This is a genomic window from Ruminococcus sp. zg-924, assembly GCF_024433635.1.
Classification (GTDB): Bacteria; Bacillota; Clostridia; order Oscillospirales; family Acutalibacteraceae; genus UBA7067.
Window position 1 is genome coordinate 57,143 of record NZ_WNJZ01000005.1, and the last position, 57,671, is coordinate 114,813.

Annotated in this window: 55 protein-coding genes (1 of these 55 cut by a window edge); 7 read left to right on the forward strand and 48 right to left on the reverse strand. The window is 40.2% G+C overall.

The window, feature by feature from the left end; genetic code table 11:
- The first annotated feature begins 312 nt into the window (after positions 1 to 312).
- Positions 313 to 1,542 (forward strand): IS110 family transposase, encoded by a 1,230-nt coding sequence (locus tag GMA13_RS03600; protein ID WP_255882732.1) that lies wholly within the window; start codon positions 313 to 315, stop codon positions 1,540 to 1,542.
- A gap of 254 nt (positions 1,543 to 1,796) precedes the next feature.
- Here GMA13_RS03600 and GMA13_RS03605 read toward each other — a convergent pair whose 3' ends face one another.
- The 5 genes from GMA13_RS03605 to GMA13_RS03625 all read right to left on the reverse strand — a co-directional run bounded on the left by GMA13_RS03605 (position 1,797) and on the right by GMA13_RS03625 (position 4,851).
- Positions 1,797 to 2,714, reverse strand: a complete 918-nt coding sequence (locus GMA13_RS03605; RefSeq protein WP_255882733.1) for a ParB/RepB/Spo0J family partition protein — start codon at positions 2,712 to 2,714, stop codon at positions 1,797 to 1,799.
- 17 nt (positions 2,715 to 2,731) lie between these two features.
- Positions 2,732 to 3,070 (reverse strand): plasmid mobilization relaxosome protein MobC, encoded by a 339-nt coding sequence (gene mobC, locus GMA13_RS03610; protein WP_255882734.1) that lies wholly within the window; start codon positions 3,068 to 3,070, stop codon positions 2,732 to 2,734.
- Positions 3,071 to 3,287: 217 nt separating this feature from the next.
- On the reverse strand, positions 3,288 to 3,548 hold the full coding sequence (locus GMA13_RS03615) for a hypothetical protein (RefSeq protein ID WP_255882735.1): 261 nt from the start codon (positions 3,546 to 3,548) through the stop codon (positions 3,288 to 3,290).
- Positions 3,549 to 3,605: 57 nt separating this feature from the next.
- Positions 3,606 to 4,631, reverse strand: coding sequence for an AAA family ATPase (locus GMA13_RS03620; protein WP_255882736.1), 1,026 nt, complete (start codon positions 4,629 to 4,631; stop codon positions 3,606 to 3,608).
- On the reverse strand, positions 4,621 to 4,851 hold the full coding sequence (locus GMA13_RS03625) for a helix-turn-helix domain-containing protein (protein ID WP_255882737.1): 231 nt from the start codon (positions 4,849 to 4,851) through the stop codon (positions 4,621 to 4,623). Before GMA13_RS03625 ends, GMA13_RS03620 begins: the two co-directional genes overlap by 11 nt.
- Positions 4,852 to 5,297: 446 nt before the next feature.
- Between GMA13_RS03625 and GMA13_RS03630 the strand changes: the two genes are divergently transcribed.
- Positions 5,298 to 6,674, forward strand: coding sequence for a hypothetical protein (locus GMA13_RS03630; RefSeq protein ID WP_255882738.1), 1,377 nt, complete (start codon positions 5,298 to 5,300; stop codon positions 6,672 to 6,674).
- Positions 6,675 to 6,823: 149 nt separating this feature from the next.
- Here the strand turns inward: GMA13_RS03630 and GMA13_RS03635 are convergent, their stop codons facing one another.
- The 11 genes from GMA13_RS03635 to GMA13_RS03685 all read right to left on the reverse strand — a co-directional run bounded on the left by GMA13_RS03635 (position 6,824) and on the right by GMA13_RS03685 (position 17,505).
- Positions 6,824 to 7,519: a metallophosphoesterase gene (locus GMA13_RS03635; RefSeq protein ID WP_370687049.1), complete on the reverse strand. Its 696-nt coding sequence runs from the start codon at positions 7,517 to 7,519 to the stop codon at positions 6,824 to 6,826.
- Between the two features lie 38 nt (positions 7,520 to 7,557).
- A complete protein-coding gene (locus GMA13_RS03640; RefSeq protein ID WP_255882739.1) occupies positions 7,558 to 7,860 on the reverse strand; it encodes a hypothetical protein in 303 nt (100 codons plus the stop codon).
- Positions 7,861 to 7,886: 26 nt separating this feature from the next.
- On the reverse strand, positions 7,887 to 8,831 hold the full coding sequence (locus tag GMA13_RS03645) for a PD-(D/E)XK motif protein (RefSeq protein WP_255882740.1): 945 nt from the start codon (positions 8,829 to 8,831) through the stop codon (positions 7,887 to 7,889).
- A complete protein-coding gene (locus GMA13_RS03650; protein WP_255882742.1) occupies positions 8,821 to 10,998 on the reverse strand; it encodes a Z1 domain-containing protein in 2,178 nt (725 codons plus the stop codon). Before GMA13_RS03650 ends, GMA13_RS03645 begins: the two co-directional genes overlap by 11 nt.
- Positions 10,998 to 12,581: an ATP-binding protein gene (locus tag GMA13_RS03655; protein ID WP_255882743.1), complete on the reverse strand. Its 1,584-nt coding sequence runs from the start codon at positions 12,579 to 12,581 to the stop codon at positions 10,998 to 11,000. The genes GMA13_RS03650 and GMA13_RS03655 overlap by 1 nt, the downstream gene beginning before the upstream one ends.
- On the reverse strand, positions 12,574 to 14,049 hold the full coding sequence (gene dcm / locus GMA13_RS03660) for a DNA (cytosine-5-)-methyltransferase (protein WP_255882745.1): 1,476 nt from the start codon (positions 14,047 to 14,049) through the stop codon (positions 12,574 to 12,576). The genes GMA13_RS03655 and dcm overlap by 8 nt, the downstream gene beginning before the upstream one ends.
- Before the next feature lie 31 nt (positions 14,050 to 14,080).
- Entirely contained in the window at positions 14,081 to 15,478 is a 1,398-nt protein-coding gene (locus GMA13_RS03665; RefSeq protein ID WP_255882747.1) for an ATP-binding protein, read from the reverse strand.
- A gap of 159 nt (positions 15,479 to 15,637) precedes the next feature.
- Positions 15,638 to 16,009: a TnpV protein gene (locus GMA13_RS03670; protein WP_255882749.1), complete on the reverse strand. Its 372-nt coding sequence runs from the start codon at positions 16,007 to 16,009 to the stop codon at positions 15,638 to 15,640.
- Between the two features lie 13 nt (positions 16,010 to 16,022).
- Positions 16,023 to 16,325 (reverse strand): DUF6809 family protein, encoded by a 303-nt coding sequence (locus GMA13_RS03675; protein WP_255882751.1) that lies wholly within the window; start codon positions 16,323 to 16,325, stop codon positions 16,023 to 16,025.
- A 116-nt stretch (positions 16,326 to 16,441) separates the two neighbouring features.
- Positions 16,442 to 17,023 carry a helix-turn-helix domain-containing protein gene (locus GMA13_RS03680; protein ID WP_255882752.1) on the reverse strand — a complete coding sequence of 194 codons (582 nt, stop codon included), beginning with the start codon at positions 17,021 to 17,023 and terminating at the stop codon, positions 16,442 to 16,444.
- Between the two features lie 140 nt (positions 17,024 to 17,163).
- Positions 17,164 to 17,505 carry a helix-turn-helix domain-containing protein gene (locus GMA13_RS03685; RefSeq protein ID WP_255882753.1) on the reverse strand — a complete coding sequence of 114 codons (342 nt, stop codon included), beginning with the start codon at positions 17,503 to 17,505 and terminating at the stop codon, positions 17,164 to 17,166.
- Positions 17,506 to 17,825: 320 nt separating this feature from the next.
- Here GMA13_RS03685 and GMA13_RS03690 point away from each other — a divergent pair, with 320 nt between their 5' ends.
- A complete protein-coding gene (locus GMA13_RS03690) occupies positions 17,826 to 18,395 on the forward strand; it encodes a DUF305 domain-containing protein (protein ID WP_255882754.1) in 570 nt (189 codons plus the stop codon).
- Between the two features lie 38 nt (positions 18,396 to 18,433).
- Here the strand turns inward: GMA13_RS03690 and GMA13_RS03695 are convergent, their stop codons facing one another.
- The 14 genes from GMA13_RS03695 to GMA13_RS03760 form a co-directional block, all read right to left on the reverse strand.
- A complete protein-coding gene (locus tag GMA13_RS03695) occupies positions 18,434 to 20,017 on the reverse strand; it encodes a VWA domain-containing protein (RefSeq protein ID WP_255882755.1) in 1,584 nt (527 codons plus the stop codon).
- Positions 20,018 to 20,044: 27 nt separating this feature from the next.
- Positions 20,045 to 20,770 carry a PP2C family serine/threonine-protein phosphatase gene (locus tag GMA13_RS03700; protein ID WP_255882756.1) on the reverse strand — a complete coding sequence of 242 codons (726 nt, stop codon included), beginning with the start codon at positions 20,768 to 20,770 and terminating at the stop codon, positions 20,045 to 20,047.
- A 7-nt stretch (positions 20,771 to 20,777) separates the two neighbouring features.
- On the reverse strand, positions 20,778 to 22,268 hold the full coding sequence (locus GMA13_RS03705; protein WP_255882757.1) for a trypsin-like peptidase domain-containing protein: 1,491 nt from the start codon (positions 22,266 to 22,268) through the stop codon (positions 20,778 to 20,780).
- Positions 22,269 to 22,284: 16 nt separating this feature from the next.
- Positions 22,285 to 23,127 (reverse strand): PP2C family serine/threonine-protein phosphatase, encoded by an 843-nt coding sequence (locus GMA13_RS03710; RefSeq protein WP_255882758.1) that lies wholly within the window; start codon positions 23,125 to 23,127, stop codon positions 22,285 to 22,287.
- 1 nt (position 23,128) lies between these two features.
- Complete coding sequence (locus GMA13_RS03715) at positions 23,129 to 23,794, reverse strand: FHA domain-containing protein (protein ID WP_255882759.1); 666 nt, start codon at positions 23,792 to 23,794, stop codon at positions 23,129 to 23,131.
- Between the two features lie 42 nt (positions 23,795 to 23,836).
- Entirely contained in the window at positions 23,837 to 26,035 is a 2,199-nt protein-coding gene (locus GMA13_RS03720) for a leucine-rich repeat protein (protein WP_255882760.1), read from the reverse strand.
- Between the two features lie 35 nt (positions 26,036 to 26,070).
- A complete protein-coding gene (locus tag GMA13_RS03725) occupies positions 26,071 to 27,951 on the reverse strand; it encodes a protein kinase (RefSeq protein WP_255882761.1) in 1,881 nt (626 codons plus the stop codon).
- A 351-nt stretch (positions 27,952 to 28,302) separates the two neighbouring features.
- On the reverse strand, positions 28,303 to 29,214 hold the full coding sequence (locus GMA13_RS03730; RefSeq protein WP_255882762.1) for a carbohydrate kinase family protein: 912 nt from the start codon (positions 29,212 to 29,214) through the stop codon (positions 28,303 to 28,305).
- Between the two features lie 231 nt (positions 29,215 to 29,445).
- The gene (locus GMA13_RS03735; protein WP_255882763.1) at positions 29,446 to 30,252 is read right to left on the reverse strand and encodes an ABC transporter permease; all 807 of its coding nucleotides are present in this window, start codon (positions 30,250 to 30,252) and stop codon (positions 29,446 to 29,448) included.
- A 3-nt stretch (positions 30,253 to 30,255) separates the two neighbouring features.
- A complete protein-coding gene (locus tag GMA13_RS03740) occupies positions 30,256 to 31,044 on the reverse strand; it encodes an ABC-2 family transporter protein (RefSeq protein ID WP_255882764.1) in 789 nt (262 codons plus the stop codon).
- A 19-nt stretch (positions 31,045 to 31,063) separates the two neighbouring features.
- On the reverse strand, positions 31,064 to 32,065 hold the full coding sequence (locus GMA13_RS03745) for an ATP-binding cassette domain-containing protein (protein ID WP_255882765.1): 1,002 nt from the start codon (positions 32,063 to 32,065) through the stop codon (positions 31,064 to 31,066).
- Positions 32,046 to 33,017 carry an ATP-binding cassette domain-containing protein gene (locus GMA13_RS03750; protein WP_255882766.1) on the reverse strand — a complete coding sequence of 324 codons (972 nt, stop codon included), beginning with the start codon at positions 33,015 to 33,017 and terminating at the stop codon, positions 32,046 to 32,048. The genes GMA13_RS03745 and GMA13_RS03750 overlap by 20 nt, the downstream gene beginning before the upstream one ends.
- A gap of 112 nt (positions 33,018 to 33,129) precedes the next feature.
- On the reverse strand, positions 33,130 to 33,855 hold the full coding sequence (locus tag GMA13_RS03755) for a sensor histidine kinase (RefSeq protein ID WP_255882767.1): 726 nt from the start codon (positions 33,853 to 33,855) through the stop codon (positions 33,130 to 33,132).
- Positions 33,852 to 34,553: a LytTR family DNA-binding domain-containing protein gene (locus GMA13_RS03760; protein WP_255882768.1), complete on the reverse strand. Its 702-nt coding sequence runs from the start codon at positions 34,551 to 34,553 to the stop codon at positions 33,852 to 33,854. The genes GMA13_RS03755 and GMA13_RS03760 overlap by 4 nt, the downstream gene beginning before the upstream one ends.
- Before the next feature lie 267 nt (positions 34,554 to 34,820).
- Between GMA13_RS03760 and GMA13_RS03765 the strand changes: the two genes are divergently transcribed.
- Positions 34,821 to 35,267, forward strand: a complete 447-nt coding sequence (locus GMA13_RS03765) for a cell wall hydrolase (RefSeq protein ID WP_255882769.1) — start codon at positions 34,821 to 34,823, stop codon at positions 35,265 to 35,267.
- A gap of 12 nt (positions 35,268 to 35,279) precedes the next feature.
- Entirely contained in the window at positions 35,280 to 35,870 is a 591-nt protein-coding gene (locus GMA13_RS03770) for a hypothetical protein (protein ID WP_255882770.1), read from the forward strand.
- On the opposite strand, the gene hemW is transcribed toward GMA13_RS03770, so the two are convergent.
- A complete protein-coding gene (gene hemW / locus GMA13_RS03775) occupies positions 35,867 to 36,973 on the reverse strand; it encodes a radical SAM family heme chaperone HemW (protein WP_255882771.1) in 1,107 nt (368 codons plus the stop codon). The genes GMA13_RS03770 and hemW overlap by 4 nt on opposite strands.
- A gap of 275 nt (positions 36,974 to 37,248) precedes the next feature.
- On the opposite strand from hemW, the gene GMA13_RS03780 reads away from it, so the two are divergent.
- Entirely contained in the window at positions 37,249 to 38,835 is a 1,587-nt protein-coding gene (locus GMA13_RS03780; RefSeq protein ID WP_255882773.1) for a peptide chain release factor 3, read from the forward strand.
- Between the two features lie 68 nt (positions 38,836 to 38,903).
- The gene (sigK, locus tag GMA13_RS03785) at positions 38,904 to 39,596 is read left to right on the forward strand and encodes an RNA polymerase sporulation sigma factor SigK (RefSeq protein WP_255882776.1); all 693 of its coding nucleotides are present in this window, start codon (positions 38,904 to 38,906) and stop codon (positions 39,594 to 39,596) included.
- On the opposite strand, the gene GMA13_RS03790 is transcribed toward sigK, so the two are convergent.
- From GMA13_RS03790 to GMA13_RS03870, 17 genes are all read right to left on the reverse strand, one after another.
- Positions 39,593 to 41,599, reverse strand: coding sequence for an Ig-like domain-containing protein (locus GMA13_RS03790; RefSeq protein ID WP_255882777.1), 2,007 nt, complete (start codon positions 41,597 to 41,599; stop codon positions 39,593 to 39,595). The genes sigK and GMA13_RS03790 overlap by 4 nt on opposite strands.
- A 227-nt stretch (positions 41,600 to 41,826) precedes the next feature.
- A complete protein-coding gene (locus GMA13_RS03795; protein ID WP_255882778.1) occupies positions 41,827 to 42,753 on the reverse strand; it encodes a L,D-transpeptidase in 927 nt (308 codons plus the stop codon).
- Positions 42,754 to 42,763: 10 nt separating this feature from the next.
- Positions 42,764 to 43,969: a zinc-ribbon domain-containing protein gene (locus tag GMA13_RS03800; RefSeq protein WP_255882779.1), complete on the reverse strand. Its 1,206-nt coding sequence runs from the start codon at positions 43,967 to 43,969 to the stop codon at positions 42,764 to 42,766.
- Between the two features lie 120 nt (positions 43,970 to 44,089).
- Positions 44,090 to 46,393, reverse strand: a complete 2,304-nt coding sequence (locus GMA13_RS03805; RefSeq protein WP_255882780.1) for an ATP-dependent Clp protease ATP-binding subunit — start codon at positions 46,391 to 46,393, stop codon at positions 44,090 to 44,092.
- Positions 46,394 to 46,434: 41 nt separating this feature from the next.
- On the reverse strand, positions 46,435 to 47,034 hold the full coding sequence (locus GMA13_RS03810; protein WP_255882781.1) for a CDP-alcohol phosphatidyltransferase family protein: 600 nt from the start codon (positions 47,032 to 47,034) through the stop codon (positions 46,435 to 46,437).
- Between the two features lie 36 nt (positions 47,035 to 47,070).
- On the reverse strand, positions 47,071 to 47,751 hold the full coding sequence (locus tag GMA13_RS03815) for a CvpA family protein (RefSeq protein ID WP_255882782.1): 681 nt from the start codon (positions 47,749 to 47,751) through the stop codon (positions 47,071 to 47,073).
- A gap of 87 nt (positions 47,752 to 47,838) precedes the next feature.
- Complete coding sequence (locus tag GMA13_RS03820; protein WP_255882783.1) at positions 47,839 to 49,185, reverse strand: DUF5711 family protein; 1,347 nt, start codon at positions 49,183 to 49,185, stop codon at positions 47,839 to 47,841.
- A gap of 10 nt (positions 49,186 to 49,195) precedes the next feature.
- Positions 49,196 to 49,963: a tRNA pseudouridine(38-40) synthase TruA gene (gene truA, locus GMA13_RS03825; protein WP_255882784.1), complete on the reverse strand. Its 768-nt coding sequence runs from the start codon at positions 49,961 to 49,963 to the stop codon at positions 49,196 to 49,198.
- Positions 49,930 to 50,745 carry an energy-coupling factor transporter transmembrane protein EcfT gene (locus tag GMA13_RS03830; RefSeq protein WP_255882785.1) on the reverse strand — a complete coding sequence of 272 codons (816 nt, stop codon included), beginning with the start codon at positions 50,743 to 50,745 and terminating at the stop codon, positions 49,930 to 49,932. Before GMA13_RS03830 ends, truA begins: the two co-directional genes overlap by 34 nt.
- Positions 50,746 to 50,769: 24 nt before the next feature.
- Complete coding sequence (locus tag GMA13_RS03835) at positions 50,770 to 51,624, reverse strand: energy-coupling factor transporter ATPase (protein WP_255882786.1); 855 nt, start codon at positions 51,622 to 51,624, stop codon at positions 50,770 to 50,772.
- A 1-nt stretch (position 51,625) separates the two neighbouring features.
- Complete coding sequence (locus GMA13_RS03840; RefSeq protein ID WP_255882787.1) at positions 51,626 to 52,510, reverse strand: energy-coupling factor transporter ATPase; 885 nt, start codon at positions 52,508 to 52,510, stop codon at positions 51,626 to 51,628.
- Between the two features lie 59 nt (positions 52,511 to 52,569).
- On the reverse strand, positions 52,570 to 53,430 hold the full coding sequence (locus GMA13_RS03845; protein ID WP_255882788.1) for a class I SAM-dependent methyltransferase: 861 nt from the start codon (positions 53,428 to 53,430) through the stop codon (positions 52,570 to 52,572).
- A gap of 16 nt (positions 53,431 to 53,446) precedes the next feature.
- Positions 53,447 to 54,799 (reverse strand): phosphoglucosamine mutase, encoded by a 1,353-nt coding sequence (glmM, locus tag GMA13_RS03850; protein WP_255882789.1) that lies wholly within the window; start codon positions 54,797 to 54,799, stop codon positions 53,447 to 53,449.
- Positions 54,800 to 54,837: 38 nt separating this feature from the next.
- Entirely contained in the window at positions 54,838 to 55,881 is a 1,044-nt protein-coding gene (gene ruvB / locus GMA13_RS03855; protein ID WP_370687050.1) for a Holliday junction branch migration DNA helicase RuvB, read from the reverse strand.
- A gap of 22 nt (positions 55,882 to 55,903) precedes the next feature.
- Positions 55,904 to 56,509 carry a Holliday junction branch migration protein RuvA gene (gene ruvA, locus GMA13_RS03860; protein ID WP_255882791.1) on the reverse strand — a complete coding sequence of 202 codons (606 nt, stop codon included), beginning with the start codon at positions 56,507 to 56,509 and terminating at the stop codon, positions 55,904 to 55,906.
- A gap of 1 nt (position 56,510) precedes the next feature.
- Positions 56,511 to 57,023, reverse strand: a complete 513-nt coding sequence (gene ruvC, locus GMA13_RS03865) for a crossover junction endodeoxyribonuclease RuvC (protein ID WP_255882792.1) — start codon at positions 57,021 to 57,023, stop codon at positions 56,511 to 56,513.
- 243 nt (positions 57,024 to 57,266) lie between these two features.
- Positions 57,267 to 57,671 carry the end of an alpha/beta hydrolase gene (locus tag GMA13_RS03870; protein ID WP_255882793.1) on the reverse strand. 552 nt of this gene lie beyond the right edge of the window, so the window shows 405 of its 957 coding nt (coding positions 553-957); the start codon falls outside the window, past its right edge — the gene reads right to left on this strand; it ends in the stop codon at positions 57,267 to 57,269.

A 57,671-nucleotide genomic window follows, 5' to 3' on the forward strand; every position in this document is an offset into this window, starting at 1 on the left:
AAACCAGGCTATAAATTAGTTGATCGGTTTAATCATACCCATGATATAATTGACATAGGTCGATCAGGTAAATAGTTCTTTTTCCTCCTGTTGAGCCGTAAACGGCTGCTTCATATATAGTCAGTTCCCCTGACACGGAAGTAAACTTCAAACCACCGGCTGTTTGTCGGAAGAGTGGATTGCCATTTAGCAGTGTGGCTCGCATCGGTTCATCTCCGACTGAATTCTTATATGCGAGGGTGTTGATGCTCCGTGATCATGGGTATCATCAAGCCGATTGACCTTAATCCAAACAGAAAAGAGGTGATTTTTATGTCCAAACTTTACGTAGGAATAGATGTCAGCAGCAGAAACAATGTCGTTTATCTGATGAAGCCTGACGGTTCAAAGCACAGCAATTTTTCGGTGGAAAACTCCCCGAAAGGCTCTGCTGAGCTTGTTAAACAAATCGTCAAGGCACTAACATCTTACAACCTGACAGAGGTTACTGTCGGTCTTGAATCAACAGGCTGTTATGGTGACCACCTCGTTTATTTCCTGAAGGGAAATGCAGAGCTGGCAAAGTTTAACAGGAGTATCCATGTCCTCAATCCCAAGCAGGTCAAAAAATTCAAAGATACATACAATGACCTGCAAAAGAATGACTACATAGATTCTTTTGTAATTGCAGACTGTCTGCGGTTCGGAAGAATCAACAAAGAGGTATACATGGATGACGCCCGATTCAAAGCTCTCCTGATCCTTACACGACAACGTTTCTTTGCAGTCCAGTCTCTGACTGCGGAAAAGCAGCGTTTTTTAAACGTTATCTTCAAGAAGTATTCTTCCTTAGTGCAGAACAAGGTGTTTTCCAACACCTTTGGTGCTTCGGCTCTTGCTCTCTATGAAGAGTTCGATTCCGCAGACACCTTAGCTTATATGGACTTACATGAGCTGACTGACTTCTTAATTGAGAAGAGCAAAAACCGTTTTTCCGATTCCGAAGCAGTAGCCAAAGCCATACAGAAAGCAGCTCGCAGCTCTTACAGGCTGCCTAAAACGGTAAATGATTCCGTTAATCAGGTGCTTTCCTCTTCTATCAGCCTTATCAGAGCTTTAGAGCAGCAAATCAAAGTGCTTGACAAGGCTATTGCTGAACAAATGCAACTTATCCCCAACACTTTGCAGTCGATTCCGGGCATAGGTCCTGTTTATTCAGCAGGAATTATCGCAGAGATCGGTGATATCCACCGCTTCAAAAATCAGTCTGCACTCGGCAAATACGCCGGACTTGCATGGACTCAGAACCAGTCCGGTGACTTTGAAAGCAAAAATACAAAGCTCATTCGCTCAGGAAACAAATTCCTTAAATACTACCTTTGTGAAGCTACACTTTCCCTTGTACGATGCGATACAGAGTACAGTCGCTTCTACCACCTCAAATACAATGAGGTAAACAAAGGTCAACACAAACGTGCCCTCGCATTAACTGCCCGTAAATTTGTGCGTCTTGTCTATGCTCTGCTCATAGACAACAAACTTTATACTCCGTCAGAGCTTTGATTCTGCTCTGATTTTCTCTCAGCCCTGCTTCAAAAAATTTTGAATCGACAGGGCTTGGGCGGGTGTTTTTTGCCTTTGCTGAAATCAGCTAAAACAATCTCTTTTTTATTCATTTTCCTCTTGACATTTCACCACCGGACTATAAATTTAGATTAGCACACAGAACGAACTCCAAACCAACGTGTATATTATAGCGCCGATTTGGAGTTCTCTCCATTGTGCAAATTGTTACGCCGCAAACACTTTGGTTCGAATCAGCGTGCGTCTCGGCTTCGGTCTCGCTGTCGCTTCAGCAGTTCCAAACCCTTGACAATATCTTTTTTGATTTGCTCGTCCGTATAGTTCGGCGGAAAGTATTTTTGAAGGTCGTCACGCTTGAATTTTATCTGCTCTTGCTGATTTGGTTTTTCCTCCGACATAATCTCATAAATCGCATTGCGGTCGAGTAATCCCTCTTGCGATAACTTCTTGAGCCGTATACTTTGTGCGTGAGACGGTGTGCAGTCGTTTAGCTCTATTGCATCGAGCAGTACGAGCTGTTCCGAGTGCTCCAAGTAGGAGATCTCCACCGCAGGACTGAAAGCGATTTTGTTTTCGTCCACCATTGTGAGCAGCTCGGGAATTAGGTAGGTCAAGCGAATATATCTCTGAATTTGCGTTTCGCTTGTTTTAGCATCCGCCGCTACAATGCTTCGTGATAACAACTTCTGTCCAACTTGGACAGAAGTAATACCTTGATGTTTTATTGCATCGAGCTTCATCTTATAAGCAAATGCCTTTTCGCTGGGTAAAATGGTTTCTCTTTGCAGGTTAGCATCTACCATTGCAATCACAGCTTCATCGTCGGACATCTCACGAACGATTACGGGCATTGTTTCCAAACCCAACACCTGACACGCCGCAAGTCGTCTGTGCCCTGAGATCAATTCAAAGCCGCCCTCAGACATTGGTCTTGCAAGTGCCGGAGTGATTGCGCCCACTTTGCGGATGCTTTCAATCATTCGTTCCATTTCCTCGTTATTCAAAATCTTAAAAGGGTGATCTTTGAAGGGGTGCAGCTCGGCAAGTGGTATATTTTGAACTTTTTCAAGCTTTGCATCGTCCCGCATTTCTTGCGTGGTGAAAATATCGTCATAGGACGGTAAGATAAAATCCGATTTTCGTTTTGTCATTTTGCATTATTCCTTTCTTATTTCCATTTGAGGTTGCTTTGCTGTGGTCGCAGGAAGGTAGCTTCCACGTCAGCTTGAAACTGATGCCAACGCAAAGCTTCCGTTTTTAACATCGGTGCATCAATAAATCCAAGTGCGTGTGCTTTCACCGCAAGCTGATTGATGTTGTTGCCGATGGCGGACAATTTTCGCATTTCTTCATAGAAATTGCTGTCCGGCTTTTCTCTTGGCTCATAGCCTCGAATCAGTAAGCGAACCACCGCCGTTTCTGAAATTCCTGCGAGCTCTGCTTTCCTTTTAAGCTCTGCCACCTCTTGGGGTGAGAGCCAAAACTGTTTCTTAATTCTTTTATTCATAATCGTTCCTTTCCTTAGAGGTTTTAGGAGACTTCCTAACGAGTTTTTACTGTTTGGGAGTACAAACAGTCTGCTCGCTGCGTCGTTGCAAGCTTCATATCCTTCGTTCTGCCGCAAGCGGCAGAACTCATTCATTTCGCTGCAACTCCTTTCCCCAAAAAGTCGTTTGACTTTTCGGGGACCCCGAAATTCGCCTAAAACCTCTGCTCCGTTTTATTTACTTCAGTAAGTCCTCTATCACACTTAGTCGATGGAGGATTTCGCTTTTTTCAAGCGAGTCCAAATCCTTTTTCAGTTGTCCTATCAGTCGAAAAGTCTTGTAGATTTTCTCATTGGTTGCAGCTTTTACATCTTTTCCAAGCCCCAATCTTCTGAGATATTCTGACAGAGAAAGTCCGCAATAAAATGCACTTTCGTTAAGCTTTTCTTTTTCGGCGGGTGTTACTCTTACGTTAATTCCTTGTGTTTTACTCCTCATAAAAAATCTAATCCTTTCTGTTGTTTGTGACGACAATGACGGTTGTGACGGTGTTTTCTATATAGAGATCTCGCTGTCATTTCCGTCACCGCTGTCATTCATTACAAGTCGAATCAAGCGGCTTGTCCCTGTGCGTTTCGTTCTGTACTCAATGCCTTGCGGTGCTAAAACCTCTGCTGAAAACCTTGCAAGAAGTTTCGTTACCACGTTCGCCGTGACTTCGGTTTCGTTCATTTCGATAAGTAGTTGACTTGCTGTACCTTGCCAAGTTTTGTGCAAGGCTATGAACTGAACGAGCCGAAAAAGAAAATCGGGGATCTTTTCACGTTGAAGATCATCGGCATTTTTTCGTTCCACAAGCTCCCATAAATGCGTACCGTTATCGAACTTCAAAGTCAGCTCCTGATACTCGATATCTCGTCCCGTTGCAAGGAGTGTCCCCATTTCACTGGAGCGACTTCGCTTCAAAATAAAGCTCGTATCGGCGGCTCCCGTGATGCCCGTCGAGCCTGTTACTTCGTTAAACGGATCGTTTGCATCCTTCATCTTGCGAACGTGATGGACTACCACTACCGCTATCCCGAACTTCTCCGAAATGGTTTTCAGCGCCGTGATATCGTCGTAATCTCCCGCATACATTCCACTTTTACCAAGAGTGTTTCGAGAATCACGCACCTTCTGAAAGGTGTCGATAATCACAAGCTTTGTGTTCGGAAAGTCCGTTAGATATTGTTCGATCTGCTGCTCCAAGCCGTTCCCGATTTGATAGCTTGTGGTGGCAATTCGAAGCTCGGCAGGTGCTTCATCCGTGAGCTGGTACAAGCGGTTTTGTATGCGAATGTGGGTATCCTCCAAGCATAAATACAACACATCACACTTGTGGGTTTCAAAATCCCACACAGGATTTCCACGTGCTACTTGCATACCAAGCCACAGCATCAGCCAGCTTTTACCGATCTTGCTTGGGCCTGACAACACGCTCAATCCTTGGGGTATCAACCCTTCCACAATAAACAAAGTCTTGCGAAGCGGTGTTGATAACAAGGTATCCGCATCAACTGTTTTTAGCTTTTTAACTTGCATTTTTCTCACCTCCTTCCTCCATAACGTAATTGATGACATTGACCTTCGGTATCTTAAAGGCATTTCCAATTTTGATGCCGGAGATATATCCGTCATTAATCAGGTCATATACCAAGTGTCGGCTAATGCCCAGCATCTTCTGAAGCTGAGCAACGGTTACGATGTCCGGATAGTCCGGAAACATCATCTTGTAGAGTTCTCTTAACTCTGATTTTCTCATAGCTTTTTAACCTCCTTTACAGCTATGTAAGAAGGCAGCTATCGCAAGGAAGCAACGCCTACGGTAACTACCTTTGCCGTTCTATCCGAACATCGTTCCTGCCCCGGGCTCTCACCGGAACGTTTTGTTTTTCTTGGCACGCTTGCTTTTTCGGAAGATCGTGGCATACTTCCCTGAAAAACATATTCTGCTCGGACGGTCATTTAATTGTAACGAGGGGCTTTTCTGTTTTTATCCCTCTACTTGTTCCGAATGGGATCAGGGAATGTACACCCCCCTCTACAGAAAAAAATTTTCAGCTAAAAATAAAAAACAGCCGGAAACCCTTTATTTACGGGAATTTTCGGCTGAAAAAATATTTTGAAAATTTTTTGAAATAGATAGAAAAACGGGTAAGAATCTGCTATAATGATAAAAAGGTCAACTTATGATATGACGGTGATGCTATGATTTTAAAAAGAATACCCGACAAACTGAAAACAGATATTGAGCTGTTTCGCTCATCTCATACCAACACTAACGATGTGATGTTCTTCTCGGCAGATTCGGGAATGGGCAAAACCTATGCGGCGTTATCTTACTGTGCCGAAAATAAGGATAGCCTGTACTTTTCTTTTCGGCATATCAGCGCTGAGCTTGCTCTAAAAACATTTGCGGAGCGTTATCCCGACATCTTTAAAGATTATACAAATTGGATAACGTTTTTTGATTCTCTGCGGATTTATGGCGAAGAAAAACGCCCAATAGTCTTTTTTGACGACGTGGGCGAGCGAAATGATAAGAATGATTTTTATGCTGCGCTAAAGAAATTTTTAGAAGAAAGTTGTTCTTGCGGAGTGCTTGTAATCTTAATAGGCAGACCATGGGAACAAATTGAAATTCCCTGTAAAACGGTATCTATAACGCCATATTCAACGCAGGAGATTTCCGAAACGCTGTCCGTAAGTGACAAAGAATCGGTAAACATCTTTTCTTTTACGGCAGGCATTACTGAGCTTTTATCCTTATACGACACAAGTCTATCTTTTGAGGAAAATGTAAAGGTGGCGCTTCACATTAATTCGCCGTTTTACCGCTTAATGAATAATAAAATGTGTGAATGCTTCCGAACACCCGAAAGCTACAATACACTATTATATGCAATGGTAAAAGGTTATAATCGAATCAGCGAATTGGCAGCGTTTTCAGGTTATCCAAAAAACAAATGCGATAAATACATTAAAACTCTGTGTGAATTTGGTCTTGTTCGAAAAGAACCCGAAAGAAACGGTCATACAAAGTATTATCCGGCAAATAGTTATATTGCGCTGTGGTATAAAACTATGCTGACCGCCGTCCCAAATGCAGACGGAAGCTTTGGCGAAGATGTTTATGAGCGTTTTATGAGATATTTCAGCGATGTTGTTCTTTTCGCATTTTATAAAGAAATGTGTGCCTATTGGTTGGAGAAAAACATTAACTCTATTTCGACCGAATACATCGATACCAAAGATTTAAGCTATCAGAACGTCAAAGTCGGCGATGTGACCTTTGATTTTGCCTGCGAGAAAAAACGTGCAGTATATGCGTATTACGATTCAACTCCCGGTGGAAAGCTTACGCAAAAGCTCTGGAAAGAGATTGAGAACAGTACTACAAAGGACAGACCGTTTTACGAGAATGAATATGTCATCTGCACCGTAAACCGTGTGCCGGACAGTTTTTGGACTTTGAGTAAGCGTTATGATAATGTGCATATCGTTCAACTTAAATCTCTTTTTGCTACATATAACAAAGAATATAACCGCCGAATGCACCCACGCTTTGTTCCATCGTTTGTGTGAAATCAGTATGGATGCCAACAGCCCGCAAAAGTATTAACACTAAAGTTCTAAAGTGTCAATTTGATACTTTGGAATGGATTTAAAGGGTAAATATGGAGCAGAAACAGCAAAAGGTCGCACCATCCGATGCGACCTTTTGCTGCTCTTTATTATACTTTCAGGACGTCAATGTCCTCAAACATAAACTGGATTTTATCGATTTTCTTTGCCGTGTGATAATGTCCGCAGTACCAACGCTTATAATTGAGATTTTTCTCAATTTTCCCAAGCCACTCCTCTGTACTTTTATCAACTGTACTTTGGTCAAGTCCCTGAATAAAGATCTCGACAGGTTCGTATTTTATGGGACAGGTGTGTGATAGGACAATATCGATTTTGTTTTCTCGGTGGGTAAGTTGCTCCTCTACATACGATTTGATTTCCTCAGAGGGCTGTTCGTTTTCGAACCACGCCCAGCCTCTCGAAAGGCGGCAAAATTTATCTACGCTGTATGCACCGCCGATTACAATGCAGGAATACCCATCAAAGTTATAAACTTCTCCGTCCTTTGCGAAAAGGATCTTTGGATACTCCTTCTCATACCAAACTGTTCCGCCGCAGTATTCCTTTGCTTGATATGTTGGAATATCCGTTGGACGCATTTCGTGGTTTCCGTGAATGCAGAACGTCGTAAACGAAAAGCTGTTCACAAAGTGCTTGCGGGTTTCATCTTTCCAGCCAGTGTAATAGTTCAGCCCTGCATCGCAGAGCACGATCATTGTATCATTCTCGGTAGGTTGTATTCGCTCCTCAAATTCGATAAAACGCCCGAAATCGCCGTGCGTATCTCCGGTTATGTAAAACACAATAATTCACCATCGCAAATAATTTGCTTTTTGACTCTTTATAGATATTTCTCTTTAAGTAGCTTTGCTACCCGAATATGTGCAATATTTGAACTTTTATATAATTCTTCAACGACCTCAGGAACCGTCTTCTCAGAGAATATACCCTTATTTTCTTTTTCTGTGTCGATTCCAAAATAGTTCAAAAAGGTCTTGCTTAACCAGCCTTTATATTCTTCCGTTCTAAACAACTTTTCCTCTATTGCTGTTAAACTTAGTCCTTTAAAGAGATAATAGTATATAATTTCAGGTACAAGATCATCAATACTTCTGTGATTAAATAAATCATATGTCTTAAACATAAAAATTCCCCTTTCATTATGATAATTCAACCAATCCATTTTTTTATGGTAGTTAAAGATAAGTTCTCAATACCGTCTAAGCAACAATCATATTCTGCATTATATACTCCCTCAGGAGTTTTTTCGGCGAAATGCGGGACATTTGCTGCATCAAAAAACTTGATATTATTATCTAGGTATATTTTGTCATACTTAATATCTTCAAGTAACTCTGAATCTATTTGAGTTGTTATGGCATCAATATGAAGCATTAATGCATAATTATCCGAGAAAAGAGAGCGCATTGAAGATATGACATCGCCCAAAGAAATGCCAAAGTCGCTTTTCTGAAGCATTATAGATGCAACTTTTATATCGTAAAGTTCGCTTAAAAGTTGGTCATGCTTAAAATGATGCGTACGATCTGTTTTTAAAGTGGATTTAATCTCTAGTCTTTTTTCTTCATTTAACGAGAAATCGAATTTCATTCGATTTCTTGACTGCCAATACTTGCTAAGATCAATCCCATTATTATAAAAATATTGTATTGTATATAGTTCTGCGAATAGTCCTTGCAGTTCCATCTCTGAAACTCTTTTTTTCTTATCGAATAATGTTGAGAGTGATGAAAAGAGTTTTGGCAAATAATATTGGTCATTTTCTGTTTCTTGAATTGCAAAAGCGTATGTTAGTCGTATAAAAGCTTCAATTTTTTCTTTGCTATGATCTTTACATATAAGAAGATGCATGGTTTTTTTCTGCAATACGCCATCAATAGAAAAAGTGCAGTTTCTATTATAAAAAAACTTTAGGGATCTTGTTTCCTGACAAATTGAATGTGTCTTTTGAGAAACCGAAGAAATCATAAATACTATTCTGCTCTGACTGTCAATTCCATAAAAACATTTTTGATTATCTGCCGCAAAGACCATGTAGTCCACTTCGGGTATGGTTATGGCAGAAATTCTGTTCATAATATCATTATATGTCATTTTTTCTCACCACCAATCTGGACAATTCGTTTGCACACCACTCTGGCATATACATTGCCAAAACAGGAGAATAAAACTTAGTGCTCCCATTATTACTAGGCATAATATAGTGAATTTGCAACTGTAGATGGTCAGGCTCTTTATCTGCTAAACTACGATCCCCTTCATAGTAGGAGGGACTTGATGTATTAGGATTTCGACCTTGGAATAACTGCTGAATTGTGCCATCCTCGTTTATTTTACGAATGGAGTGCTCTTTATCACGTACCCAAACAATGTCGATTTCAGGATTCAGTTTAAGTTTTCTAAGTGCCTCATATAATAACTCAAAATACTCTTTGTTGAGTATCTCTCCGTCTGCGTATTTTAGATCAAATAGAACCTTTTCGCATAAATCAAAAAAAGATTGATTTCGTATAATAGCATGGATCTGAACGGGATTATATTTTTCAGTTATAACCAGATCTTTATTATCGTTACGATACTTCATAATAATTTGTTTGTTAAATTCCGCATCGAGTTCAGAAAAGTTAAATAATTTCTGAGGTTTCCACTCAGAGAGCTCATACTGTTCAGTTCTTGCCACATTTCTACGGGTAAGTTGCAAAAAAGCACTTCTCGCTAAAGTAAAGATGCGCGGCATGTCTTTAAATGGAATTCCCCGATCTTGAGCTCGTTCAATAGATGCCCACATATCTTCATCATGCTCTAAAATGCTAGTGAAATCGTCTTTAATATCTTTTGTAGTAAAGACACGACAAACGTCAAGGTATTTTGCTTTATACCCAAACCAACGAGCTCGCTGCTCTGTGTTGTCTACATTACTTTTTCCTTTTGCCCGTCTTGTTATATATGTAACAGAAAGACCTTTAATCGTTATTCCACGTTCTACTAGGTTGCCGCCAACAAATATGTTAGTTTTGTATAGGGCGGAATTTTCGCTGGCATTTTCTTCACTATTGCAAATCAAAACAGGTGAACATTCCTTGATTCGGTCAAGTATTGTTTTTTCAAGTTCGTTAAAGGGTACGCAAATTACACCATCATTAACAAATGATTGATATGCATTTAAAAGCTGCTTTTGAAGCGATATATAAGAGATGTCATTTCTACCGGAAAGTTTAATTTTTGCTTTGGTTTTCCAGTCAGATAGGATTGTTTGAATTTTGTTTACAACAATTCTATGATCATATTTCTTTTGACTTGGGTGAATGAGCATCGCATGATTCCCAACATCTCCTCGACTTCTTCTAATTGCATTACCTACAAAAAACATCGCCATTGCATTGTAAACAGATTGCGGAACGCCAACATCATCCAAAAGATTGCCTTCTGTGGGCGGAATTTCATATATAAATTTATCACAATTTTCCCCATGGAACTCTTGAAGACCGCAATAGCCTTCACCCGGATAGACTAATTCCCCGAAATCAGGAGCAAGTTTGTCAAATGCTTTTATCAAAATATTTGCCTGTGGGGTTGCTGTAATAGATAAAAAGCAATGTCGATTTAATCTGTTTTTCAATTTTACGACAGATTCATATGTTGTACTCATAGAATTCAAATATGCTTTGGCATTTAAGGTGGCTTGATCCCCTTCATCATCAATAACAAGTATTGGCTGATTAGCCAAATAATTATTATCAAAAATTTCAGCAATTTGATCTATGTGCTTATAATGTTTCAATCCTACTATAATCACTTTACGACCATTTTCTATAAATTCCTTAATTTGCTCAGGATTAATAAGGGATTTATTATCATTGGTTTTCAAAACTGTAAGTTTTTCCGCATCAACATTAAATGCAGATTTTATTCGGGAAGCATTTTGCTTTAACAGTTGGAGCGTATTCCCTCCTAAAACTACAGCAATGTTATATCCGTTATCAAAAGCCAATGCAAGAACTGAAATGAAATTTGAAGTCTTGCCGCTCTGAACCTTGCCGATTACAATACCTGTTTCCGCAACGCTGGTTTCGTGTTGGGGATTCGGGCATCTACTTAAAATGCGTGTGGCATTTGAAAATAATGAGTCAATCGCTTCCGGTGTCATATCATCATTGATCATTTGCCTTTCAACGTTACTTCTAAAATAACCATCAAATTTAATAGTCCATGGTGTCTGGTTATCATCTAGAAGAGCAACGGGAATCAATTCATTAGTCATCAATTATCACCCTTTCTGACGCTGTCTAGAATTTCGTTCATTTTCACTCTTATATCTCCTGCGTCAATTCTCCCGTCGGGAGATTGCATAAAAGACTCTACCTCAGCAAGCACTAAAGAAATCGCCATTTTCATCATTATTGGCAAAAATTCCTTTTTTTCGATTAGCGGTTTAAAAAAGGAATGTCTCATATTAATTGATAAAGTGTATTCATGTTTATCATTATTTTCCACCAACAACCAGTGTGCGGCAGGACTTGACATATCGAGAATTATATGAAAAAGATATGAAATCCCCTTGTAAGTGAAAGAATAGTCAACATGGCTTCCGCCCTCTACCGCAACACAATCATCGTCAGCAACAACCTCTTCCGGTTCATTTTGTGATTCGCTTTTAGAGAATTCCGGCGTATCAGACTCAAGACTTGCAGGAGTCTCAGATTTCTCCGAATCATCAATAATTTCTACATTTGCGTTTTCAACAACTCCTGAGTCTGATAGCCCCTGAACTGCAGCATTTACCAGATCATTTGTATTTATTTTTTCCCGCACTCGAATAATATCAGCTTTCCGTCGATAGTCTTGGGTTAATTCTTTGAGTTTGTCAATAAACGCTTCTTCTAGACCGCTATTATGCCAATCAAAGTTATCTTTGGCTTGTGTTACTGGCCAATTGTCCATGCTTAACTCGCCGTACAAACGTTGCCAAGCATAGGAGTTTGAATCTCCAAATAACTCACTGGGGCGATAATTCCCCTCGGTTCCTCCAATTATTACCCGTCCACGCCGCAAGAGGGTGAATCCGGCATCTTTTACACTACCGGGTATCCGAATGGCAACAAATCCAGAAACTTTTAACTGCTTGCCTTCGTGGTCTATTTCAAAATCAATTTCTTTCTTCCACTCTTTAATTTGACCATTAATTTCTTCTTTAAATACAGGTGCCTCCTTGAATTGGAGAAGGTTACCATTATAATATATTTTTACATAGCCACTACGAATATCCTCTCTATATGTACTGCTTAATAACTCCTTAACCTTTCCAATTGTACGAGAGCCTTTTATTTTTTTATTTAGATTTCTAATGACGATTTTAGTAAAGTGATCTTTGGAACTAACTATTTCTTCTTGAACATCAATCTCTTCTGTTCGGTATTTTCCAAGTTCATCAATATTGATTTCTGTGTAATATTTGTTTTTTGAGTTCAAACGCGTAGACTCGACAGACCACAATGATCCAAACCAGCAAGCCGCAGTTTTCAGCCCCATCCCAAACTCATTGCGCCCAGTTGTATTTTGTGGGGGTTTATCAAGTATGACTGCTCGCTGAAAGTCAGACCATTCCATTCCGTATGCATCATCACAGATCTCAATCCTATCGCCACCGTCTTTATCTTCGATATAATCAATGGTAATGCACAAACCTTTTGCATATTTTTGGGACATCAATTCATCTTTATGATCATAAAAACTTTGTGTTGAATTATCCACGAACTCGGCTATAGCAGTCCATGGTTGATAACTCAGTCTTTTATATGTAGCATATACACTACTGGTAGGTCGAATATTGATTTTTTTAGCCATTTGTCTGCACCTGCCTTTGTGTTGTCTTTTTCCCTAACCTAAACAATTCGCTTGAAAACATACGGAGTAATTCAACATTTACCGAATTACCCAGCTGCCGGTATGAAGTTGAATCAATATCACCAAATTCATAATCCGAAGCAAAACTTTGGAGTTTTGCAGCCTCCTTTGGTGTAATATATCGATAGTGATTAGCATCCCTATCCCATATAATTGGAGTGTTTTTCATCGCCACAAGAGATGGAAAATAATTTGGACGCTTTACTCGTACTCCCGATTGTCTAATCTGAATTATTCCATCCTTTATAGATGAACAGTCGGTTCCAGCATTCCATTCAAACTTCTGATGTATTAATAATCGATCACACATATGATATTTTTCTAACCAGTTTTCAATAAACTCTATATTATTAACATACATAGTTCGGCTTTTCATCACTAGCTCTTTTTTCCAATCCGGCATTTCTTGAAATCCAATCGTTTCATCATTCTTATACTCATCTTCATCATATATACCTATTCCTGCCTTATGAATCCAAAAAGGACTCGCTAACCCCTTTATATTGGCTCTGAACTCTTCCCAAATATTGAGTAACTCTTCAATCTCATTAGAAACATAATATTTGGAATCCACATTTTTATCTAGAATATAAGTCAAACAATTACCATTTTCAGCGCATGGATGCTTTTTTTCGTCTATATGTAGCAACTTACGTGATAAGAAGCCATCAGGAAGTTTAATTCGTTTGTCGATGACGGATTCTTTAATTCCCAAGATGAAAACTCGTTCACGTACTTGCGGAATTCCAAAATGATGAGGAGATTCTATGATAGGCTCTTCTGTTATAATAAAACCTTGATCCTTTAATTCTTTGCAAATAATAGTCCAATTTTCATCCTTGTCTGCTAAATTTCGAACATTTTCCAAAATAATATATTTACATTCGGGATGTTCTCTTAGTATATCAATGATTCTGTAGAATAATTGACCTCTTTCGTCTTTCCAACCGTTATCTTTTTCAATCACATCAAACCCATTTTGAAGTCCTGCTTTTGAAAATGTTTGGCACGGGAAACCACCGCACAGTACATCAAATTGAGGAATGATTTTCTTCTTTATTGCAGATTTTATATCTCCAGCAATAATAAATTCATCATTCTTACAGAAATTTTTTTTATATACTTCTCTACATTGCAAACTTATATCACAAGCAAATACACAGTTCCCTCCTAGTGAGATCATCGCTTGATGAAAGCCACCTATGCCGCAGAATAAGTCAATAAAGGTAAAATTGTTATTGCCTTTATGCCTTCGATCCACTGGTTTGATTGCATCTTCTGGAATCATCCAACCCATCTTGGTGTCCTTATACGCTCCGCTTATTCGATTTTCCCGGCACAACTTAGAAACCATTCCAGTTCCAAGTCCCCACTCTTTAGCTTTATCTGCAATCCGACAATACTGCATAGGATTTTTACTCTTCTTTCTTTTTAATTCACTAATTTATCTCTGTTAAGACATTTCCATAACTCACTAGCGTCACATTGCCCATCTCATTTGCTTTATCAATGCACCCTTTGGTGAATCCAGACTTTGCAAAGAGATAGTAGTGCACCTTTTTGTATGAGAACAGTTCGCTGCGTTTCACAAGCGTTTCTAAAACGCCGAGATCGACTTTCTCATTTGTCCATTTACACTCTCCGAAAAGAGCCGTGTTTTTATCCTGCTCTGCCAGAATGTCGATTTCTGCTTGACTTTTTTCTACGGGATCGTTACCCCACCAGCGTCCGAGAGAGGAAAACTCGACCGGACATTTGCCGGCAAGCAATAACTTCCAAAGGTATTGCTTGCATATTTCCTCGAACGCTTTGCCCATATAGGCTGACAGATACGGTTCAATACGTTTATAAGCAAGATTCGCAGCTCCACGAGCAATAATAGAGTTGTTTTCCGGTATGAAGCGATACCAAAAACGGAACATATTATCCTCAATAGAGTAGACCGATTTACGAGATGCTTTTTCGCCGTATGGCGTTTCTTTTTGAATGATACCGAGGGATACGAGATTCTTCACATAAGCCGAGCAGATATTTGTATCCTCGCCGACTTTGCCGGAGATCTCGGACATACGAGAAGCGCCTGTTGCAATCGCAGTAATGATTGCGTTATAAAGAGCCGGTTCCCGCACTTCCTGCTTGAGTAAGTTTTCAGGCTCCTCAAAGAGGGCAGAGGTAGGATTCAGATAGGTGTTTTTAATGTTATCCTCAACACTCAGCGCATCGTTCATCTGAAGCAGATACTGTGGTGTGCCGCCGACAATTCCATAGATCAGTGCCTTATCCTCATCTGAGAAATTCTTAAAGTAACGGCAAGTCTCGTCAAAGTCAAAGGGGACAAGCTTCATTTGCGCTGTTCTTCTGCCGTAAAGCGGAGCTTTATAGGCAAGGACGTGATCCTCCATATAGGACATAGAGGAACCGCAGAGAATCAGCATCAGTTTGGAGCTATCTTTATATTTATCAATTAGTAGCTGAAGTGTTGAGGCAAGGCTTTTGGACGACCGTGCAACATAGGGATATTCGTCGATAGCAAGAATCAGTCTTTCTTTTTCGGACAGTTTGAAAACATACTCTAAAGCTGCCTGAAAGGAAAGAAAGGAGGTCTCCGTTTCAATTCCGGTGTTATACTCAATGATGCTTTTGCTGAAGTTTTCGAGGTTTTGCTTAGCGTTACTTTCAACGCCCATAAAATAGATTGCGTTTTTGCCCTCGATAAACTGATTGATCAGTGCAGTTTTTCCGACACGACGCCGACCATATATTACGGTAAATTCAAACTTATTTGATGCATATAGCTTGTTCAGCGTTGCAAGCTCACGCTCTCTACCAATAAACATTGCAGTACCTCCATCTTAGAGTGATTACAGTATAACACATAAAAGCAAATTAGTCAAGTACGATTCGGCAACTCTTACTTGACTAAATCTGAAATATCTGAAAAATAGAAAACAAAACAGGTACAGGAGCTGTTTACTCCCATACCTGTTGATAATCCATTATATAAAAACTACTTCGGAATTAACGATCTCCCGAACTCTTGCTTGTATATTGTTCATTTTCTGTAACCACGCCATCTGATCAATTGCTTTGAGATGTTCGTCAATGCCTTCTTGTGCTGCATATTCATTTACCAACCGAGAAAAGAGATCTTGCGCTTGTTCTTCGATGTCTGCGAGGTGGGAATGTAGCTTGCCGGAAGTGAGCAGGTTGTAGTACAAGATTTTACGGTGGTGCTTCAAGTAGTTTAATCTACGCTGTCCCCATACACCGATGGGGCGTTCTTCTTCGGTGGGTGGGAGCAGGTTTGGCAGTTGATAATCGCCTTGCATCGTGTATGTACCGCCCTGCTGCTCAAATATTGATTTCATATGTAATCCTCCTTTACGATTCCTTCAGTAAGTCCTCAAACGGTGTTTCGGTTGATATAAAAGCATCATAGGCGAAGTTTGCGCCGAAACGAAATCCCATAATGAAGTTATTAAGGTTGGATTCGCCGTTGACGATGCTCCAAGCATTTGAGAAGTCGAGGAACCATTTCTTTTGTTCATCCTGAAGGGCGTTCGTGAGCTGCTCTTCGGTTTTGGACAGCACTGCCATTTCCTTTTGTACCATCTTATTCTTCTTAATGCTACGAGCCTGCGGATCAATATTTCCATAATAAAATTCTTCTATAAATCGTGCCATTGTCTGCACCCCCTTACGGCTATAGTGTAGCAAAAAGTAATTCGGTGTGCGATTGTGCAAATTTTGAAATCGCACATTGAAAAAGCACCCACCCGAAGGTGGATGCTCAGAAGCGGTTATTTTCTCCGTTCTTTCTGCATAAGGTGATGGAACTCATTGATCGTCTGTATATGCCAAGAAGTCTTACGGACAATACTGCGAAAATATGGTGAGCAGAAAAACTCAATTAGAAACACTTTTGGAATGTAATATTTATTATCTTTCGCAAAATGCTTGATATGCCCTTTGGCACACCAACCGTTGATCGTAGCCTTGGCATATCCGGTAAGCTTCACAACATCCTGTGCGAAAACTACATCTTTATAATCCGACAAAAGCTCGTTGTAATACGCATAAAGCTTCTTTGTTGTATCTTCAGATAGTTTGCCGGGGATTGTTGCAGTACAGTTACTTGCGTACCACCCTTTAGGTGCGGCATAGTATTCAGGGAATTTACCTTTGCTCTCCAAATACTTTTGCACATCATCTTTTTTGATTTTGTAGCATCGGGTTTTCTTACCCGAATATTCACACGGGACCACTCCGCTTTTAAGAAGATATAAAGCCGTGGATTTGCTGATGTGGCAGATACGATAGAATTGTTCTTTCGTGATAACGTCGGGAACTTCGTTCCAGTTGATCGGTCTGTGATATTTCATAGCAATACGCCTTTCGAACTTATTTGTCGGCTTGAAGTTCGTCCTGTGTGTATTGCCACGGTACGATGTTATGTGTTTGTTCTCTCCAAAGTTCTCTCTAATCGTAAAAATTCGAACTCAAGCGGTTTTAGGACACTTTTTTACTTGGAGTTCTCTCCAAATTTCCCAAGACCGTTCAAAATATACTCGATCAAACAGACCTTTGGAATCCTGTATGAGTTACCGATTCGCAGTGCTTTGAGTTGATGCGTCATGATCAGTTCATATGTAAAATGTCGGCTAATCCCTAGTATTTGCTGGACTTTTGCAACCGATAAAACATCAGGTTGATCCGGTAACATTGTTTTATAATAGTCCTCTGTTTTATTTTTGCTCATAAAAAAAGACTCCTTTTTTGACGTGATTTTGTTCTCTCCTGAGTTCTCTCCAAATAGTATTTTTACCCCTATTTTTGCCCATTTTTGCGTTTCTAAGGTAGTCAAATACGTCCAAAAGCCGCCTAAAACAGCCTATTCTTGATAAAATGGGCAAAAATCTCGAAATCAGTTGTACATCATGATACCGTGGGTTCGAATCCCACCCTCTCCACCAAAAAAGGACAAGAATATGTCCATAACAAAACCCCCGATAATCGGGGGTTTTGACGTTTATTTAAATATTACGGAGCATTGCATAGAATTCGCAATCAAACGAATACTTTAAAATTATTGCTGACTTATCCGTTTTTGTTATTTATTCTTCTTCATGGTATCACGTATTTATCATATAATACATAAATTGAAAAATGAAGGAGGAATAACGGATGAATTACAGTCAACAATCAAACAAAGACATAAAAAGATATTTATGCAATTATTATGAAATACTTGATGATATGATTATTGGAATGAACTGCGCAAAACTAACTGACAGCATATCCCACAATTTTATTATGCAAATGATACCGCATCACAGGGCTGCTATTGAAATGTCGGAAAATCTGTTGATGTATACAAATTTTGTTCCTTTACAGCGTATTGCGCAAAATATTGTGAAGGAACAAACCAAAAGCATTGAGAACATGGAAAGAGCTTTAATGAATTGTGAAATTGTTATAAATACGCAACTTGATTTATGCCGATACAAAAAGTGCTATGACCGGATAACACGGATGATGTTCTCACAAATGCGCAACGCCTGCTCTGATAACAATATAAATGCAGATTTTATGAGAGAAATGATTCCGCATCATCAAGGTGCTATTCGAATGTCGAAAAATGCATTGCGATATCCAATTTGTTCAGAACTTAATCCTATTTTACAAGCAATCATAAAATCACAGGAAAAAGGAGTACAAGAGATGGAGAGCTTGCTTAAGAAATTAGGATGCTAAAAATTCCCACAAAGGACTTGATTAACTGATAGATTTCATCAGAAACGCAGAATAAAGCTTGAATTACCTATTGATATTTCATCGCCGCTTCTGAGTCTGTTTGGAGAATAAATCTTCATACCGCCAAGATAAGTGTTGGAATTTTCGTTTAGATCCTCAATATAAACTATGCCATCCTTAAAAAATACTCTTGTGCATTTCGCAGGCATATTATTATCTTCAAACACGATATCACATTCATCGCCGCTGCCAATAAATAGTTCATCATAAAGCATAATCTCAGTATTGCCTTGCTTTAAGACACCGCAGATAACCTGAGTCTGTATTCTTATTGAGGGGCCTGATTTAATACTGTTTTTATTTTTCTTTGATTTTGAACGCTTTACAAAGATAAAGATAAGCAGTGCCGCTACAACAATTATTACAGCAGCTATTATGATGATTGGCAAGAAAGTGAATAAAGCAATTCCTTCAGTTGGTTCACTTTCAGAGTCACCCTGTGATGGTTGCAGAGGAGCAACGGTGTCTTTTGCAGTTATTTGCTCGGTTGTCTTCTCTGTAGCTTTATCAGTAGCCTTATCGGTATTTGATTCGGTGCTGTCTTCCTCTTCTGATGTTGAGCCTGACGGATTTCTCGGTATAAGATTTCCGCCTTCATCAAACAGTGGAATTGAATACGAATCTTCAACATTCATATTTCTGATGTTGCTTAGCTCTATACTCTCAGAATAAAGAGAATTTGCTGCTGTGGTTAAAAGCTCTGCATCAAAGCGGCTCGATGTATTTTTGATGTTACACCGTATGTCAACCCGAGAAAGGCTGTCAACAAATCCTGCAATTTTAGCTCCTGATTCAGCAGCGGCAGAAGAACTGTATGCTGTAAGGTCAATTCCGCTTCCGACAGATACAGCATCATAGGTCGAGTTACTCCATTCGCCAAAGCAAACGGTATGAATAACAATCTCTGAAATGTCCTTAACGGTATTTTTAGTCGAATCAGCAACTCTGGCAATTGCTTCGGGAGACCTTCCTGTGTCACTCATATATACATCGCCATCTGTTATCACAACAATATTTACAAGTTCCCCGGGTTGAGGTGTTTTGCTTTTTAAATAAGCAACTGCATCCAAAATGCCGTCACAAATTTCAGAGGCTTCCTGGATATATTTGATTTTATTGACTGCTTCTAAAACGTGTTCCTTACTTGTTATATTCTCTGCAAGTACTTCAAACTTTTCGCCCATAGTAGCGACGCTTACTGAAGCGGTTTGTTTTTCATTATTTAACAGTCCGCTGACAACATCACTAACTTTTGTTGCAGACGCCGGCATTGAAGTTGAAGCGTCAATTAAAAACATATAGCTTACTAAAGTGTCTGTATTGGTAATCTTTCTTGGATAGGCAGTTGTTTCTGTAACCGAATCATCAATCTGAAGATTAACCCTTGTGTTAAGAAACTCAGTTTCGTTTTTCGGATTGAGAAAAGAATAGAAAGTTTCCCCAAGATAATAGGAAGCCGTATTATCAGCAGGAGAGTCAGAAACAGCAGATGCATTAAGCGATAATGCAAACGGCATTATCAGAAGAAATATTAGAATTAATGATGTGATTTTCTTTTTCATGATATCTGTCCTTTCAAAAGGCGACAATCACTTAAGAATTATAGTGATTAAAGACAAGTTATCATTATCGCCCGGAATTCGTTCGATAACCCTTAGAAGCATCAGTTCTGCCCATTCCCTTGCAGTATCGGCTTTTAAAAAGTCGAAAAGAACCTCATTATCATACAGATACTCCCAAATTCCATCGGAGCACAGCATAAAGCCATCACCCAAGTTTAATTTTGCCGAAGCAAAATCAGGAGCACAGCTGTCTGATTTTCCGAGAACCCGCAACAGGCTTGACTGGTCTTCATCAGAGCCTATCTGAGCACGTGTTATCTCGCCACACTTATATTTTTTATATGCAACCGAATGGTCCTCAGTAATAGCCTTAATCTCACTATTGCTCAAATAATAAAGACGTGAATCACCAACGTTCGCCCAAAATGCAGAATCTGAGTCTATATTTAGAACAACAACCGTGCTTTTCATGGAAGCTGCTTTTTCCTGCTGTAATTCTATAATTTTAGTGTTAGCGTTCTCTATTGACTTCTGAATCCTTGCTTGTATTTCTGTATCAGTTTCTGATACGTCCGAAAGCTCTGAGAGGATAGTGTTCACAGCACATTCTGACGCTAACTCACCAAAACGATGTCCGCCCAATCCGTCTGCAAGAACGAAAATGCCACCTGTGTTGGTATTACTCATACCAACATAATCTTCGTTAAGCTCTCTGCCTCCGGGAGAAGAAAATTTGAAGCTGTCAATTTTCATCAGAGAATCACCCCAACTCCACAGCAATCATATTGCCAACCTCTCCGAGATAGAATTTGTCACCGGAACGCAGACGATAAGGAACTGCAGGAGTGAGCCTTGCACCGCTCTGAAGGAAAGTGCCGTAGGTTGAACGCAAATCGGTTAGAATAAAATCTTTTGTTGCCGGATCATAGGAAATTGAACAATGACGTCCACTTACACCCGGAGTATTATCGCTGAACACAATAGCGCAGTCCGCCTTACTTCTTCCAATAAGCACTTGAGTGCTGTTGATTGGAACCTTTAACCCTTTATGCTGTGCCGAAAGTGAGCGCAACATTGGCGTTTGAACAGGCGTTGCAGCAGCTATTGCGGCAGCCTGTTCAGCATTCTCTTTTTCAGCTTTTCTTTTGTTAACAGCAAGGAATATTATTACGCCGCCTGCAACCAGCACAACAAATACCACTGCAAGCACAATCCACAAGACCGTCATAGAATCAGAAGTTGAAGAATCAGAAGCAGGCTCAGTAGGTGTTACAGTCGGAGCTGCTATTGCCTGTTCAGCTGAGGTATCGGTTGCAGTGTTGGAAGCGTCAGAGCTGTTTTCTGCTATTGCAGTTGCACTGTCTGTGCTTACGGTATTATCTGAAGGGTTAGTATTCTGAGTTTCTGCTGATTCAGCTGTATATTTATAGTAAGGTACATTATTTTTATTAAGCATAGGAATTACTTCTGATATATTTATTGCATAATACAGCTTTGAAGTTGAAGAATCTGAATTATCTGAATATAACTTTGTGTTTACTCCAAGTACAGCACCGTCATCATTTACAAGAGGACCTCCTGAATTACCGGGGTTTATTTCACAGTCGATTTGTAGGTTTTCAACACCGGTTCCGGATTGAACGAACATTCTCGTTATTGAACCGCCGGTTACCGTAGCATCTGTTAGCCCCCATGATGTAGTAGAATCGGCAAGTATGTTATCCGATACGCTTGGAAAACCAACGGCATGTATGTTATTCTGACCGACCATATCATTAGTTGGCTCAAGAAGCGGAAGTGCCCTACGCTTTGATGTAGGAGCAGCAAGTTTTAATATTGCCAGATCTTTTACGCTGTCAGATTCAACCGGATAAGCTTCAACACAGTCTCCGGACTTAAGTGAATCAAAATACACATAGATTTTACAGCGTCCCGTCACATACTTACCGGCATCTTCTTTATTCTGAGAAAGATATTCAGCCGGTGCATTCACCAGTTCGCCTTTGCCAAGCTGTTCGTACATTTCTATTACGTGTTGATTCGTAATCAAGTGCTTAGGGTCTTCCCCATTGTTTCCTACAAAGAAACCGGTACCGGTGCTGGCATAGCCCACCCAACCATAGTCAGGATGTTCAAAGCATACAAATACCACAGCAACGCCGTCACGAGTATCAGCAGCCGAAGCAGGCATAACGCTTATGCCAAAAACAAGAACCAAAACCAACACAAGCGATAAAATTTTCTTTTTCATTAATATCTCTCCTTATTCAATACTCACACTGAATAATCAGCGCAGTATAGTTATCCTGATATTGTCTGCCCTTAGCAACTATATTTTGCTCTATTGCCGTGCACATAGCTTCAGGACAGGGGTTATTAAGACAGGAGCTTATCTCCTGTTCGCTAAGCACTCCTCCGACACCGTCAGAGCACATCAGAACTATGTCGCCGCTTTCAAGAGAAAGTGGCTTCTTGAAGCAGTCAATATCAGATAGTTCGTCCATTCCTAAGAATTGAGTCAATGCATTACGCTCAGGGTTGAGCTTCAGGTAACTTGGATCCATATCTCCGTTTCTGATTGCATCTGCACAGTCCCTGTTAAAAACAGTATGCTTTCTGTTAAGATGATAAATCTGACCGTTTCTTTTAAGTATAAGGTAGCTGTCGCCAACGCTGGCATAATAAAGCTTTTCGTCATAAAAAAGGCAGACTATGGCAGTGCTGCCGCCTTCACCTTCAAGAGATGAATACACCTTTTCACTTGCATTATACAGTGTATCGCACAGCTGTCCCGGCAAATCTTTATTACATTCAAAATTATCGAAATCAGAACGAATACTTTGAATTGCCGTTTCGCTTGCAAGCTTTCCGTCCTTCATTCCGCCCATTCCGTCGGCAACAACAGCGAGAAGTCCCTTCTCTCTTATTTTTGTAACATCCGCACTGTTTGCAAAGGCAAAGGAATCCTCCTGTGCCTGTCTGCTTCCGAGTCCCTGAAGGTTAGACACCCTATAACTGAGCAAACGTTTTATTTGAATTGGCTGAGCAATTTCAGTTGGCAGCACAGTAACAGGCTCAATTTTGCGTTTTTTACGTGAGAAAAACCCCATATCAACACTCCGTCTGCGTTAAGCCGTTATCCCAATTAAAGCGTTCGTTACATAAAGGAATAAATACCATTTTACACATACCTAACTCAATAGCATCGTAAGCCTCTATCTTTGTCGGAGTATATACAGGCTCGTCATTAAGATAGATATTATTTTTGCTGTCAGCAGGAATCAGCTTGTAATTATTGTGCTTAGGATCATAAGCCAAACGTGCATGGTTTTCCTTAGAAATTGTGTTATCATTTCTGATACACACATCCATTTTTTCACTTCTGCCGATAGTGTTGATACGTGCCCACAGGTGGTAATCCTTGCCTTTCTCAGGGCCATCAATGCAAACCAGCCAGCCTACAACCGGGTCGATATCATGCTCCTTTTTAAAAACTCCGATAGTTTTATTTTCCTCTTCAATACGCTTTACATGGCTTCCGGGAGCCACTGTTTTGTTAGGCTCGCCCAAATCAGTCTGAGAGTATTCTCCCCCTCTTGTACTGCTCGGACTACCAAATTGAGCATTGCCGTTTATACCAGGAGCCGTTGTTTTTGATTGATTATTACCATTTGCGCCACCAAAAGTAATAACATTTATCGGATTGTTGCAGTAAGGACAAGCTGAATACTGGTTTGTATCATATACATGTCCGTTGGGACATTCAATTCTTGGCATGATATTTCCTCCTAATATGATTAATTTGTATAATTCACTATCCTATTTCCGCCTTGTAATTTCAACCTCACTATTAAACGCTGCCGAAGCAACTTCGCAGTCTGAAGGTATAGATACCTTCTTAAGGCTGTCACAGTCAAGAAAAGCACTACTGTCAATTAACGTTACGCTATCCGGTATAGTTACGCTTTCAAGATTATCACAGGAAAAGAACACACTGTCAAATATTGTAGTAACACCATCAGAGAAGGTTACACTCTTAAGATTGTTGCAATTTCCAAATGCCTGGTCGCCGATGTCGGTTATAGTTTCCGGTATAGTCAAGCTTGTAAGACCGCTGCAATCCGCAAAAGCAAATTGACCTATCTCTGTCACGCTACTTGGAAATGATATGTCTTTAAGGCTTCTGCACTCTTTAAATGCACTGTCTCCGATTGTAGTAACACCCTCTGAAATTGTAACACTCTCAAGGTCCTTACATTCAATGAAAGTCCATTTTTTTATTTCAGATACACCCTTTGGTATTGTAACACTTTTCAAAGCAGTTCCCCAAAACGATGAACCACCTATTTCGGTTACGCTGTCCGGAATAATTATGCTTTCAAGATTAGAGCAAGAGCGAAAAGCATCTTTTCCTATTACAACAACACCGTCAGGGATAGTTACATTTACAACGTCGCTATTAAAGTTAAAAGCAGATTCACCTATCGCAGTCACAGGTTTGCCCTCGATTATAGCGGGTATTGTCACTTCAGAATCGTCACCTAAGTACTCATCAATAGTCACACCGTCAGATTCTATTGTGTACTCAAAATTCTTTAAATCCTCTTCGTCAACAACGCTGCTTTGGGCTGAGTTCTCTAAATTCTCATCGCCAACAACGCTGCTTTGAGCTGAGTTCTCTAAATTCTCCGGAACAACCGCTGATTTATTACTTCCCGATACAGCAACAATTATTATGACAACAATAGCAATTACTGCAAGTGAAGCTGCGCACGAAATCACCGGCACTAACCACTTCGGTTTATTTTTCTTGACAACAAAGGATGATTGCTGATTTGTAAATGTGTTTTGTGCGTTGCCATATCCACCGGCAGTATTAAGCTGCTGAGAATAGTTAAGATTCTGAGAAAAATTATTCGTATTCTGCTGAGAATAGTTAGGATTCTGAGAAAAATTACTCGTATTCTGCTGCACTGTCTGCGTTTGACCGAAATTTATTACATTTGTTGCAGTTGTTGATGAAAAATCAGTTTGGAAGGTATTTTCTTCTTGTTGCGAAGCTAACAGCGCCGCTTTGAATTCTCCCATACTCTGATAGCGGTCAGCAGTCTGAACAGAAAGCGCCTTTATAAGTACATCCTCTGTATTTTTTGGAATTTTACAGCCGAGAGCACTTGGCATAATCAGTTCGTCATCATCGATTCTGTCTATGGAATCAGGCGGAATTCGCCCGGTAATTGCCTTGTAAAAGGTTGCGGCAAACGAATATACGTCAGTAAACGGACCCTGCTTGCCTCTTCTTGTGTACTGCTCCTTAGGAGCATAGCCGTGTTTAAGGATTACGTCAAGGCTTTGGCTTTCGTTGCCAAAGCTGTAACGTGCTGCGCCGAAATCCAAAAGCTTTACAACACCGTCTTTTGTAATAGAAATATTTTCAGGGCTTATATCTCTGTGAATAATAGATTTAGAGTGTACAGCTGACAACGCATCCATTATCGGAAAGAGTAGCTTTTCAGCGTTTTCTAATGTAATTTTGCCGCCGTTATTCTCAAGGTACGTTTTAAGACTTATACCATCGACATACTCCATAACGAAATATGCGGTATTATTCTCTTCAAAATAGCTGTAAACACGTACTATGTTTGGGTTGCCAATGAACTCCGCAAGCGTTTTTGCCTCATCAAGAAAGCATTTCTTACCATACAGAAAGCTCTGATCACGTTGCTGTGTAAAAGCAGTTACAGCAGTGGAATTAGATCTTGTTGCCATTGTATCAGGGAAAAACTCTTTAATTGCAACAATCTCCTTAGTCTGATAGTCCTGCGCTTTGTATGTAATTCCAAAGCCTCCCTGCCCAAGCACTCTGCCAAGAATATATTTGCCGCCAAGCACCGTTCCGACTGGCAAAGCCATTGGGTATTTCTCTCTGTCTTGCTGCTGATTATAACCGCAATGTGGACATATCTGATTATTTCCTTTCTCATTGAAACAGTTATAGCAGATGTTGTTTTGTTGCATAGTTTCCCTCCTGATGTTTTGATGGTAATTTAAAATTATGAAAATACAATTGTTGACAGAACAGAATCTATCTGTTCTTGTGCAGCTTTGTATTTGGTTTCAGATATTGCGTCATTCATATATTGTAGATCCGTAGGAAATGTTACGGTAAAATACATTCCGTTTGATTCTCCGATTATAGTTGTATTGGGCCGTCCTTGGCTTATAAACTCATCAATTTCTGATTCGTTTCTGAATACGTTAATTGAGAACAAGCGTCCTGCATGGTAATTATTTTCGTAATTGTAGCTTTCGTAGAATGTAACCTCACCGGTAACCGCATTGGTAGAATACACCCAGTCAGACGGAACAACAAGAGAATAATAATAGAAATCAACACGGTTTCCTGTTGGAGCGGGTGAAACAGATTCTTCCTTAGGCGGTTGTACTGCCGAAGACTGTGATTGAACAGGCTTCTTGCCTTTTGATACTGTCAGGGTGATAGTTGAGGGTGAAACCACCTTGGTTCCTTCCTCAATACTTTGGGAAATAACATAATCCTCTTTTACGCTGTTGCTATATTCAGTCTTTGATTTTACAGTAAAGCCTAAACTCTCAAGTTCTTTTTTGGCATCTGCAAAGCTCATATCCTCATAAGACGATACAATGACCTCAGGCTCTTCGGTTTCTTCTTGAGTTTCTTTTTCGGGTTCCTTCTGTGTGGTTGTTTCTTCTTCAGTTTTAATTACAGCCGATGTATAGCTTGCTTTATCAGTCAAATCTGAAGAACCTTTATTCAAAAACAAAGAAATCAGTAAAATACTGATTGCTACCAAAGCAACTGCTGAAACACCTATGCCGATTAATAGTTTATGCTTTTTGCGATTGTCAGGTAGTGACAAGTCGGTCTTAGGTAAGTCAGAATTAGATGTGTCAAGTTGAAATTTATCAGATTGAGATGTGCTATCTTGACACGAAATATCTGCGGATTCAAGCGCATTCTTAAATGGCTGTATATTTTGAAAACGATCGTCTGCCTGTACCGCTAAAGCCTGAACAAGAGCATCCTGTGCAATTGCAGGAATATCACTTCCCAAAGAGCTTGGAAGAATTAACTCATCATTCTCCATTCTGTCGATTGAATCCGGAGGAACACGACCGGAAATTGACCTGTACATTGTTGCAGCCAAAGCATAAACGTCAGTATAAGGTCCTTGTTTTCCACGACGGGTATATTGTTCTTTCGGCGCATAGCCGTGCTTAAGTACAACGTCAAGGCTGCGGCTTTTGTCGCCGATACTGTAACGGGCAGCTCCGAAATCAAGAAGCTTAAGCATACCGTCATTTGTTATATATATATTATCAGGACTGATATCACGGTGGACTATACCCTTTGAGTGAACATCTGACAGGGCATCCATAACAGGGAAAAAAATCCGCTTTGCGTCCTCCCAAGATATTTTTCCGCCATGCTCATTTATGTAATCCTGAAGGCTTATACCCCTGATATACTCCATAGTGAAATATGCAGTATTATTCTCTTCAAAATAACTGTAAATGCTCACAATGTTTTTGTTGTCGATAAATTCCGAAAGAGTCTGCGCCTCGTTAAGAAAACATTCCTTTCCGTAGAGGAAGTTTTCCTCACGTTCACCTGTATAAGATGAAACAGTCCACTCATTTGTTCGCATTGCCAAAGAATCAGGAAAATACTCCTTAACCGCAATTAGTTCCTTTGTATGATAGTCTTGCGCTAAATATGTAATACCAAAGCCACCCTGACCGAGGACTCTGCCGATAATATACTTTCCACCCAATACCGTACCGTATGGCAGTGCAAGAGGATACTTTTCCCTATTTTTTCGAGAGTCAAAGCCGCAGTGGGAACATATATCACTTGTTCCTTTATCTTGAAAACAATTGTAGCACGTTCCCATCTGCATAAACCCCTCTAAAAGCTTTATTTTTGTACAGAATCTTGCATAATTTTCTTTAAATAAAGTAAATACTACATAAAATCAGTTTAAGTATAACATTACTTGCTTAAAAAGTAAAGAATAAATTTAGAGAGAGACCGGAAAAAAGCACATAATTCATCTCAGTGCCTGTTTCTGTACAAATATATTTTCGTAAAGCTTCATTACTACACAAAAGCTTCCGTATAATGCGAACACATTACACGGAAGCTTTATTATTCTATGCTTTGGATGTGAAACAAATTTACCTCTTGTTATTTTGCATTATCCAATTCATTTGTTGCGGTGCCACCTGTATCACGGCTTATATATTTATAGCTCAGATTTTGAAATCGTATTATAAACCGCCTCTACCTCTGCTTCTTTCGGGAAGCCCTCTGACGCTCCGTTATGTCCTATTTTAAGCGACGCCACAATCTCGGCACGGAGCAACGCCTCAACCGGTGTGTATCCCTTTGTATGATAATGAATAAAACCCGAAAACAAAGCATCTCCTGCACCGACGGTATTAACAACTTCTCCGGTTTTGATTGCAGGCAAGTCATAAAACCTGTCCTCTTTTTTTACGTACATACAAGCACCCTTACTTCCCCTGCCGAGAACAATAATCTCGTTATGATATCTTTGCTCTATGGCAGTCAAAAAAGCCCTGTAATCAGCGCCGATATTCTCATCACTCAGAAATAGAATGTCTGCATATTTCATAAAGTCAGAATTATAGCTATCCTCAATATCAGACAGCACATGCACATCTGTTGCTATCTCCTTATTTGCTTCTTTCGCCAATTTTAATAGTTCTCTGTTAAAATTGATGTTACACGCAATAATTAAATCACATTCCTCAAAAATCTCCTTAGTAAAGCCATATTGTGAGTCCTGAATATCCTTAAGATCGCAATGTATTTGCCTCTTGCCACTGCTATCGTAAAGAACTACACTGCTTGGAGTTTGACTAAGACCTTTTTTTACATAATTATCCGACACACCCAACTCGTTGAGCTGACTGATTATGTATTCTGCGGCAAAATCATTTCCCGTAACAGAGCAAAGCTTTACTTCGTCAGATAAAACGGTCAGCGCTTTTGTCAGGTTATATCCGACACCTGATACTCGTGTGTTTACCCCGAAAAACGGATAATCTATTGGGTAGTATGGAATAGGAAATTCATTTATTTTTAATGTTGTTTCTGTATTAATTAATCCGGATACTAATATTTTACTCATATTTACCTCTGTATATTTATTATATATGATTTTGTAAATTATTGCCTTTTGATACACATTTATATCACAAATTCATTCTAATACCTCACAAAATAATTGTCAATATACTTATATATACAACACAAGAATTTTATAGTAGTCGACCACAAAGGTAATGTAAATAATACGTATACAAATTCATTAACAGCGAGAAATATCTCTTGTTTTGAGATTTGCAGCTTGGCGCAGAATTTAGTTACCGGTGCTTTTGTAAAATCTCATACTGAATTTCCAGAAAGCGTATGCAATCACATAAAGCACAATTCCGACAAACGGTGATATATACATAAACCATTCGGGATATGCCGCCATATCGGGTTTGCGCAATAAAAACTGTGCAGGAAAGTAATTTACAAATGCAAACGGTACTACAAATATCAAAAGCGTTTGTATGAGCTTATTGTATATACTGATTGGATAACCAGCAAATCTTCTTAAGTTCCAGTACATAATTTCCTTAAGGCTTCGGGTTTCAATAAAGTAAATGCTGATTGCAGAAAAGAACAAAAATACTGCACCCTGAATAAGCACACCGCTTGCGATTGTGACAATGTAATATATTATCGTTACAGCGTTCCATTCAATTCCCACACTGTTTGCCGAAATGATAAAAAGCACTATTCCAAGCGTTCCGTGTCCGAGTGCTGCAAGCCAATCTGCGCCACACATTACAAGCTGTGTTAAAATTCCACGAGGTCTTAGCATTACCCTGTCGATATCGCCGTGCTTTATCCAGTCTGAGAAATCACGCAGAGCCATAAAGAACACGATAAAAATTCCGTATGTAATGAAAATCAAGCTAAAAAGGAACATCAGCTCGTTTATGTTCCAGTTGTTAATCGTATCGAATTTCAAAAGCGCAAGGTACATTGCAATTATCCCTGCCGCCTCTCTTAAAAACACAGCAAAAGTTGTTACGATGGCGTCAAGCTTGTACTGAAAGCGTGTTTTAAGTCCCGATTTTGCATATGCAAAAAATAAAGAAAGTATATCTTTCATCACTCAACCTCCTTGCACAACAAGCTTTTTAATTCCTCTGCGCCAGAAAAATTCTCCTGCGAAATATAGAATTACTATCCACAAAAGCTGTCTTGCAAAATTAAAAAGTATTTCGCAGCCTTGTAAATTGCCGAGATATAGCTGAACAGGCGTAAAGAAAATGGAGTCAAACGGCGTAAATCTTATAATATTCATAATTGGTTCAGGCATAAACCAAAGCGGCAACAGCGCACCGGAACAAATATTGATTATAACATTTTTAATCGTTACAATTCCCCAGACGCTGAACAGCCAGAACGACCATGTCTGAACAATGAAGCTGATATACCACAAAACGATATATCCCAAAACTGCACTGACAAGACACAAAGTAAAATTCAGAATTCCTGCGGGCGGCTGTATCTGTGTAAAAACCATTGCTATCAGTACGGCAGGGATAAAGTTAAAAATCACCTTGAACAATCCGTCACCCATATCCTCAAACAACATTCTGAATTTAAAATTTACGGGTTTCAGCAGTTCATTTGCTATTGTACCCTGCTTGATTTTATCCTGCAAAAACATTTCATTTTTTGAAAATGCATTTGTAAGTCCCAATGATATAATAAAGTTTGTCGTAACCATTGAAAAGGTTATTCCGTCAACCTCATTAGCACCGCCGTACAAAGCCTTGTAGATACAGCAGTAAACAATAAAGTTCAATACGGTATTGAGTATTCCCATCAAGTATTCAAAGCGATAAGCCATATTATTTCTGAATTTAATAGCTGCAAATTGTATGTATGTATTCATTTTGTCACCCCCACACAAATCAATGCACGATAACCTTGCCCTCATAAATATCACGGATTATTGCATCAATTTCAGGCTCCTTTACCGATATATCCTTGATACTGTAATTGCTAAGCAAATTGCTCATAAGAAAGTTTACGCTGATATTATTGGTGTCAAAGGTAATTAGCTTTTTCATTTTGTTGTTATTGACATCACTTACTGTAACTTTTTCTATATCTATTTTTTCAGGGAGCTGTTCAAATTCAACTTCAATAATTCGTGACGTAGAATAGTTGCTTTTTATGTTTTCAAGACTTCCGTCATATAGCTTTTTGCCGTCGTCTATTATTATCAATCTCTCACAGGTTTTCTCAATGTCCTGCATATCGTGCGTGGTAAAAATCATTGTTATGTTATCAGTTTTATTGAGAGTTTTTATGAAATTTCGGATTTTCTCCTTGCCGACTACATCAATTCCGATTGTCGGCTCGTCAAAAAAGACAATTTTCGGAGAATGTAAAAGTGCCGCTGCTATATCTGCTCTCATACGCTGTCCGAGGGATAGTTGACGCACAGGCTGATTTATGAATTTTTGCATATCAAGAAGCTCTGTAAAGCGTTCAAGATTTTCTTTGTATTTCTTATTGGGAATCTTATATATATGCTTGATTACTTCATAGCTGTCAAGCGGTGACAAGTCCCACGAAATCTGCGACTTCTGCCCAAACACAACTCCTATATTAGCAACATATTCCTTTCGTTGCTTATGAGGAATGTATCCTGCCACATTTATATCTCCGCTTTCAGGATAGAGTATTCCGGAAAGCATTTTTACCGTTGTTGATTTTCCTGCTCCGTTAGGACCGATAAACCCAACCATTTCACCCTCTTTTATGCTAAAGCTTATATTGTCGACTGCCTTTTTATATTCATAGGTCGGGTGAAAGATATTTGCAAGCGCACCTGTAAAACCACTTTTCCGCTTATTAATTTTAAAGGTCTTGCATATGTTCTGTACGTCAATGATAGTATTGTTCATTATTATCCTCCTTATAAATTCCGCTTATAATTTCTTCAACAGTCGGCTTTTTGATTAACAAATCTTTTATTTCACACTGCGATAAAAGATAAGACGTTATATCCTTTGTGTGAATTGCAGTGCTGTCATACCACACTTTAATTTTGTTGTTCTCAACGCTGTATCTGATTATCGGCAAATCCTGCATATCGGGGATTTTATCAATCAAAACTGCACTAAGCGAATTGATGCTTGCGTGAGTGTATTTTATGCGGTCAAAGCTGCCGTTGAAAATCAAATTGCCCTTATCTATCAGCATTACACGCTCACAGATTTTTTCAATTTCTTCTACATTGTGAGTTGTTAAAATTATAGTTGTATTTCTGTTCTTTGCAATGTATTGTAAGTTTTGCCTTATTGCCTCTCTTGCAATCAAGTCAATGCCGATAAACGGTTCGTCAAGGATAAGAAGCTTTGGCTCATAAAGCAAAACAGCGGTCAGCTCTGCTCGCATACGCTGACCGAGTGAAAGCTGATCGGCACGGTAATGCATTATGCTTTTAATACCAAATGAATCTGAAAGGGTTGACAGACGCAGATTGTACAAATCGTCGGGAATTTTATAAATAGACTTAATTATCTGCATATTCAGTTCAACAGTTAGGTCATCCTGTAAGGCAGCAGTGCTTATAACCTTGCCTGTACTGTAAGCACCTGTTTTCTGCTGCCCTGAAATCAGTCCCATATAAGGGCCGTATTTTGCTTTTCGTCCGATTGGGTTTTCTTCAAACAGCCTTACGAATCCGCTGTCGGGCTTTAACAGCCCTGCAATCAGCCTTATCAACGTTGTTTTTCCTGCACCGTTTGCGCCAATAAGTCCGACTGTTTCTCCCCTTGAAATATGAAACGAAAGATTATTTACTGCTGTTATACCGCTTTGAAATGTTTTGCAAAGATTTTTTGCTATTATCATTTTGCTCACCTGAATTAATCTTAATATTTTCTCTGTGTTTTTCAATACCTTTGGGATAAACCGCACTTACAGAGTGATAAAAAACAGACTGCTCACCAGAAGCAGTCTGTTTTCAGCTTGGTATCATTACATTTATGCAGAACATATTGTCCTCCTCATAAATATCAACTATACCGTCATATTTCTGTGCAATCAGCTTAATCTGTTTTATTCCGTAGCCGTGTTGTTCCTTGTCGTTCTTTTGTGAATTTAATTCGGGATTTGAACCAAGAACGGAACAGTCAATTTTATTTTTAACAAGGATTGTATCAAATCCACGCTTTTTCAGAATTGCTATGTAAATAAATTTATCCTTTGTGTTAATGCTCGCCTCAACGGCATTGTCAAGTATATTTGAGAGCATTGCTGAAAAATCAACGCTCCCCATTTTGTCAAACGGCAGATTTTCAATTTCAGCCTTGAACTTAATTCCGAGATTATGAGCATATTCAAGCTTAGTATTGATTATGTAATTCATAACCGAATTGCCAGTCTGAATGTATGAATAAGTTTTATTCAGATTATCAAGCACATCCGAAAGGTAGTCCTTTGCTTTTTCGGTTTCACCGCTATTCAAGTAAGAAACAGCTACGAGAATATGATTTTTCATATCGTGTTTTAAACGTCTTGTGTTTTCGTGAAGCTTTTCAATTTCTTCACGCTGATTTTTGTCGCTTGAATAATCAGCTTTGAGAGTATCGTATTCATATTGTAAATCAAGGTTCTTTGCAACCTCGTATGAATACTCCTTTTCGAGCTTGTCGTATTTTTCTTTTAATTTCTTATATCTGCCAATCATCTCATACACCTCATAATGAGTGCTTTCACACTTTCCCTGTTTGTTCTGCCAATCGGCAGTACTTCCTTATCAGAAAGCACAATATCATCTGATTTGATTGAATAAATATGCTTTTGGTTTACAAGGAATCCCTTGTGCGTGCGTATAAAGCCTTTTGGTACAAGCTCCTTTTCAATAGCTGATAACGTACCTCTGAATTTATAAATCTTATCTGCTGTATGCACATTTACATAGTTTGACTCAGAGTCAAAATACAGAATATCCATAAGCTTTATTATGTAAAAGCCGTCGTTTGTTTTAAAGGAAAACGTATCGTTGCGTTTTCTGATTTCATCAACTGCGCTGTTAACAACAGAAGATATTTCTTCATCAAAATATGCCTTGCGGATAAATCCGAACGGATGATATTTGAAAGATTTATATACAAGCGCATCGTGACTTGTTACAAAGACAAGCAGAGTTTTCATATCGCTGTTTAGTAAGTTTTCCGCTATATCCATTCCGCTGATTTTCGGCATATCAATATCAAGAAAAAGAACATCAACGTCTGTTGATTTCAAGTATTCAAGAAGCTTAATAGGATTATCGGTTTTAAATAAATCAATCTCACATCTTGCATTTTCAAAAGCTGTTTTGACTTTAAAAGTTAAATCATCAAGAATTTTTAGTTCATCATCACACAGCGCCACTTTAATCATTTTATCACCATCACTAATTTTATAACAATTATATAATCAAAGGCTGAATCATGTCAATCTAAGTCTATTAAATTTAATTTCCTCTCTATAACTGCAAAGTCCGGGGTCATTCATCGACATTTCATAATGTAGTTTATTTTTCTCACCTTTTCTTTGTTAATAATATATCATATTTAGGTTTGTGGGTTTTTTAACAAGTAGCAAAAGAGCTCCTATAACATAAAATAAAAAGTAAGCGATGAATCAACCGGACAAAGGGAGGTTAATATGGCTTTTGATACAAGAGAGCTTTTTGCACGATTAATTCAATGTGAAGCCGGAGGTGAAGGTGAAGACGGAATGAGGGCAGTCGCCTCTATAATAATGAACAGAGCTAATGTTGGATACGGAGAATTTGCAAGGGTAAGCAACGGCGGTGATGTTCGGGCAATTATTGAACAGCAGGGACAATTTGTGTGTATGAGGACAACTGTCGGCGGACAATACAACACTCAAAACATATACAATATGAACCCAACAGATATTCATTACGAAATAGTCGATTGGGCGCTTGGAGGGAACACACTTTCCGCAGTTGGAAATTCTCTGTTCTTTTTCAACCCTTATTCAAGCACCTGTCCCAAATATTTTCCGGCTAATCAGATAGGCGTAATTTATAACAAAGTTGGAAAGCATTGCTTTTATTCCCCAACAGAAAAATACAAATTAACTTAGCGGAGGTAACATATGGATAACAACAGCATTGATTTTGGTAAAATCTATGGAATATCGGGAGAATGTGCGGGAGGCCCGTGCGAATTCACAGGGAACATAGTTCCAAACACACCGTCGCTTGAGCAGATTGCAAGCTATAATGTTCAGCTAAGATCTACCCAAGATCAATCAAACCCTGAAATTGAAAGAAAGCTGCAAACTCTTGAGGAGGGTTACAGACAAGGAATACTTGCAAGATACAACGGCGATACGGTGCAAGCTGCCCCTTCCGTTGACGTTCCTCCGCAGCCGGCTCCCGGAACCGGCATTGGCGCAGGAGTTGGAGGCGGTCAGATGGCAGAACAAAATCTTACGCCGATAACAGAATATAACCAACCCTTCCCTGTAACCGGCGAAAGTATTCAATATCTTAACGGCTTCATGCGAACACAGATAGGCAGACGTATTGAACTGCAAATGCTTGTTGGAAGCGATACACTTGTTACTAAAGAGGGATTTCTTCTTGGCATAGGTGCAAACTATATTCTGATAAACGAGACCGGCACAAATGACCTTACAAGCTGCGACTTCTACAATATCAAATTTGTTAGATACTTCTACTAACCCCACAGAATTTTAGCAGTTACTGAGTTTGAAAGTAAAAAGCCGCTGCTAGTCAGTGCGATTGAGTTATTGTCAACCTTAACAAGTCCGGCTGATTGAAGCTTCAACGCTCTTATAAAGTAATCCGACGGCAGCGGCTTATCAAAGCGCTGAACAAACAAATCGTCACGCAGTCCTTCGCTCAAACGCAGTCGTAGCATGGCATACTCTTCTTCATCTCCGCCGTTTGCTTCAAATACTGTTTTATTATCATAGAATTCCTTAAAATTATTGTTAAAATAGAAGCGCTCACAATCAACCATGGAATGTGCCGTTGGCCCGATTCCAAGATAATCGTCGCAGTTCCAATATTTTAAATTATGTCGGCTTTCATAGCCCTGCTTTGAAAAGTTTGAAATTTCATATTGATTATATCCGTACTGCATAAGTTTGTTACACATAAATAGATACATTTCCCTCTCAGTATCCTCGTCAGGCAGACTAAGCTTATCGACATTCTTATAAAACAAGGTGCCCTCTTCTATTTTCAGCATATATGATGAAATATGCTTTACGTCCATAGCATTGCAAAAATCAATAGACTGCGCAAGCGAATCTATTGTCTGCTGTGGAATACAGCACATTAAATCAAGCGATATGTTGTCAATACCGGAGGCTCTGATTTTGTACAGTAGTTTTTCAATATCAGAGTTACTGTGCTTTCTGCCAAGAATTTTAAGCTCATTCTCGTTAGATGACTGCATACCGACTGATATTCTGTTAACTCCGTATATTTTGAGAAGATTATAGTCAATAAATTTTCCTGATGTCGGATTGACCTCAATTGTGACCTCGGTCAAATCATTCTTGAATGAATTATTAACGGCGTCAAGAATTTTTGCAAGCCATTCACTGCCAATCAGTGAAGGAGTACCGCCGCCAAAATATACTGTATCAACAACTTTACTGTCGTAGAGCTTGCCATAATGCCGTATTATATTTATCAGATTGTGACAGTACTCTTCAACGGTGCTTTTTGAATACGCAACAGAATAAAAGCTGCAATACGGACATTTTTTGCCACAAAACGGTATATGAATATACAGACCTAATTTATCTTGCATATAGCCTCAAACTTTCTTTTCAGGTATTTTCTACAAAACACAAGGGCAGAAACTAATGTTTCTGCCCTTGTGTTAGTTGGAAGGTATATGAAAAAAGGAAAAAACTAATTTAATTCGATAGGTATTATATATCATTTTTCGTTAATTGTCAACCTTTTTTTACAAAATTTGTGTCATCTGCACGGCAGATATAAATACGAGTTTGACAAATTCGGCTTAAAATTATATTATATAGGGTATGGAAAATAATAAATAGACTTTGGGGGTATCATTGTTTGGCAGATTTAAAAAAAGAGATTGAAAAAAGACGAACCTTTGCTATAATATCTCACCCTGACGCAGGTAAAACAACGCTTACAGAAAAGCTTCTGCTTTACGGTGGAGCAATTAACCTTGCCGGCTCTGTTAAGGGTAAGAAAACCGCAAAGCACGCAGTGTCGGACTGGATGGAAATTGAAAAGCAAAGAGGTATTTCCGTAACATCATCTGTATTACAGTTCAAGTACAACGGCTACTGCATTAATATACTTGACACTCCCGGACATCAGGACTTCTCCGAGGACACATACAGAACTCTTATGGCTGCTGACAGCGCAGTTATGGTAATTGACGCTTCAAAGGGTGTTGAGGCTCAGACCATAAAGCTGTTCAAGGTTTGCCTGCTTAGGAATATTCCGATTATCACGTTTATCAATAAAATGGACCGTGACGCAAAAAGCCCCTTTGATTTGCTTGAGGACATTGAAAATGTACTTGGAATCAACACTTACCCTATGAACTGGCCAATTGGCAGCGGCAAAGAATTCAAGGGTGTATATGACAGAAAATCAGATTCCGTTCTCACCTTTACCGCTAACAACGGTCAAAAGGAGGTTGAATCACGCAGCCTTAAGCTGAATTCTACGGAGCTACGTGACAACATCGGCGATATATTTTATGACCAGCTTAATGAGGAAATAGAGCTTATCAATGTTGCCGGCGATGAATTTGACACCGAGCTTGTACGCTGCGGAAAGCTTACTCCTGTGTTCTTCGGCTCAGCGCTTACAAACTTCGGCGTTGAACCGTTTTTAGAGGAGTTCTTGACTCTTACAACTCCTCCGCTTCCTCGTGAAACACTTGACGGCGAAATATCTCCGTATAACGAGGGTTTTTCTGCGTTTGTGTTTAAAATTCAGGCTAATATGAATAAGGCTCACCGTGACAGAATTGCGTTTATGCGCATATGCTCCGGCAAATTTGAAAAGAATATGGAGGTTTTCCATGTTCAGGGCAATAAAAAGCTTCGCCTTTCTCAGCCGCAGCAAATTATGGCGCAGGAACGTGAAATTGTTGACGAAGCATACGCAGGCGATATTATCGGTGTTTTCGATCCCGGTATTTTCTCTATCGGCGACACTATTTGTATGGCTAAGGACAAGTTCCAATTCAAGGGTATTCCTACCTTTGCGCCGGAGCATTTCTCGCTTGTTCTTCAAAAGGACACAATGAAGAGAAAGCAGTTTGTTAAGGGAATTAATCAGATTGCTCAGGAGGGCGCTATACAGATTTTCCGTGAGCTTAACGGCGGTATGGAGGAGGTTATAGTCGGAGTTGTCGGTACGCTCCAGTTTGAGGTGCTTGAATACCGACTAAAGAATGAGTATAACGTCGATATTATAATGAGTGGTCTGCCGTATCAGTATATTCGATGGATAGGCAATGAGGACATCGACGTTAAAGCACTCGACCTTGCGTCCGACACAAAGCGTATTCAGGATTTAAAGGGCAAGCCGCTGCTTCTGTTCACAAGCGAATGGAGCATAAGCTGGGCGCTTGAGCATAACAAAGGATTAATTTTAGAAGAATTCAGCAACGAATAACATTGTACTTGCATTAATAAAACCCTCACGAATAGTATTTAAATATACTTATTCGGGAGGGTTTCGTTATGCTACTAAATATATTTGAAGGTATTAGCAGCTTTTTTCTGTTTTTAATTCTTCACGTTACAGGTTCAAACGCATTTCCAAAGCCTTTGACGGCTAAGGAAGAAGAAATGTATCTTGAGCGTATGAAAAATGGTGACAAGGAGGCTAAGAACAAGCTTGTTGAGCATAATTTAAGACTTGTTGCACATATCATAAAGAAATACTATGCAAGTTCAAACGACCAAGATGACCTTGTGTCAATAGGAACGGTAGGTTTGATAAAGGCGATAAACACGTTTAACCCTGAGAAAAACATAAAGCTTTCAAGCTACGCTTCAAGGTGCATTGAAAATGAAATTCTTATGCATTTTCGCTCTGTCAAGAAAAGAGCTCAGGATATATCTTTAAATGAAGCAATTGATTCAGATAAGGACGGAAATCCTCTGACACTTATGGATATAATGTCTTGCGAGGACAATATAATTGACGATCTTGACATAAAAATCAAATCGGCACAAGTCAGAGAGTATATTAATCAATGCCTTACAAAGCGTGAGCGAACAATAATAATACTGCGCTACGGTTTGAATAATACAAAACCTCTTACCCAACGTGAGGTTGCGCAAATGCTCAAAATATCACGGTCGTATGTTTCACGAATAGAAACCAAGGCTCTTGGCAAGCTAAGAAAATGCTTTGAGAAAGAAAATTAATAATTAGGACGATAATAACCGTTAATAAACTTACTGTAAAGCTTGAACTTACGGCAGTAAACCTTTGTATTTGTATTTGTAACTGTTGGGTCATCCTTTATTGGTTTGCCTTCTACGGGAGAATTTGCTGTTGTGTTCCCTTCAACCGTATAAACATATTCGTTGTCAACCTTGTAGACTATTCCGACGTGGTCAGAAAAATATTGGTCCTGTCCGGGATAATAGCCCAATTGATTCCATGTAAATACAATTATATCTCCGGCTCTCGGAATTGAATTATATCCCTCATACCAAGTTCCGGCGCCTCTTGCAACACCGATACGAGGAATGGAGCCAGCTCCTCCGGAAATAGGAATAATGTTTGAAAGTCCGGATTCCTTTGAAACGGTGCTGACAAACCAAGCGCACCAAGCGTCTCCGGGACATGCACCGTATGGTGCCATTACTGATATAAAATGCGAATAGCCATATCCCTGGTAAGCAAGCGCTCTATCAAGAAAACTCTGAATATTATTGGGTATCTTTTCAACTACAACACTGCATACAGCAAATACTCCGTTATATGTTTTAACTGTAATTTTAGCTGTTCCGGGACTGACAGCATAAACCAAGCCTCCTGCAGCTTTTACACTTGCAACTATTGAATTACCTGATGAGTATGTAATATCATAAGCACCCTCACCTTTTGGAAGTAAGCTGTTTAAATCAAAAAATTCACCGACTCTGAGCGTTAATATCACCTTATTAAGGCTAATATAGGTTGGCGCATTTTTAACCGTAATTTCACAGGTAACCTTTTTTCCGTTGTAGGTAGTTGCGGTAATGCTTGCCGAACCAACCGCTTTTGCGGTTACTAAGCCGCCGGCAGCATTAACGCTTGCCACAGCGGAATTATTGCTTGAATACAGTATGCTGTAAGCTCCCTCACCTGTTGGAAGTGAGCTGTTAAGATCAAAAGTTTCGCCGATTCCGAGAGTTACAGAAGTCTTATTTAAAGCAATGTCAGTTGGAGCTTTTTTGACAGTAACCTTACACGATGCCTCAGCTCCGTTATGTGTAGTAATTTTAATTATTGCCTTACCGGTTGATACAGCCGTTACTGTACCCGACATTTTGTCTACAACGGCAACAGCGGTATCAGAGCTTGAAAATACGGCGTCGGATAAATCAGTGCCGTTCGACGTACTTTTTATCAAGGTAAACTGTTCGTTAACGCCTAAGGTAACATATTCTTTATTCAGCGACACTTCATCAGGCTCAGTTGCTTCTGTCGGGTCAGTTTCGGTTGTCGGTGTGGTTGCTTCTGTCGGATTGGTTTCCGTTGTCGGTGTGGTTGTATCAGTAATTGGGTCGGTTTCCGTTGCAGGTGTGGTTGTATCAGTAATTGGGTCGGTTTCCGTTGCAGGTGTGGTTGTATCAGTAATCGGGTCAGTTTCCGTTGTCGGTGTGGTTGTATCAGTAATCGGGTCAGTTTCCGTTGTCGGTGTGGTTGTATCAGTAATTGGGTCGGTTTCGGTTGTCGGTACGGTTATATCCGTAGTTGGGTCGGTTTCGGTTGTCGGTACGGTTATATCCGTAATTGGGTCAGTTTCCGTTGCAGGTGTGGTTGTATCCTCAGTTGGATTGGTATTGACTATTGTAGTACCTATTCCGAGGTCTTCGCTTAACATTTGAAGTGTGTACTTTTGAACCAAAATACTGTCAAGCAAATTAACACCGTTATCTTTATTTACATTGGCACAGATTAATTGAGCATTATTAAATTTTACTACGGATAACGAATACTTCTGAATTATAATCGCATCAATGAGCTGAACTGTTTTGTCAGAATTTGCATCTCCAAGAACCAACTCCTTTGTTGCATCCTCTGACGAAGAATAATCTTGATTATCAGCTTCAACAGCTTTACCGTTCACAGCACCTGTGGACACAACAAAAAGCAACATAGTGCAAATTAATAATAAAGAGATAACATTTTTCACAGACTTTTTTGAGCTACTCATACAGTATGCTTTCTCCTTCACTGAATAATTTTTTTAAACACATATTTTGAAATATTTCTCAATTGTATTTATCTTAACTCATATTACTTATCAAGTCAAGAATTGATTGCGCTAAGCTTATATTGTATTACTTATAGATGCTTGCAACTCTTTTACGTTACTTTTTATTCAGAATAAATCCGCCTATGATCAAAGAAATCACAGACGGAAGCAACATATTATTCAACTTAAATAATTAGAATGTATGGATTTTGTGAAGCGTCAAGTATGCTCAAGTATGAAAGCAACGCATCTTCTGACACGGCAACACAGCCTGCTGTCGGAGCGTAGCCAATGTGGAAGAAAATTGCCGAACCTTTGCCGGGGATTATCGGATTCATATTGTAGTTAATTACAAAGCCATACTTATAGCTGTTATAGTAGCTTATCATATGCTCGGCACTTGTCCAATCCTTGTTTGCTGTACCCTCTACCCTCTGATTGTAATATGCAGAGTTCGGGTCGTCTACCCAATATGTATCGCTTGTAACACGGAAAGAGTTCAAAGAGGTTTGCGGCATATTATCAATGTAGAACATATCTCCGATTGAAAACAGACCATACGGTGTTTTGTAATCACCCTCTGCCGATTTTATATCTACTCCGTTACTGCCAACATATCCGTAAGAAGTAAGCCCTAAATCGGACCAATTGCCGCTGTTATCTTTTACATACATATTAACAACAGCCGAATTGCCCTGCGAATTAACTATAATGAGCTGCTGTGCCTGCAAATTATCAACTGAATAGCCTGCGCTTTGAAGAGCCGAAAGCATTTCACTTGGAACAGACCTATTTTGTGCTTGTACGTTCGTTTCAGAATTGCTTTTTGCCTTAGTTTCGGACTCCGGCTCAGTTTTTGTTTCCGATTCCGCCTTTGTGTAGGATTCAGTTTCAGAGGTTGATTTATCTGATTCTTTCTCTGTTGGCTTAGTCGATGTTGTTTCGTCAACAGGTGAATCATTACTGCTTAAAGTATTAATTGCCGGAACAGTATCGTTTCCGCAGGAAACAAAGTTGAATACCGCAACGAAAATTGCAAGCTCAAGCAACACTGCGCCTATAATGATTAGCGTTCTGTATAATTTTTTACCAAATTTTTTCTTGTTATTCATATAACCACCGTTATGATATTTCAATTACCGGATTTTTATTTGAATCAAGGTATGACAAAAGTACTATCATATCACTTGAAGAAATATCTATACATCCGAGAGTCGGCTTCAATGTTCCGTTATAACCGCATATAGTTATAACCGAGCCTTTTCCCGAAACAGCAGAGTTCGGCGTTTCGCCGTCACCGTTATGCTCAATAAAGATATTATAATTGTAGTTTTTATTTACTGCAAATTGTTTATATGTATTTTCATAGCCGCTGCCGCTGTAATCATTTTTGGTAACAAGACAGTTGTAATATTTCGACGAGGAATCGTCAACGAATATTGAATTGCTGTTAATTTGTTTGTAATTTAGGTCTGTATTGGGCTTACTCAAGCCATAACAAAAACCTAAGTCATAAGTTCCCTTCGGAGTAACCTTTTTTCCCTCTCCGTAGTTACTGCCGACACCGTTTGTACCAACTGTTGCATTGGTTGAAAACAGGCTTGTCCACTGCCCGTTTTGCCATTCATACAGAGTAAGAGTTGCAGTTGATCCGGAGGACACAACCTCAATCTTTTGCGAGTTGTAGGGTTTACTCGGCTGTGTTTCCGGTATTGCAGTTTCCGCTTCAGTAGGCTGAGTGTATGGCTCGGTTACCGGCTGAGAGGGTGATAAAGCGCTTGATTCCGAGCTTTGAATGTCGCTTGAACTTTCAAAAGGATTCGCCCCGAACATATTATTGTTATCCGATTTATTACCGTTAATTGAAGGAATAAGCAAAACCGCCGCTGCAACCACTGCGGCAAGCACCACCACTGCGGCTATAATAAGAGATACGATAACCGCAGTGTTCTTTTTAGGCTTTACTGCGTTTGCGGCAGGCCCAGAATACTGATTCTGCTGATATGAGCTTGCACTGTTTGAGGTTGAAGAATCAAACGTATTATGAATTGAGTTTTGAGTGTTTTGTGTGTTTTGCGTATTTTGTGGCTTGGTCTGAGGAATAACAGCTCCGCAATGCTGACAGAATTTTGTATTATCACGAATAGGTTTGCCGCAAGCACTGCATATTTTAATCTGATGAGTAACAGCGACATTTTCATTTATATTAAAATTATTTTGCGTATTATTGAAATTTGGTTCAGACGGAGCAGTAATCGGTGTACCGCACACAGCGCAAAACTTGCTGCCTTCACGAAGCTGACTACCGCATTTTCTGCAATATGCCATATTTTACCCACCTTTTCAATATATTTGCTTTAATTATACTGCAAAATCGAAATCTTTTCAACAAATTAATACTAAACGCACCGTTTCGGTATGGTTTCCAAAGCGGTGCGTTATTACTTATTATAATATATCAAGTTTTATGCCGTTTTCATCAGCTGAAAGGGCGATTGCCTGAATTTCTCCCTCACGGTGAGAAATAATTGCAGAAGCTATCTTATCCTCTACCTCACGGCGAATTGTATGGCGCAAATCTCTTGCACCACTCTTGCCGCCACAGGCTTTATCAGCGAGGAATTCCTGTGCTTTTTCATCATATGAAAGCTTAATGCTCTTCTCTGCGAGAGTATCAACATATTCTGAAAGCATTAGTCCTGCAATTTTTATAAAGTTTGGCTTGTCAAGCTCGTTAAACACGATTATCTCGTCAATACGGCTAATAAATTCAGGACGCAGAAACTCAGACAGCGCCTTTGTTACTCTTTCCTTATCAGCCGCCTGCTGAGTTTTGCCAAAGCCGAGTGCTCCGGATTGCTTATTACTTCCGGCATTTGAAGTCATAATAATTACGGTATTTTCAAAGTTGACATCACGTCCGTGAGCATCTGTCAAGCGACCCTCGTCAAGAATCTGAAGAAGAATATTAAGCACATCAGGATGTGCCTTCTCTATTTCATCGAACAAAAGAACGCTGTAAGGGCGACGGCGAACCTTCTCTGTAACCTGTCCTGCCTCATCATAGCCAACATACCCCGGAGGTGAACCGATAATCTTTGACACCGAGTGTTTCTCCATAAACTCGGACATATCAAGTCGAATAAGCGTTTCCGGTGTATCGAACAGTTCCTCAGAAAGAACCTTTACAAGCTCTGTTTTACCAACGCCTGTCGGACCTACAAATATGAACGAAGCAGGACGTCTGCGTGGACTTATTTGAACACGGCTGCGGCGTATAGCGGCAGTAACGGCTTCAACAGCTTCATCCTGTCCTATAATTTTTTCCTTAAGCTTATCCTCAAGGTCTGCAAGCTTTTTAAGCTCGTTTTCCTGTACTCTGCTTGCAGGGATTCCTGTCCACAGCTCTATAACCTTTGACAAGTCCTCTTCCTCAACCTTTGCTCCGAGAGCCTCATCTTGAATTTCAGCCGCTTTCTGCTGAATTAGTGCAAGCTCCGAACGTACTTTTGCAAGCTTTTCATAGTCAATTTTTTCAGGCTCTGCCGTCAGCTTTTCCTGCTGATAAATAAGCTGTTTTTCCTGCGCTTTGTAGCCGTCATATTCTTCCATTTTTTTGTTGCGAAGTGCAGCACATGCACAAGCTTCGTCAAGCAGGTCTATCGCTTTGTCCGGCAGGAAACGGTCATTTATATACCTTTCAGACAGAACAACTGCTCTGCGCACAATCATATCAGGAACGGTAACCCTGTGGTGCTTTTCGTAATAGAATTTAACACCAGTTAAAACGTCTATTGTTTCGGCTATTGAAGGCTCGCCAACCTTTACAGGCTGGAATCTTCTTTCCAAAGCGGAGTCTTTTTCAATGTACTTTCTATATTCGTTAAAGGTTGTAGCTCCTATAACCTGAATTTCACCTCTTGAGAGTGACGGTTTTAATATGTTTGCGGCGTTCATTGTGCCCTCTGAATCGCCTGTGCCAACAAGATTATGCACCTCGTCAATGAAAAGGATAATATTTCCGGCAGCCTTAACTTCCTCGGTAAGGCCCTTAATGCGGCTTTCAAACTGACCTCTGAACTGAGTTCCTGCAACTAAAGCCGCTAAATCGAGCAAATAAATCTCTTTATCCTGAAGTCTGAAAGGAACATCGCCCGCAGCAATTCGCAGTGCAAGACCCTCGGCAATAGCAGTTTTACCGACGCCCGGCTCGCCAATAAGACACGGGTTGTTTTTGCTGCGCCTGCAAAGAATCTGAATAACTCTGGCTATTTCCTTATCTCTGCCTATTACTGTGTCAATTTTTCCGGCTCTTGCCTTAGCAGTAAGATTTTCGCAGTAAGCATCAACATTGCGACGTTTTTTATTTGACTTTTTATCCTTCTTATTATTCTGCTGGTTATTATCTTCCTTTTTACCGTCAAAGTAATTCTGGAAGAACGGGAACGTCGGCGCTCCGCCGGGAGAGAATCTGTCATTATCCTCGTCAGAGCCATCTCCTTCTGTCAGCTGTCCCATCATCTCTGCAAAATTAGGCATTTCGCCGTCCTCAGACATACTCATCAGGCTGTCCACCTGCTCCTGTACATTATCAATATCCTCATCGGAAATGCCCATCTTTTCCATCATATCAGTAACAGGCTTTATTCCAAGCTCTTTGGCGCACGAAAGGCAATAGCCCTGCGGCTCTGAGTTAGCGCTTGAAGATACAAACACAACAGCAGGTCTTTTTTTACATTTACAACAAAGCATAAATCAATCTCCTTTATAAACAAAAAGGCAATCGTTTTCGTTTATTTCAAATTTTTTAAGGTTTTATTATCTTTAAGTAGCTGAAAAAACAGCAGCGCATACATAACAAGCGCAAATATCATGGCTATTGAGGTAATCACCAATAGAATTGTAATTAAAAGTGAAAGCTGTAACGCCAAAGCTGTTCCGCCGAATACCTCAATTGCTACAATTGCTGTTATTGAAACATAGAACACAACGGTTGCCAATTTTCCGTACCATTTAGCAGCAGGCGGAGTGATGCCTTTATGAATCAGATATGCACCGCCAAGAAGCATTAAAATGTCCTTTGCAGCCAAAATGACAACTAACAGCCTAACGTTTGGAATAAGTATTCCGATACAAACAATAACTGCAACAAGAGTAAGCTTATCGGCTATTGGGTCAAGCATTTTTCCAAGCTTTGAAATCTGATTAAAATGCCTTGCTATCATTCCGTCAAACATATCGCTCAAACCTGAGATAACAACGCATATTACAGCACCTATGTAGTTTTCTGAAAGAAAAAACACTATCATAGGAATAATAAGTATAATTCTGAACATTGATAGAATATTCGGAATTGTAAAAATTTTATCCTCAGCGTTTTTTTCTACACCCATTTCTTCCCCTCCTGAATATTCACAGTCTTAATAATTTTACTTAAATATAAATCCGAAAATATTAAAATTATAAAATAGCTTGAATAAAATTGTATTATTGATTTCTTGACTGTATGAAGCGTCAAAACCTGAAAACAACTTAAGAATCGAAACAAAAAGCATTATAAGCACGCTGCCCTTAAGAAAACCAAGCACACCGCCCAAAGTTCTGTTGACCCCATAGAGAATCGGCACACGACAAAGCTTATTTGCCATACGTGAAAAAAATCTTACCGCAAACATTATAAGTACAAATAGTACAACAGTCAGGGCTGCGGAACATATACCGATTATGATTGGTGCAACTATCTGCTCAACAGTGCTTGCAGCATAGTCAATTCCGCTGTCTACTACACCTTGCAGCTGCGGCGATTCAGAGATATTTGGTACGAGAGCTTTGATTAAGTCAGGCAAATTTTCCGTTATCTGTTCAACAGTTGTGACAGTACCTTGCTCGACCGTACCTTGGAGAGAATCAGTTACAGAAGTAATTATACCCTGCTTTATGAAAGAAGCATATATCCACTGAGCGAATGCTTTGCCAAGAATAATTGACAGATAAGCCGACACCAGAGTGCCGATTAAGTTTATTGCACTTCTGATTAAGCCCTTATATATACCGCTGATTACAAATACTGCAAGTAACAGAAGAATTATTCCGTCTAAAAACACGCTCATATGTAACCTCACTTAGTACAGTTTCTGCTTCTTAGGGTAAAATATATCATAAATCAAAGAAAAATACAACAACAAATTATGAACAAGTCAACCAGCACTGACCTCTCTTATCTCGCTTATTCCGAGAACATATATGCTGTTTTCACCATACATAGTGATACCCTGTGCGTCAAGACCTGACTCGGCAATACCCGCCTCTTCACCACGTGTTGTATAAAAAGCAGTAAAGCCTCCGTCGCAAAGTGCGGCAAGCTTGCCGCCGTAAAGGTCTAAGTCTAAAATTCTGTACTGCGTATCGGTTATTTTTTCAAGCGTACCGTTTTTGTTAAGGTAAACAAGATGACAATTGCCGCCGTCGGTTGACGGAGAAAGAGCAATTACTCCGCCCTGCGTGCGGTCGAAGGCATACGAGGTGAGAGTTAAGCCGTCATAATTATATTTGTCAATATCGGTATAATTTGATTGTATCATCAACGCCTGATTATCTCCGATTGCGGCTATTGAGCCGTTATCCATAAATTCACATCTGTAAATCAAGGTTTTGCCAACGTCAATGGTTGCAATCGGCTCCTCCTTTGTGAAGTCAAGAACGTATATAACAGACTTGAAATCACCGTCGCTTGAGGAAACGGTTGCAACTGCCGCTTGTGTTCCACTTTGATTAATTGTCATTGAAGTTGCATAATATTCAGAAAAGTAATAGGCGAATTTCTGCTTATTGCTTGAATCAAATACGGTAAGCTTTGAGAGGTAGCCTTCAGCTGTTGTAATAAAGCCGTATACTCCGTTGCCTGCAATATCTCCTTGGATTATCGGATTTTCAAGCTCGTTTCTTGTTTTTGTTTCTCCAACAGAATCGACCTGAAATCCGTTTCCGTTTATGTTATATGTGAGAAGCTGATCTCCCGAAATTTCAAGGGCAGGCTGCAAAAAGCTTATTGGTCTGTCAACAACCTTTCCCGCAGTTTTATTGAGGCAGATAAGAGATGTGTCGCTGACATAAGTGAGATAGCCGTTTTCATACTGAAAGTTGCCGCTGCTTATCTTTGTTCCGGAAATAGGGGTCGGGAAATCTTCGCCGTAATTAGCAGAAAGACCCTTTCGTATGCTGTTGATAAGTTTATCAGGCGCAATATAATTCCAACCTGTTGCTATTATTACTGACAGCAGGCAACCAAGCAAAATCAATACTGCTGTTTTTGTTTTTGCGGAAATTACGTCCTTAGAAACAGGAGCGTCAACCCTTGTTTCTTCAACAGTATGCGAAAAAGTGTATTCCATAGGAACAGTTTTTTTCTCGACATGCTTATTTTCTGTTTTTAAACGCTTTTTCTTTTCTTTTTTTTCGTCTTTTTTATAACGATTCTTCTTTTCTTGTTTTTTCTCTTGTTTATTTTCTTGTTTTATTTCCTTTTCGCTTTTATCCTTAGCCATAGAAATCTCCTTAATAATTTACCCTATTCAGATACAAACCGCAAGCCGGAGCTGTTGGACCGGCGGCTTTTCTGTTTTTAGCATTTATTATATCTGTTATCTCATTTTCGCCGATTTTCCCCTGTGCAACTCTAAGCAAAGTTCCAACCATAATCCTTACCATATTATATAGAAAGCCGTCTGCTTCAACCTTCATTTCAACTAAATTACCGTTTCTCGTAACCGAAAAACTTTTTACGTTTCTTGTAAGATCGCCCTTTTCACGCTTATCCAGAGTGCAGAACGATGTAAAATCGTGCTTGCCGACATATGCCTGTGCTGCACGATTTAAGAGGTTTTCGTCAAGCTTATATCTGTAATGAAGAGCATAACCGTTTAAAAACGGATTTCTCTGCTCGCTATTCCAGATTTTATATACATACTCCTTGCTTTTGCAGGAATAACGTGCGTGAAACTCTGAATCGACCTCACGGCTTTGTAAAACTACAATATCTTGAGGCAAAAATCTGTTCATTGCGCATTTTAACCTCTCCGCAGGTATTCGATGACTTGTTTTTACGCTTATGCAATACATATTTGCATGAACGCCTGAATCAGTTCTGCTACAACCCTTTACTGTATAATCCTTGCCTATTATCTTCTCAAGCGCAGTCTGAAAAACCTGCTGCACTGTCAAAGCGTTCTGCTGAACCTGCCAGCCATGATAGGCTTTTCCATCATAGGAAATTGTAAGCAGGATATTCCTCATCTGACTGTCGCAGGCAGAAATATGTTGCATAGTATCACTCCTGTTAGCAGCACAAGGCAAATAGCTGCGCCGTAAGCGTCAATTTTACCGTAGTGCAGGGTTTTCATTCTTGTTCTGCCGCTGCCGCCCTGATAGCAACGGCACTCCATAGCAATTGCAAGGTCAGAGGCTCTTCTGAATGCGGAAAGAAACAGAGGAATCAGAACAGGAATGAGCGCCTTTACTCGTTTTATAAGGTTTCCGCTGTCCATATCGGCTCCTCTTGCCTTTTGCGCCGACATAATCTTGTCGGTTTCCTCAAGCAGAGTCGGAACGAAGCGCAGAGCGATTGTCATCATCATAGCAACCTCATGCACCTTTATATGGAAAACAGTAAGCGGCTTAAGCAGACGCTCGACAGCGTCTGTTAAATCGGTCGGTGAGGTTGTAAATGTAAGCACTGAGCTTGCAAGAATTAACAGCGCAATTCTTACGGTGACAAATATCGCATTGTTTATGCCTGCCTCGGTAATTGTGAAAATTCCTAACTGAACAAGCGGCTCGCCCTTGCCGTAAAACAGATTTATTAAGCCTGTAAACAAAACGATGAACAAAATCATCTTCATACTCTTTAGATACATCTTAAGAGAAATTTTGGTAAATAGAATAACAGCAATAATAAACACGCCGACAAGCGCAAGCGAGATATAGTTGCCTGTTATAAAAATGAAAACAATAACCGCAATAAGCAGCAATATTTTAGCACGAGGGTCAAGCCTGTGCACAGGCGAATCGCCCGGCAAAAACTGCCCTAATGTTATATCCTTTAGCAAATGATCATCCCTTAATTTATATAATCAACGTTTACCAAGCAAATTTTGCAGCTCGTTTGCTGCCTGCTCAACCGTAAGAATACCCGACGGCAGATTATAACCCATTTCCCTGAGCCTTGACATAACCTTAGTCACCTGCGGAACTCTGAGTCCCATTTTTTCAAGCTCATCTCCCCTTGAAAAGACAGTTTGTGTGTCCTCAAGCATAGCAGCCCTACCCTTGTTCATAACAAGTATGCGGTCGGCTGTTCTTGCTATATCTTCCATACTGTGTGAAACAAGCAAAACGGTGTTTTTTCTCTCATCGTGGTACTGCTTAATCTGCGCAAGCAAAACATCTCTGCCTGACGGGTCAAGACCTGCTGTCGGCTCGTCCAGAATAAGTACATCCGGATCCATTGCAATTACGCCTGCAATAGCGGCTCGTCTTTTTTCGCCGCCGGACAAATCAAAAGGAGATTTTTTCAGAAGCTCATCCTTAAGCCCTGCAAAGCGAGCGGCCAAACGAACCCTTTGCTGTATTTCTTCATCTGAAAGTCCCATATTGCCGGGACCGTAGGCGATATCCTTTTCAACCGTTTCTTCAAACAGCTGATACTCAGGATACTGGAAAACAAGACCAACCTTAAAGCGGATTTTTCTTATCTCTTTCGGAGCTGCCCATATATCCTCGCCGCAAAGCTTTACTGTTCCGCTTGTAGGCTTTATAAGACCGTTGAGCATCTGCACAAGCGTTGATTTGCCTGAGCCTGTATGCCCGATTATTCCGATAAATTCGCCTTCTTTAATTTGTATATTAAGCTTATCGTTCGCCTTTTTTTCAAACGGAGTTCCCTGCCCATAGACGAATGATAAGTCCTCGGTTTCGATTATATTCATATTATTCCTCTGCCTGTTTTTGTTTAAAAATCCTGTCAATCACAGCTACACATTCATCGGAGTCGAGGGGTAACTGCGCCTGCTCAACGCCGGAGAAAAAGCCTCTGCCCCTTAATCTATACATAAGCTCGGTAGCCTGCGGCACATCAAGGCGGTGGCGTTTTAAAAGCTCAACCTGAGAAAACACCTCATGCGGTTCACCCTGAACAAGTACTGCTCCGTCGTTCATTACAATTACTCTGTCCGCCTGAACAGCCTCGTCCATATAGTGAGTGATTAATACAATGGTAATGCCGTTTTCCTTATTAAGCTTTTTTATTGTCGCAATAACCTCATCACGACCCTTTGGGTCAAGCATAGCGGTTGGCTCGTCAAGGACAAGACACTTAGGCTGCATAGCTATTATTCCTGCTATGGCAACTCTCTGCTTCTGTCCGCCCGAAAGCTTAAACGGAGCATGAGTTCTATATTCGTACATATCAACAGCCTTTAACGCTTCGTCAACTCTTATTCTGATTTCCTTTGGGTCAACGCCGAGGTTTTCGGGTCCGAACGCAACATCCTCCTCAACAATACTCGCAACAAGCTGATTATCAGGATTTTGCAGGACAAGTCCGACTGTTTTTCTTATATCATAGCATTTCTCTTCATCGGAGGTATCAAGTCCGTCGATTGTCACCTTACCCTGCTGAGGCAGAAGCATTGCGTTTAACAGCTTTGCCATTGTTGATTTACCACAGCCGTTATGACCGAGCAGAGCAACAAACTCTCCCCTTTTAATCTCCATTGAAATATTCTTCAGCACATTTACAGGCACAGTCGGTTCGTCCTCAACATCGCTGACGTACTGAAAGCTTACGTTTTCAACCTTAATAAAATCTTCCATTTTCTCCCCTAATAACACACAAGGCTATGCGCCTTATTATTTTCAAGCCGATAACCGGCTTAAGATTGCCAGATTGCACTTGAACCGCAAGGCAACACAAGACCCGTATCTGTGGTTTTCAGACCTATTTCATCTGAACTTATACTGCCGCCGAACCTCTTTTGAATCAAAACGCCAAGCAGATACTCCATCACTGCCGGAGAAAGTCCTGTGGTGTATGAGTTAAGCAGAAAAAACTCCGGATTGTCGCTAAGAACACCTGCGCAAAGCTCAACGAGTGAGAAAAGCTGTTCCTCAAGCTTCCATACCTCTCCGCCGGGGCCTCTGCCGTAAGACGGTGGGTCCATAATAATGCCGTCGTATTTATTCCCTCTGCGGATTTCACGCTGAACAAACTTAACGCAATCGTCAACTATCCAGCGGACAGGCTTATCCGAAAGACCCGACACCGCTGCGTTTTCCTTTGCCCACTGCACCATACCCTTTGAAGCATCAACGTGGCAAACCTTTGCTCCTGCATTAGCGCAGGCAAGGGTTGCTCCACCTGTATAGGCAAACAGGTTCAAAACATTGAGCTGTCGCTTACAGTTACGGATTTTCTTATCAACAAAAAGCCAGTTTACAGCCTGCTCAGGGAAAACACCCGTATGCTTAAAGCCCATAGGCTTAATTTGAAAAGACAGTTCGTTAAATTTAATCTTCCAAACATCGGGGTGCTTTTTATAAACCTCCCATTTACCGCCGCCGCTTGAACTGCGGTGGTAGCGAGCGTGCGCCTTGCGCCATAGCGGATTAGCTTTAGGAGTGTTCCAAATTATCTGAGGGTCGGGTCTAATAAGTATAATATCTCCCCAACGCTCAAGTCTTTCGCCGTTTGAGCAGTCGATAAGCTCATAATCCTGCCAATTTGCAAAACGCATAATTATATCCTCCGAATTATACAAGTCTTTCTCTTATAAGCTCTGCCGCCTGGTTTGCTATGCTTGTAATCTCGCTTGAGTCCTCGCCCTCAACCATAACTCTGATAAGCGGCTCAGTGCCTGACGCTCTTACAAGGATTCTGCCACGACTGCCAAGGCGCTCGTCGGCTTGTTGAATTTCTTTTTTTATTTCCTTATCGGTGTAAAATTTCAGCTTACCTTCGTTTGACACCTTAACATTTATCATTACTTGTGGAAAACGGCTCATAAGCTTAGCCATATCAGAAAGCTTTTCTTTTCTTCTGTTCATCATACTCAAAAGCTGAGCCGCTGTCATCTGACCGTCGCCTGTTGTGCAGTAGTCAAGAAAGATAACATGACCAGACTGCTCGCCGCCAAGATTATAGCCATACGCACGCATAGACTCAAGCACATATCTGTCACCTACGTTTGTAGAAACAAACTTAATATCCTGGCTCTCACAAAACTTATTGAAACCCATATTTGTCAGAATTGTGCCGACAACTGCATTATTTTTGAGTTTTCCTCTTGATTTTAAATCCTGAGCACAGATTGCAATTATAAAGTCGCCGTCTACAAGATTTCCGTTTTCGTCAACAGCAAGGCATCTGTCAGCATCGCCGTCAAAAGCCATACCGCCATCAAGGTTGTTTTCCTTAACATATTTCATCAGATTATCCATATGAGTTGAGCCGCAGTCATCATTTATGTTTGTTCCGTTCGGATTATCAAAAAGCATATGGCACTTTGCACCTAAAGCAGTAAAGAGCTTTTCTGCGGTTCTTGATGAGGAACCGTTTGAGCAATCAAGGGCAATTTCAAGACCGTCAAGTCTGTGCGCTACATTTTCAACAACGTGGCTGATATAATCGTCAGCCGCCGTATCAGCCTCTACAACACGGCCAAGCTTTTCGTGTGAATACTTCGGGTAAGGCTGAGCGTCGTCGTCGAGAACTATGGATTCAATCTGCTCTTCAAGCTCATCAGGAAGCTTAAAACCGTCCATATTGAATATTTTTATTCCGTTGAACTCAAAAGGATTGTGAGATGCAGAAATCATTATACCTGCGTCAGCACCGTATTTGCCTATTAAATATGCAACAGCCGGAGTCGGAACTACTCCAAGCTTAACTACATTTGCTCCAACTGAGCAAAGTCCTGCTATTAAGGCTCCCTCAAGCATATCAGAGCTTAAGCGTGTATCCTTGCCTATTAACACCTTAGGGTGCTCAGTTTCCTTATTAATAAGAACCATAGCCGCAGCTCTGCCGATATTCATTGCAAGCTCAGGCGTAAGCTCTGTATTTGCAACTCCTCTTGCTCCGTCAGTACCAAATAATCTTCCCATATTGTCCTCCTGAAATTTAAAGTATAATTCACATAATATCAGTTATCAAACAGAGTAGGCTGTGATACAACCTCTACTCCGTCAAAATCATAGCCAAGATGCTTGCAGGCTGCTCTTGTAACACATCTTCCTCTCGGTGTTCTGTTTAGAAAGCCAATCTGCATAAGGTACGGCTCGTAAACATCCTCTATTGTTACAGCTTCTTCACCGATAGCCGCTGCAAGCGTTTCAAGCCCAACAGGGCCACCTTTATAGAACTTTATCATTGCTTCAAGCATACGTCTGTCGTTTGCGTCAAGTCCGAGTCCGTCTATTTCAAGCTTATCAAGCGCAGTTTTGGCAGACTGCCCGTTAATAACGCCGTTGCTTATCACCTGAGCAAAATCACGCACACGCTTTAAAAGGCGGTTTGCAATTCTCGGTGTTCCTCTTGAGCGTGACGCTATTTCAAGAGCACCGTCCTCGTCAATCGGCATATTCAAAATGCCCGCACTTCTCTTTACTATCATTGAAAGCTGTTCCGGAGTATAAAGCTCAAGGCGCAGTATAACGCCGAAACGATCCCTTAGCGGAGCAGTAAGCTGACCTGCTCTTGTGGTTGCGCCGACAAGGGTGAATTTTTGCAGTGGCAGATGATATGAAGCCGCCATCTGACCCTTGCCTGTGACGATATCTATTGCAAAGTCCTCCATTGAGGGGTACAGTATTTCCTCAACCGAGCGTGACAGACGGTGTATCTCATCTATAAAAAGCACATCACCTTCATTTAAGCTTGTAAGCAGAGCCGCCAAATCACCGGGCTTTTCTATGGCAGGACCTGAGGTTATTCTTAGGTTTGTGCCAAGCTCGTTTGCAATTATTCCGGCAAGCGTAGTCTTTCCGAGTCCGGGAGGGCCATAGAGCAAAACATGGTCGAGCGCTTCTCCTCTTTGCTTTGCTGCCTGAATAAAGACAGACAAATTTTCCTTGACCTTTTCCTGCCCTATATATTCGTCCAGGCAACGAGGTCTTAACGGATTGTCGTCGCCGTTTAAATCACAGGGTATCTCCGAGGGACTCAGTATTCTGTTTTCGTAGTCCATTTCCATTTTAATTCCTCCGAAATCAGCGTGCCGCCATCTCTCTTAGTACGGCAGAAATCAAATCCTCAACGCTCTTGCTTGAATCAAGCTTAGACAAAATCGGTAAAACCTCGCCGCTGTCATAGCCAAGCACAGCGAGTGCCTCAACAGCCTTTTGCGTATTGCCAAAGGACGCCTCGGCACTGCCACCTGACGCAACAGGCATATCTCCGCCTGATGTATCAAACACCTTAAGCTTATCCTTCAGCTCTAAAATAATTCTCTGCGCAAGCTTAAGCCCCACGCCGTTTGCACGGGTAATTGCCTTACTGTCGGACGAGGCAATGCAAATTGCAAGCTGTTCGGGAGAAAGCTCAGAGAGTATTGAAATAGCTGCCTTAGGGCCTACCTTGCTGACGCTTGTTAAAAGCTTGAAGCAGGAAAGCTCTGATGTTGAAGCAAAGCCGTAAAGCTCGGCTGAGTCCTCACGTACAATAAGCTGGGTATAAAGCATAGCCTCGCTATTGAGCTTTGGCAGAAGTCTTTGCGTGCTCATTGACGTGAAGCATTTGTAGCCGACGCCCGCACATTCAATGACCACAAAGGCCGGCTCGATGTGAATTAAATTTCCTCTTACGCTGTATATCATATTATGAATTTAAACTCCTTTTAAAAATCATCGCCTTCAGGTTTGTTCCCGCCGCCTGCGTATGGGTTATCGCCATTGCAAGTGCGTCCGCCGTATCGTCGGGCTTTGGCACTGCCTGAAGCTTTAAAAGCCGCCTTGTCATCTCCATAATCTGAGGTTTTTTAGCCTGACCGTAGCCTGTTACAGCCATTTTTACCTGAAGTGGAGTGTATTCAAAAACAGGCACATTATTTTTCTGCGCCGCAAGGAGAATAACGCCTCTTGCCTGTGCAACATTGATTGCCGTTTTCTGATTGTTCTGAAAATAAAGCTTTTCAATTGCCATTGCGTCAGGCTTAGCCTGCTTGATTATCAAATCAAGCTCATCATATATACGCTCCAAGCGGAGGTTAAAGTCTATTCCTGCATCGGTTGTAATTGCTCCAAAGCCAAGCGGCGCATAATTGACGCCGTTAAAACTTATAACACCCCACCCGACAATAGCATATCCGGGGTCTATGCCCAAAACAACCAAGAGATTCACCTTCTAACAATCAAAATTCATACTTACTCTATCTTGTTATTATATCACATTGTTAAATAACGGGCAAGAATTACAGAGGTATTTAAAAAAATTTTAACTTAATCAGTTAATTCTATGAAATACAAAAATAAAGCGGCTGCGTTTAAACACGCAACCGTATATTTAAGATTATTAATAATACCGTTTTTCACAATAAAGAAACGGCAAGCTTGTTATATTGCCGAGTTAAGCCGGTTAATGTGCATACTTTTCAATAAAACGTAAGAGAGCTGCTTCATATGCGCTTGTGTTTACATAATAAGACTCAGCGTGGTCGGCACCCTGTACAATAAGCAATTCTTTTTCAGATGAACACCCAGCATAGTTTTTTTCGCTCATCCAATAAGGAACAAAGTCATCTTTATCGCCGTGAATGAACAGTATAGGAATATTTGTTTTAGAAACACAATCAATAGTGTTTACGTCCTTATAGCCGTAGCCGGCGTTTTTCTTAGTTAAGTAATCAGTCAAATTCATAATCGGGAATTTCGGAATATGGTAATCACGCTTAAGTATATGGCAGAAAACGTCATATGCGCTTGTAAAGGCACAGTCGGAAACAACGGCTTTGACATTGCTTGGCAAATCAACGCCAGTTGC

What these genes read in the sequence shown, in the direction of transcription:
- GMA13_RS03810 (WP_255882781.1), bottom strand. Translation starts at nt 47,034, where the DNA reads ATGGGTGTAGAAAAAAACGCTGAGGATAAAATTTTTACAATTCCGAAT.
- truA (WP_255882784.1), bottom strand. Translation starts at nt 49,963, where the DNA reads ATGCAACATATTTCTGCCTGCGACAGTCAGATGAGGAATATCCTGCTT.
- GMA13_RS03600 (WP_255882732.1), top strand. Translation starts at nt 313, where the DNA reads ATGTCCAAACTTTACGTAGGAATAGATGTCAGCAGCAGAAACAATGTC.
- mobC (WP_255882734.1), bottom strand. Translation starts at nt 3,070, where the DNA reads ATGAATAAAAGAATTAAGAAACAGTTTTGGCTCTCACCCCAAGAGGTG.
- GMA13_RS03655 (WP_255882743.1), bottom strand. Translation starts at nt 12,581, where the DNA reads ATGGCTAAAAAAATCAATATTCGACCTACCAGTAGTGTATATGCTACA.
- GMA13_RS03800 (WP_255882779.1), bottom strand. Translation starts at nt 43,969, where the DNA reads ATGGCATATTGCAGAAAATGCGGTAGTCAGCTTCGTGAAGGCAGCAAG.
- GMA13_RS03755 (WP_255882767.1), bottom strand. Translation starts at nt 33,855, where the DNA reads ATGATTGGCAGATATAAGAAATTAAAAGAAAAATACGACAAGCTCGAA.
- GMA13_RS03750 (WP_255882766.1), bottom strand. Translation starts at nt 33,017, where the DNA reads ATGATAATAGCAAAAAATCTTTGCAAAACATTTCAAAGCGGTATAACA.
- GMA13_RS03815 (WP_255882782.1), bottom strand. Translation starts at nt 47,751, where the DNA reads ATGAGCGTGTTTTTAGACGGAATAATTCTTCTGTTACTTGCAGTATTT.
- GMA13_RS03625 (WP_255882737.1), bottom strand. Translation starts at nt 4,851, where the DNA reads ATGAGAAAATCAGAGTTAAGAGAACTCTACAAGATGATGTTTCCGGAC.
- GMA13_RS03710 (WP_255882758.1), bottom strand. Translation starts at nt 23,127, where the DNA reads ATGGGGTTTTTCTCACGTAAAAAACGCAAAATTGAGCCTGTTACTGTG.
- GMA13_RS03680 (WP_255882752.1), bottom strand. Translation starts at nt 17,023, where the DNA reads ATGAAATATCACAGACCGATCAACTGGAACGAAGTTCCCGACGTTATC.
- GMA13_RS03705 (WP_255882757.1), bottom strand. Translation starts at nt 22,268, where the DNA reads ATGAAAAAGAAAATTTTATCGCTTGTGTTGGTTTTGGTTCTTGTTTTT.
- GMA13_RS03765 (WP_255882769.1), top strand. Translation starts at nt 34,821, where the DNA reads ATGGCTTTTGATACAAGAGAGCTTTTTGCACGATTAATTCAATGTGAA.
- GMA13_RS03630 (WP_255882738.1), top strand. Translation starts at nt 5,298, where the DNA reads ATGATTTTAAAAAGAATACCCGACAAACTGAAAACAGATATTGAGCTG.
- GMA13_RS03730 (WP_255882762.1), bottom strand. Translation starts at nt 29,214, where the DNA reads ATGAGTAAAATATTAGTATCCGGATTAATTAATACAGAAACAACATTA.
- GMA13_RS03735 (WP_255882763.1), bottom strand. Translation starts at nt 30,252, where the DNA reads ATGAAAGATATACTTTCTTTATTTTTTGCATATGCAAAATCGGGACTT.
- GMA13_RS03665 (WP_255882747.1), bottom strand. Translation starts at nt 15,478, where the DNA reads ATGTTTATTGGTAGAGAGCGTGAGCTTGCAACGCTGAACAAGCTATAT.
- GMA13_RS03640 (WP_255882739.1), bottom strand. Translation starts at nt 7,860, where the DNA reads ATGTTTAAGACATATGATTTATTTAATCACAGAAGTATTGATGATCTT.
- GMA13_RS03675 (WP_255882751.1), bottom strand. Translation starts at nt 16,325, where the DNA reads ATGGCACGATTTATAGAAGAATTTTATTATGGAAATATTGATCCGCAG.
- GMA13_RS03845 (WP_255882788.1), bottom strand. Translation starts at nt 53,430, where the DNA reads ATGCGTTTTGCAAATTGGCAGGATTATGAGCTTATCGACTGCTCAAAC.
- GMA13_RS03805 (WP_255882780.1), bottom strand. Translation starts at nt 46,393, where the DNA reads ATGCTTTGTTGTAAATGTAAAAAAAGACCTGCTGTTGTGTTTGTATCT.
- ruvB (WP_370687050.1), bottom strand. Translation starts at nt 55,881, where the DNA reads ATGGACTACGAAAACAGAATACTGAGTCCCTCGGAGATACCCTGTGAT.
- GMA13_RS03720 (WP_255882760.1), bottom strand. Translation starts at nt 26,035, where the DNA reads ATGCAACAAAACAACATCTGCTATAACTGTTTCAATGAGAAAGGAAAT.
- GMA13_RS03620 (WP_255882736.1), bottom strand. Translation starts at nt 4,631, where the DNA reads ATGCAAGTTAAAAAGCTAAAAACAGTTGATGCGGATACCTTGTTATCA.
- GMA13_RS03695 (WP_255882755.1), bottom strand. Translation starts at nt 20,017, where the DNA reads ATGAAAAAGAAAATCACATCATTAATTCTAATATTTCTTCTGATAATG.
- GMA13_RS03740 (WP_255882764.1), bottom strand. Translation starts at nt 31,044, where the DNA reads ATGAATACATACATACAATTTGCAGCTATTAAATTCAGAAATAATATG.
- sigK (WP_255882776.1), top strand. Translation starts at nt 38,904, where the DNA reads ATGCTACTAAATATATTTGAAGGTATTAGCAGCTTTTTTCTGTTTTTA.
- GMA13_RS03645 (WP_255882740.1), bottom strand. Translation starts at nt 8,831, where the DNA reads ATGACATATAATGATATTATGAACAGAATTTCTGCCATAACCATACCC.
- GMA13_RS03615 (WP_255882735.1), bottom strand. Translation starts at nt 3,548, where the DNA reads ATGAGGAGTAAAACACAAGGAATTAACGTAAGAGTAACACCCGCCGAA.
- GMA13_RS03725 (WP_255882761.1), bottom strand. Translation starts at nt 27,951, where the DNA reads ATGGGAACGTGCTACAATTGTTTTCAAGATAAAGGAACAAGTGATATA.
- GMA13_RS03835 (WP_255882786.1), bottom strand. Translation starts at nt 51,624, where the DNA reads ATGAATATAATCGAAACCGAGGACTTATCATTCGTCTATGGGCAGGGA.
- GMA13_RS03840 (WP_255882787.1), bottom strand. Translation starts at nt 52,510, where the DNA reads ATGGAAGATTTTATTAAGGTTGAAAACGTAAGCTTTCAGTACGTCAGC.
- GMA13_RS03650 (WP_255882742.1), bottom strand. Translation starts at nt 10,998, where the DNA reads ATGACTAATGAATTGATTCCCGTTGCTCTTCTAGATGATAACCAGACA.
- GMA13_RS03605 (WP_255882733.1), bottom strand. Translation starts at nt 2,714, where the DNA reads ATGACAAAACGAAAATCGGATTTTATCTTACCGTCCTATGACGATATT.
- GMA13_RS03795 (WP_255882778.1), bottom strand. Translation starts at nt 42,753, where the DNA reads ATGAATAACAAGAAAAAATTTGGTAAAAAATTATACAGAACGCTAATC.
- hemW (WP_255882771.1), bottom strand. Translation starts at nt 36,973, where the DNA reads ATGCAAGATAAATTAGGTCTGTATATTCATATACCGTTTTGTGGCAAA.
- glmM (WP_255882789.1), bottom strand. Translation starts at nt 54,799, where the DNA reads ATGGGAAGATTATTTGGTACTGACGGAGCAAGAGGAGTTGCAAATACA.
- GMA13_RS03760 (WP_255882768.1), bottom strand. Translation starts at nt 34,553, where the DNA reads ATGATTAAAGTGGCGCTGTGTGATGATGAACTAAAAATTCTTGATGAT.
- GMA13_RS03770 (WP_255882770.1), top strand. Translation starts at nt 35,280, where the DNA reads ATGGATAACAACAGCATTGATTTTGGTAAAATCTATGGAATATCGGGA.
- GMA13_RS03715 (WP_255882759.1), bottom strand. Translation starts at nt 23,794, where the DNA reads ATGCCAAGAATTGAATGTCCCAACGGACATGTATATGATACAAACCAG.
- GMA13_RS03690 (WP_255882754.1), top strand. Translation starts at nt 17,826, where the DNA reads ATGAATTACAGTCAACAATCAAACAAAGACATAAAAAGATATTTATGC.
- GMA13_RS03700 (WP_255882756.1), bottom strand. Translation starts at nt 20,770, where the DNA reads ATGAAAATTGACAGCTTCAAATTTTCTTCTCCCGGAGGCAGAGAGCTT.
- GMA13_RS03670 (WP_255882749.1), bottom strand. Translation starts at nt 16,009, where the DNA reads ATGAAATCAATATTTGAGCAGCAGGGCGGTACATACACGATGCAAGGC.
- ruvA (WP_255882791.1), bottom strand. Translation starts at nt 56,509, where the DNA reads ATGATATACAGCGTAAGAGGAAATTTAATTCACATCGAGCCGGCCTTT.
- GMA13_RS03820 (WP_255882783.1), bottom strand. Translation starts at nt 49,185, where the DNA reads ATGGCTAAGGATAAAAGCGAAAAGGAAATAAAACAAGAAAATAAACAA.
- GMA13_RS03790 (WP_255882777.1), bottom strand. Translation starts at nt 41,599, where the DNA reads ATGAGTAGCTCAAAAAAGTCTGTGAAAAATGTTATCTCTTTATTATTA.
- GMA13_RS03745 (WP_255882765.1), bottom strand. Translation starts at nt 32,065, where the DNA reads ATGAACAATACTATCATTGACGTACAGAACATATGCAAGACCTTTAAA.
- dcm (WP_255882745.1), bottom strand. Translation starts at nt 14,049, where the DNA reads ATGCAGTATTGTCGGATTGCAGATAAAGCTAAAGAGTGGGGACTTGGA.